Below are 57,671 nucleotides of genomic sequence, written 5' to 3'. Positions count from 1 at the left end.
GGTGGCCGGCGCCGGTGCGATGGTGGCGGTTACGTACAAACGCTCACCGGAAGCCGCGGCCGAGGTGGTCGCTGGAATCGAAGCAACTGGAGCGCAGGCGATGTCGGTCTACGCGTCCGCCGCCGACGAAGAGTCGTGGCGGAGCGCGGTCGAGCAAGTATCCGACCGATTCGGCGATGTTGATCTCTTGGTGAGCAACGCCGGCGTGGCAAGTCGGGGGAACTCCGTCGCAGAGACGGATCCGTCGGAGTTCATCCATCTTCTCGGCGTGCACACGCTCGGGCCCCTCGCGCTGATCCGCGCCTTGTTACCCGGAATGCGCAAGAAGGAACGATCGGACATCGTGATGGTCTCGAGTACAGTCGTTGACTCGTGCCCAGCGAACACCGCGCCGTATGCGATGGCAAAGGCCGCAATGGAGACGGCCTGCCGAGTGTTGGCCCGCGAGGAGCGCGACAACGGTGTCCGGGTCAACATCATCTCACCCGGGGTGATCGACACGGACATGGGCGCGAAGCTGATCAAGGCCACGACGTCGGGCGGCACCGTCGAAGCGACAGAACAGCATTCGCCGTTCGGCCGGATCTGCAAGCCGGGGGACATCGCGAAGCTTGTCGTCTTCCTGGCAGGATCCGGCGGCGAGTACATCACCGGTCAACGGGTGGTCATAGATGGCGGCGGAGTGCCCCCCTCGATCTACTGACTCACAAGGAGCGGGCGATGAGTTCCTTCATGACCTCGTTGGCGCCCGCGTAGATCTTCTGAATTCGAGCATCCGCGTACATCTGTGCGATGGGATATTCCAAGCTGTAGCCGTAGCCGCCGAATAACTGGAGGCACCTGTCGATCACCGCGCATTGCTGCTCGGACAGCCAGTATTTGGCCATCGCGGCAGTGGTGGCGTCGAGTTCGCCGCGTACCAGCGCCTCGATACAGGTATCGATGAAGGTGCGCGACACCCTCGCGATCGTCGTGCACTCCGCCAGTTCGAAACGGGTGTTCTGCATATCGATCAGTGTGCCGCCGAACACCTTGCGCTGCTTGACGTATTCCGCCGTCAGCGCGACCGCACGTTCCATCGCCGCCACCGCCGAGACGCCGAGGATGACCCGTTCGGCGGCGAGTTGGGTCTTCAGCTGCGAGAAGCCGCCGTTGACCGTTCCCAGCACCGAGTCAGCGGGCACCAGGAAGTCCTCGAAGTAGAGTTCCGCTGTGTCCTGGCCCTTTTGGCCGATCTTTTTCAAGGGTGCACCGCGGGAGAAACCGGTCGGCGCCACACCGGCGGCGCGTTCGGTGACATCGACTATGAATAGGGAGATGCCGGCGCCACGTGCTTCCGGGTCGGTCTTGGCTGCCACGATGACGATATCGGCGTTGAGTCCGTTCGAGATGAAGCACTTGGTACCTGTGATGGCATAGCCCCCGTCGACCGGTCGCGCCCGGGCCGCCATGGCCTGTAGATCAGAGCCCGCGCCCGGTTCGGTCATCGCGATGGCCCCGATCCACTCGCCGCTTGCGAGGCGCGGCAGGTACCGCAGCTTCTGTGCTTCAGAGCCGTAGGCAAGGATGTAGTGCGGCACGATGATCGAATGCACACCCAGGTGCAGTGAGGGATCGCCCGCCAGTGTCTGTTCCGTCAGCAACGCGGCCTCATGGGCGAACGTGCCTCCGCCACCGCCGTACTGTTCGGGCACCGACATGCACAGCAGGCCCATGTCGCCGGCCCGCCGATAGAGATCTCGGTCGGGCCTGCCCTCCGCGACGGACTGCTCGGCGGCTGGAGTGACATGTCGCGCGAAGAACTCTCTCGCGAGTTCGGCGACGGCGACGACATCGTCGGTCATCCATGGAGGCGTCGAGCGGGGAGTGCTCAGCACGGGTGTCACGCGGGGTCCTCTCACTCTGGTTGGCGGCCAATCGACCTTCGTGTAATGCCGACCATATTCGCACTGTGCGAATCTATGCACAGTAGAACTGGACAATATCTACGCAAAATTGACTTATCTGCGGCTGGGGCCCTATTGTTGTCCACATCACCTCTCGCGCCAAGGAAGGTCGACATGGTCACTGCCATTCCGAACGACATCCGCTTGATGGGGCCGCTGAAGCCGATGCGTTTCGAGGCGTATGTCGAGGATTGTGTGGTGACGGACGGAGCGATTCCACCGGACCTCAACGGTGGCTTCTACCGGGTGGGGCCAACATGGAAGCGACCAACAAAGCAGGGGTTCAACGGGCAGGCTGCGACGGACGCCATGGTCCAGGGGCTGGTGCTCTCCGAAGGCAGGGCGCACTTCACCAACAAGTGGATCGAGACGCCGAAATATCTGTTGGAGCAGAAGCACAATGAGTCGCTGTTCGAGTGGACAGACGGTGTCTTCACCGATTGGCGGGGCTATGGGTTGGGCGCGTCGATTCCGAACGAGTACACCGCGGGCGTACCGTCCGGCAGTCCGATCGTCAACATCTTCCCGTTCGCCGGCGAGTTGCTCGCCAGTGGTGAACAAGGAATTCCACCTGTCGCCGTCGACCCGGTAACGCTGAAAACCCGCGGGATCGTGCCGTGGTCACACCGGTTGTCTCCCGGGATGACCCCGCCAACATGCTTCGGGGACAACACTTTCACAGCTCACCCGAAGTGGGATGCCGAGAGCGGCGTCCTCTACGGCTGGGCGTACCGCGACTATGAGCCGTATGTGACGCTGCACTGGATACACCCCGACGGCCGCATTCAGACTCGGGATATCGACGATGCCCCATACGCCCAGAACGCCCATGACATGTGGCTGACCGAAAAATACGTTGTCCTACCGTTCCAACCGTTCATCGTCGATCAATCACGCATCGAGCGTGGCCTTTCCGTCTTCGGCTGGGATCCTTCCCTGCCGACCAGGCTGGCCCTCATCCCGCGAGACGACATCAACGGACCCATCAAGTGGGTCACAGCGGATTTCGACAGCCAATACATCATGCACACGATGTCGGCCAATCACGTTGGGAACAAGCTGATCCTCGACGGACCGATCTACGACCGTCCGCCGTTCCCGTTCGAGGACCAAGTCGAGTTCGGTGTCGATTTCGTGCCGTTCGGTGCGGCTGTCACGGGCAGATGGACCGTCGACCTCGAAACCGGTGCGGTCCAAAGTGAACGCCTCGACGATCGTGCGGTCGAGTTCCCGAAGGTCGACGAGCGCTTCTACGGCAAGAACTACGAGTGGGGTTTCATGGCCTGCGGCGACAGTCTCTGGTCGCTGAATGCGGTCGTCAGGCGCAACGTCCACACGGGCGCCGAGGAGCTCTACCAGGTCGACGGTAAGGGGCAGTCCGTTGCCCTGATGGAGCCGACGTTCGCGCCGCGTTCGGCATCGGCGCCCGAGGGTGACGGATACTTGATCGTCCCGATCTCGCATTTCATGGAAAACACCTCGGAGTTCCAGATTTTCGACACTGATGACTTCACCGCCGGGCCCATCACACGGATCGAATTGCCCTTCCAAATCGGCTGGACACCACACGGTCACTACATGAGCTTCGACCGCTGACGGTGGCCCGAGGTTGAACAGAGTGACCGCTCGTAGAGCTGTTGCGTTGCGAGTCACGGAGAATCGGAGTTGATGATGAACGACCTCGACCAGACCCACTACGACGTCGTCATTGTGGGTGGGGGACACAACGGTCTGGTCGCGGGGTGCTATCTGGCCAAAGCAGGTCTGCGGGTCGTCGTGTTGGAGCAGCGTGACTGGCTGGGCGGAATGGCAGCATCGCGCGCGTTCATCCCAGAGGCGCCGGAGCACATTCTCAGTCCAGGAGCCTGGGAGAACGTCTACTTTCGGGCGGCGGGCGTTGGTCGCGAACTCGGACTCGAGGAGTTCGGCCATCGAGATCTGGACGCTCACGGGTGGGCATGGCTTGGTGACGACGGCGAATCCATCGTTCTCCAAGCAAATCTGGGCAAGACGGTCGACGACATCAGGCGATTCTCCAAGCGGGACGCTGACACATACGCAGAGCTCACTGAGGCCGCCATCAAGATTCTGAAAATCCAGGACGCATACGGCCTCTCACATCCCAAGAGGCCGAGCTTGGCCACCCTCGCCGCAGCGTTGCGGGCAGTTGCGGGAGGTCGCCGGGTTCGCTCACTGCTCGCGTCGGCGCTGACCGCAACCGCTGCGGACGGAATCGAGGCATTGTTTGAGTCGGAGGCCGTCCGCGGGATTTTCGCGGGCACCGGAGCGATCCTTGCCCCGCTCTCCGTTGACGGCAGCGCCATTGCGCTGTTGGCGCCTGCGATGATCCACCACAAGGGCGCAGCTCGGCCCGTCGGGGGGATGGGCGGGCTCGTGGCCGCCCTGGAGCGATGCCTGACGGCGCACGGCGGCGCTGTTGGGCTTTCCAGCGAGGTCGCGGCGGTGCGGATGCACAAGCGTGGTGGTGTCGTCGAGTTGACCGATGGCAGCGAACTCCATGCTGACCGTGCCGTCATCGCAGCATGCCCCGTGCACCGCGTTCCCGATCTCGTGGGTGAGGCACTACCTCGCGAGATTGCCGAGCGGCTTCGGAAAGCTCCGGCCAATGCGACAGGTCTCGGCACGTTCACCATCAACGCCGCCTTCTCGGGCCGCATTGAACTGCCGAACCATCAGCCGAACCGGCGCGACGGCGTGGATCTGCGAAAGCCCGCGATCTACATGGGGACCCTCGAAGAAGTTGTCGCCGCCGGTGAACAGTCGGCGCGCGGTGAATTGCCCGATCGGACCACGTTCTGTCTCGGCATCCTCTCTGCCGTGGATCCAAGCCAGGCTCCCGAGGGCCAAGACATCGTGCAGCTGTACAGCCCGGCTCCGGTAGAACCGGTCGGCGGATGGGATAAGTGGCGCGGGGAGGCAGAGCGTCGACTAGAGGAGAAAGTGGCCGAAGCCGCACCGGATTTCAAACGTCTGCAGATTGGCGCGTTCGTCGAGACCGCCCATGATCTTGCTGTTCGCACGGGCGCGGAGAATGGCTGCATCTATCACATCGACAACCTGCCGACTCGGATTGGACCGATCCGTCCCGCCGCAGGCGCCGGCGGCTACCGCACTGCTGTCGATGGGTTGTACCTCGGGTCTGCTAGCTGCCATCCGGGTGGGGGAGTATCCGGTCTTCCCGGAAAGCACTGCGCTGCCGTCGTTCTCGCTGATCTCGGCGTTGGCCGACGCAGTGCCCGGAGAGCGAGCTCAGCCAGCTGATCAGACGATCCAGGTCCACGCGTAGGTGTGTTTGAGCGTATCGACTCCATCGAAGACCTCGATGCTGCGCACTCCGGGCGTAACCGCAATCTCGTCGAGAATGCCGGAAATGAGTGCATTCCGGTCGGGGGCGATCAACACGGCGATGAGATCGAAATCATCGAGAACCCTGGTGATTTGGGCGACGTCCTCACGCTTGGCGAGCGCGGCGGCGACATCGCTCACCTTGCCCGGAGCAACCTTTGCGCCGACAAATGCGTGTGCGCTGATACCCGATGCGACGATGTCGGAGACCGCCTGGATGCGAAAGACTCGGTCAGCAAGCATTCGCTTGATACGAACACGGACCGTGCCTTCGGAGACGCCCAGATCCGTGGCGATCTGGCGATTGCTCCGTCGCGCATTGAGCTGAAGTCGTTCGATGATCGCGAGGTCCATCTGGTCGACGGTGTCGCTCGGTTGTGCTTCAGGCATGGTGCCGGGATCGACGTTGAGCAGTGACCACTTGGAGTCGTATTTCAAGACGTCGAGCGCAATGCAGCCGTGTACGGCGCTCACGCCCTTGATTTTTGCCAGCGTCGTGTTGAACAGGTCGGCCAGGTGAAGCTTGTCCCGCCCCAGCATCGCCACGATGATGTCGTAGCGTCCCGTGCAGATCGTGACGCCGATGGCTTCCGACAACTCGGCGACCTCGGCGGCTACGGAGAACACGGACCGGCCGGAAACATTGATCATGGCGAAGGCGAACTCCCGGTGACCAAACAGCCGCATGTCGGTGATAGCGACCACGCGCAGCGCACCGGCCTCTTCCAGTCGCCGCAATCGCGTCGCGACAGTCACCTCGTTGACGTTCAGTTCGGTTGCGAGGGAACGGTTGCCCTTGCGTCCGTCCAGGCGAAGCTGCTCGATCAACGCTCGGTCCAGGTGGTCCAATTCAGGGCCGGAACTCGCGGCAGAACTCACTGCCTCAAGGTGCTTGCGCGCCGGTCCGACCGCTTTCGCCACCGTCTTTCCCCTCTGAGTGACACGTGGGGCAACGGCCCCTTAATCAAGGCTACTCTACGCAAAATTCACCTCAGAGCGCCGCTGATCGGCATTTAGCGAACCGCATGTCGCCGAGAAGTGTTGTTTCGGATTGTTGAGTGGCGATGTGGCTACGTCGCTTACCGTCCGGGCTTTGCAAGACGTTTCATATAGGGACTGAAGAGAACTATGTCGACGAAGAGCAGAATTTCTATGCTGTGAACTCCGGCGATGGTCTGCACCCGCTCAGCGATCACCTCGACGAGTTCTTCTGGCGCGTTTGCGGTGACCGCGATGCTCAGATCGGAGTCGCCGACGCAAACCGCCATGAACGCAATCTCGGGAATTGCGGCGAGTTCATCCCTGATTGCCAGGATCCGGGATCTGTCGACTCGAATGCTGATAGTGGCGATGAAGGCGGCGAACCCGAGGGCAACGGGATCAACCATCGCGACGGCTCGAACCAGATTGGCTTGCACCATGCGATTGATCCGCGCGCGAACCGTTCCCTCGGATGCTCGCTGCGCGTGAGCGATCCTGCGATTGGATTGTCGCCCGTCTTCGATCAGTGCCTCGAGAATGGCCACGTCCAGGTCATCCAGCGGAACGCGTGGTGCGGGCAGCCGAAGGATCGGCACGCCGCGACCGACGAACACACGGCGTCCGTTTGGAGTGATGATCGTGTCGGTAGCGACATCCAAACTCATGTCGGCGATTCCCGCTATCGAAGGCAAGTCATCGTCGGTGAGCCGCTTCAGTTCCGCACGGTCCTGGACCAACAAGTAGGCGACGACGTTATGGTCGCCGAGGCTCACCGCGGCAACCACGCACTGTGCGAGGCTGCTCACGGCTTCTGCGACCTCTCGAGGAGATCGGTTGTGTGTGCGTATTCGCGCGATGACCAGCCACTCGAAACCTGCTTCCTCCCAATCGATTATGGCGGTGAAATTGATCGCGCCCGACGCGGTGAGATTGCGCAGTCGGGTGCTGACGGCCGACTCGCTGACTCCGATGCTCGATGCCAGCTCCCGATTCGTCATCTTGACGTCGCGGAGAAGCAAATCGATTAGAGCACGGTCGATTTCGTCGGGATCCGCGCGGTTCGCGGCATTCAAATTCACCGAGGACGCGACGTTGGCCGTCAGCGCGCCCGTGACAGGTGGACGAAGAATGACACCTTCGGACTGACGGTCAACGGTTGGCATCGCAGGTTCATTCGGACAAGCACGTAGGAGTTGTGCGGCAACTGCGTGATGCGCGAGAGAGAGGTGTTCGTCGCGGCAGGGGTGCCCGGCTCGGCGTGCGGTGGCATGAGCCAGCAACGTCGGAATTGCCCGTGCCGAGGATATAGCTAATTTTGTTGGTTTGTGGCGACCTTCCGAGTGCGCGCGCCGGGAAGGTGGCATGGGCGTCGCGAGAACAGCGGTCCGGAGGGCCGGCGAAGGAAGCGGATTCCAACGGAGCGCGCCCCTGTTGATGGCGGGCCGGTCCGTCCGAAATCGGTTTCAGATAACTCGCCGACGGACGAGGAATTTGCGATCGAAACAGTTCGGCTTCCGGCGCGCCGTCCATCCTGGCCGGTGCGGATTGCGACCCAAGGGCCACCCAGCTGTGCTGAGTAGACATCTCGACTTCCCTCGTCAAGGCCGTTTGGCGTGAGTAGTGCAAGTGGCTCGAAGCTACCCCGGGCATAGTCGTATAGTCCGCAGCAAGTGGGGCATCCAGCTACGCGATCTAAACACTAACAGGCCTGAGTCGAAAATTTCCGGTGTTTTTGGGCTAGACAGGGTGCGATAATGTGGTAGACATCTCACTTGTATCCGGATCACCGAACTTCCAACAATCGACCGGGCAGGGTGGAGCATTGCGGCAGCACTCAGATGGCGATCGTGACCACTAGCGTTCGTTCCGGTGGGCAGCTGCGCGGAACGGTGCTCGCCGGTGTCAGCAAAGTCGCGGCGCGGATCGTAGCTATTCCAGTGCAAAGCGCTGCGACGACGGGGCGCGGCGTCGTCATGGCGGTTTCGGTACTGCGGTACATCGTCGTGGACGGCCTCACCTTGCGACTGCCCTGGGGCGAGACGATCTCGCAGGCGTGGTTCTTGTTGAAGGTGACGGCGACACCGGCGATCCTCATGGCCATCCCGTTCGGCGCGATGGTTTCGGTTCAGACCTCCGGACTCGTCAACCAGGTCGGCGCCAGTTCCCTGGTCGGCGCGGCTAGCGGAGTTGGCGTCATTCGGCAGGGTGCCCCGATCACGGCCGGCCTGCTGATGGGCGGTGCCGCCGCCTCGGCCATCGCTTCCGACCTTGGCGCCCGGCAGATACGCGAAGAACTCGACGCGATGCGCGTCCTCGGAATCGACCCTGTGCGAAGGCTCGTCGTGCCGCGCTTTCTCGCCCTGATTCTCATCTCGCCGATTCTGTGCACCATCATCATCGCCTCCGCTGTCGCGGCGTCCTACGCTCTGGCGTTGACGGTGAGCGGCGTGACGTCGGGCAGTTTTTGGATGTCGTTCGGTTCCTTCGCCAAGATGACCGACGTCTGGTTCGCCATGGCGAAGGCGGCTACATTCGCCGCGATCGTCGCGATCATTTCCTCGCTTCGGGGCACTGAAGCCAAGGGTGGACCACGCGGTGTCGCCGACGCGGTGAACTCCTCCGTGGCGCTCAATGTGGTTGGTGTGGTGATTGTGAACCTCGCTATCACCCAGCTGCAGTCGATGTTCTTCCCGATGGCGGTCGCATGATGACGGCATCTCGGGTTGCAGCACCGACGCGGTCGTGGAATCTCGCGCAAACGTTGATCCGAGTCGTGCGTGAACCATTCCGGACCGCAGGTCAGTGGGCATTGTTCATCGGGCAGACGCTCTGGCTGCTCCCATGGGTGTTTCGCCGGTACCGCCGACAGACCTTTCAGGTGATGAACAACCTCGCCTGGGGCCGCGGATCGCTGATCGTCGACGGCGGTGTGATCAGCGTCCTGATCATTCTGGGTCTGGCGGTGGGTGCCTCGATCGCGATCGAAGCGTTCTCGACGTTGAACATCATCGGGTTTGGTGCTCTGTCCGGCATCGTCGGCGGTCTCGCGAACGTTCGGGAAATGGCTCCACTCGTCGCGGGTATCGCGTTCTCTGCTCAAGCAGGTTGTCGGATGACCGCGGAGATCGGCTCCATGCGGATCTCGGAGGAGATCGACGCGACCGAGGCAATGGGGCTGCGGCCGATACCGTTCGTGGTCGGTACCCGGCTCGTCGGCGCAATGCTGTGCGTCGTACCGGGGTTCGTCCTGACATTGATCATCAGCTTCTTCGTGTCCGACAGGATGATTCGCATCTTCTTCAACCAGCCGGGCGGAACATATGAACACTACTTCGTCCAGTTCCTGTCACCCACGGACCTTGCGTATTCGCTGTTAAAGGCCGCGGTCTTCTGTGCAGCAGTGACGATCATTCACTGCTACTACGGGTATTTCGCGTCCGGTGGCCCGGTCGGTGTGGGCCAGGCGTCCGGGCGTGCGGTCCGTGCAAGCCTCGTGGCGATCATGGTGCTGGATTTCCTGCTGACCGTTGCCCTTTGGGGACTCCGTCCCGAGTTCGTCTTCAAGGGTTAGGTGATCGACGTGCTCATGCGAAAGACAGCGGACGAGGAGACACGCATCCTCACCGTCGTCGGCATTGGCGTCTTTGCAACGATCGCCGCCGTAGTCGCACTCGTCGTCGCCAATCCCTTCGCGAGCCGGCAAAAGGATCTGATCTCAATACAGATCGACAGTCCGTACGTCGGACAGGGTGTCGACACGGGCACGGCCCTGATCATGCACGGCGTCGAAGTGGGGGAGGTCAAGAGTGTCTCGAGTTTGCCCGGCGGCGCCGTGCGTCTCGATGCCGACCTACGCAGCAGTGCGGCCGCAGGGCTCACCGACACCTTTACTATCGACTTCCGTCCCGCTAACTACTTTGGTGTCACAGGGATCAACATCTCGAAGGGCCAAGGCGGCCAGCCACTGCGTGACGGTATGCAAATTGAGGCAGCCACGCGCGGCAACTACACGTTGCAGACCCTGCTCTCTCGATTGGGTGACATCACCGATGGTGTCGTCACCCCGCAGTTGGTCAGCGTCATCGACCGATCCACGCGGTATGTCGACGGGCTGAATCCTTTGATCGAGACGATGTTGACCGTCACCAAGGCCGTCGACAACGTGCAGACGGTGAGCACGGCGCAATTGATGCGGAATGCGGCCGGCCTCAGCGTTGCGTTCCCGGGCTTCGTGGATGCGGCGACTGACGCCGGCGACAGGTTTGACCGCGCCGGATTGGTCGAGTTCGACCATACGGGCGGTGAAGTGACAGAACAGTTCTGGAAGGACCACTATCTGCCCACCGTCGAGCTCGCCGCATTCGGACTCTTCGCCGCCGTGGGTCGGCTGGAGTCATCACACGTCGACGACCTTCTCCCCGCGGTCGAGATCGTGAAGATCCTCTCCGACACGGTGCCGGGACTTGTCAGACCGCCGGACATCTCCCAGACCCTGGTGGAACTGCGGCAGCGCTTCGAGAACATGTACGGCGGCACACCCGAGCAGAGGGCGATGCAGGTACACATCGTTCTCGACAGCCTGCCCGGCGTCGCGGCCCCACTGGCCGTGATGGGAGCCACGCCATGAAGCACATCGGCGATCTTTGGCGATTCGGGCTCAGCGCAGCCGCCGCGCTGGTGCTCTTCATTCTGTTGGCGAACGTGATGCTTCAGCCGGTTTCGGGCGAAACGCGGGACTATACGGCTGCTTTCACGGACGTATCGGGTCTTCACCTCGACGCTGATGTGCGGGTGATGGGCGTACGCGTCGGCAAGGTCAAGTCGATCGAGCTGGTACGGGAATCCGGGCAGAGCCTGGCAAGGGTCGGCTTCACGCTCGACAAGCGATTCGCGGTGACCCCGAAGACGAGATTGGCCGTCAAGTACCAGGCGCTGACGGGTCTGCGTTACGTCGACGTGGTCGACCCGGCGGAAGACGATCCGACGGCACAGGTCGTGACACACGTGCCGACGGCTATGACGCAACCGTCGCTGGACATCACCACCTTGTTCAATGGCCTGCAACCGGTCCTTGCCACCCTGAGTCCCGACGAGATCAACACGTTCACCTCCAATGCGGCCGCATACCTCGCGGGGGACGGAAGCGGGTTGGGTCCCATGCTCGACAGCATCCGAACGCTCACTCGGTTCGTGTCGGATCGTCAGCAGGTTGTGGCCACGTTGATGCACAATCTGGATGCGGTCGCTGCGGAGATGGGTGGCAATTCGCAGAAGTTGGTTCAGGTCATTGACTGGGTCAATCGACCATTGGATCAAGCACTTTCGATTATGGATGAGTTTCGGAAGTCGGATCTCTATGGACCGGGCTTTGCGCTTCCGGTGGCGCGGCTGATGCGCGCGTTCGGGTTGAAGCCCGGCGTCGATCTCGACACGGCCCTGGACAAGGCGTTCACGAACCTGGACAACGCCATTGAGGCGTTCAAACGGTTTCCTGTCATCTGGGAGGGCATCGAGTCGCCAGCCGTTGCCGAAGGGGAGCCGCTCACGTGCTCACGCGGACCCGCCCAGCTGCCGCCGATGATGGACGTTCTCCTCAACGGTCAGAAGGTGGTCCTGTGCAACTCGTGAAGGTGTTGCGAAACCCGACGGCCTACGGGGTGGTGGCATTGGCCGTCCTCACTGCCGTGGCCGTCATCGTGGCGATGCTGTACATCAGTCCCCCCGGACGGCAGACCGTTTCCTTCTACACCACCGACGCATCGTCGGTGCGCCCAGGAGATTCGGTCCGCATTGCCGGGATCGACGTCGGAAAGGTGAAGTCGCTTTCCAAAGAGCCGACTCGCGTGAAGGTGGACACAAGCGTGGACGCCGCCGCCTTCGTGGGGGATCAGTCACAGGTCGACGTCCGCATGCTCACCGTCGTCGGCGGCTACTACGTGAACATCACGTCCTTGGGCGACAGCCCGCTCGGCAACCGGGTGATCCCCGTAGAACGGGTCACGATGCCGTACAACCTCGTGCAGACGCTGACGGATGCCACGAAGATCACCGATCAGGTGGCACCGAAGCCGATCCGCGAATCGATCGACGAGATCGAGCGGGGCCTCGCCGGCACCAACACGGAAACGGTGTCGGCCGTCATCAAAGCAGGCAACAGCCTCGTCGAGACATTGGACCGTCAGCGCGGACAGATCTCGGCGATTCTCAACCTGTCTGACGAGTACATCGAGAGCTTGGCCAACTACAAGGACGGGCTCAAGGTCCTCATTTCGAAAGTCGCCATCCTCGAGCAGACACTCGTGATCTACGGCGAAGGATTCGCCGGAGCGCTACAGGCGCTGGGCGAGGTGGGCGACTCGCTCCTTCCGCTTGGGCCGTTCTACGACAAGCATCGCCAGAGATTCATCGAGAAGATGCGCAACTGGCAGCAGACATTTCGTTCGTGGGCGGACCGCAGCGGGCTCGTCGTCCGCAGTCTGCGGAAGGTGCGCAATAAACTTGATCGCGTGCTCGATGCGCAGAATGCGCGTCCCGAGCTGCTGGCGACGGACCTGTGCTTTCCGATGCCGGGGAGTCCGTGCTGATGAGAACGTCACGCAATAGCACCTGGTTTCGGTCTGTCGCCGCCGGGTGTATCGCGATGACGATCGCTGGCACCGGACTCGGTTGTGCCGCACCGGCGAGGCAGAAGCAGGCGGTCGGCTACTGCGCGATCATGTCCGACAGCATCGGCCTCTACGTCGGCAACCCGGTTACCCAGATGGGTTACCGCATCGGCGAGGTGACCAGAATCTCCGACAGAACCACCGACGTGCAGGTCGAATTCTCGGTGGCCGCCGACAACCCGTTGCCTGCGGACGTCAAGGCGATAACGAGGTCGACCTCGATCCTCGCCGATCGGGCGTTGGAGCTGGTCGGGAACTACGAGTCCGGGCCTAAATTGGCTCCTGGACACTGCATTCCGCTGAACCACAGCGTCACTCCGAAGTCGCTGTCGGAGGTGATCGGGTCGGCCACCGAATTCGTCAACTCGATCTCGCCAGAAGACTCGAGCAACGTCGCGGGCACGATCGACGGCCTGGCGCGATCGCTCCACGACAACGGTGCAGGCGTGAACCGACTGCTGTCGACTTCTTCTGCCTTGCTCGACAGTCCGGATGAGGCGATCAGTGACATGGCTTCCGTCGTTGCCAACCTGTCGGACCTGACGACCACCTTGACCGAGATCAGGGGTCCGATGAAGCAGATCCTGCTCGATGCCGTGGAGACCACTCCCGACGTCAACTCGGCGTTCGATGGGGGAGCACGGTTCACCGACGTCTTCCCGGAGCTGGTCACGCTGGTCGCGGACCTCGAGAACAACATGGGCGACGAGACTCAGCTGACGCTCGATTCGGTGTCCATGGCGTTGCGGAAAATCACTCCGCATTCGAACGCGCTCGCCGACTTGTTCAATCCCGTGCCGTGGTGGATCAACACCGCCGCCAACCATTTCAACAAGCAGCAGTTCACCATTGCGTGGCGGCCGCCGATGTACCGGATCCCGACACACGACGGACTGGCCCAGTGCGGATTCATGAACACCGTGATGCCCGGCAGTTGCGCTGACGTGGCCGGCCAGCCCTACGCCGTTGACGTTGCGCTGTTGCAGTACGTGCTCATGCAGGCGGCGCACCGATGAGCCGGCGGATCGCGGCGGCGTTGCTCGCATGTGCCGCGCTTATCTCGTCATGCGCGTCGATCACGGTCAACTCGTTACCCCAACCCGGCAATGCCTACCGCGACGGCTACGACATCGTGCTCGAGTTCGCCAACGTCCTCAACTTGCCCGACCGCGCGAAGGTGGTGCTCGACGGCACCGACGTCGGCGTGGTCACCGGTATCAACATCGCCGACGGCCACGCGAACGTGACCTCACGCATCGCCTCCGGTGTCGAGGTGCCGTCAAACGTTCATGCGACGCTGCAGCAAGCCACAGTGCTCGGTGACATCTACGTGGCACTCGAACCCGATGCGAACGTCTCCGCACCGCCCCTGATGCCGGGCGGCCGAGTCCCGCTCGTGCAAACAACATCGCCGCCCCAGCTCGAAGACACCATCGCCAACCTCGCGAATTTCGTTGCGAGCGGCTCGATCCAGCGTGCCCAGAACTCGGTGATTCGCATCAACAACCTGAATCCACCCGAGGCCGAGATCCGGGAATTGGCGAGCCGCGTCGCCGTCGACCTATCGGATCTGTCGACCAACCTCGATGTCGTGGACAAGTGGCTCGAAGGGGTCGCCGGCACCGGCGATGTCATGTACGCGAAGCTGCCGAAATTCCAGCACTGGTTCTCACCCGCAGGCATGTTGGGCTTCGACCGGGGCACCGAAGTCGCCTCCTACGTCGGAATTCTGCTGCCGTCCATCGGCAGCATCTACAGCGGTGGCTATTGGCTGGTTCCCCTGCTGGAATCGCTCGGGACGACGATGGAGGCCATCCAGCACAGCAAGTGGGCCGTCGAGGACGAGATCCCGAGGTGGCGCAAGCTGTGGACCGACCTGTTCCTGCCGGTCGACAAGTATCCCGCGATCAACATCACCTCGATCGTCGGACCTGACGGCCGCGAAATGTCAGGCAACGTCGAGGATGTGCTCCGAATGCTGGGAGCGATGCCATGAGACTGGTGCGAGTGTTGCTGTCGTTCGGCGTCTTTGCGGCGATCATCGTGTTCGGCATTGCGTATGTCGCGGCACTGGGAATCCGGATCAGCCCACCTTCCGACCGCATCGACCTCTCCATGGACGTGCCCGACATCAACGGGCTGGTCGTCGACTCCAGGGTTCTCCTGCGCGGGGTCCCGGTGGGCAAGGTCACTCGCATCGATGCGAACGTTGATCGCGCCACCGTCGACTTCTACGTCGAAGGCGACCATAGAGTTCCCGTCGACACCTTTGTTCGACTGGAGAACCTGTCCGCGCTCGGCGAAACCTATATCGCCCTGTTCCCGCAGAATTCGGCCGGTCCGATGCTGCAAAGCGGTCAGCGGATTGCGACCGAAGTCATTCAGCAGCCCCCGTCGATTTCGGAGTTGGCAACCAGCGTCGTGCGCGTGTTGCGGCAGATGGACCCGGGGCAACTCAAGCAGATCGTCGGGGAAGCGGATGCCGCGCTTCCGGATCCAGACGTCGTCTTGACCAATCTGCGCCGCACGAGCGTGCTGCTGCGAAACGCCACATCGGACATGAATGGCCGCGGGCAGCTCACTCTCGCCAACATGCAGACACTTCTGGAGAACGCCGACTGGCTCGGCCCCACCTTGGCCAGTTTGGTGCCGGACCTGCGTCTACTCGGGCCCCGACTGCACCACATGTATGACGTCGCGATGGACCTGGTCCGGGACAACAACCCGCACAATTTGCAGTTGCTCCAAACCTTCTTGGGACGCATTCAAACGTTCCTGGATGATCGCGCACCGGATCTCAAGGTCATCACCGAGGCGCTGTTGCCGAAGATGAGCGGCATCGCGGGATCGCTGATGAACTTCGACTCGGGTCGGATCTTGTCGAGCATGCTGGCCGCAGTACCCGAGGATGGTGCAATCACATTGCACGTCACCATCCCGCCGCCGTGATCCAGCTGCCGAAAGGTGCCAAACAATGACGGATGAGGAGCCCGAAATGCCGACCACAGAAACCGCAAGCGCCGATCTGGACGAGAGCGCCAGCAGCGCCCCGAAGGTGAAAGCCGGAGAAGCCGAGGACGTTCCGAAGGCGGAAAGCCGACGTGCGACCGCGACGGTGTCGGTGCGATCGCTGGTCATCGGGGCCGTCATCGCGCTCCTGGCCATCGCCGTCGGAGTCCTGACATGGCTGTACATGGGTGCTGAGCAGGAACTCGCAGCACAAGCCCGGCAGGCGGAGAACTTCAAACACGCCGAGAATGCGGCGCTGGACTATGCGGTCAACGCCGCTGAGATGAACTACCAGGATCTAGGCGCCTGGAAGACCAAGCTTGTCGAGGGGACTTCGCCGGAGCTGAAGGACAAGCTCTCCAAAGCGGCCGACTCGATGGAACAGCTTCTGGTGCCACTCAAGTGGGACTCCACCGCCAAGCCGTTGGTGGCAAAGGTGCGGTCGGAATCCGGCGGAATCTATGTCGTCGATGCGTTCGTCAGCGTCCTTACGAAGACGTCTCAAGCACCCGAAGGCCTGCAGTCGACAGCGACCTACAGCGTCACGATGGACGGTAACCAGAATTGGCAGATCACCGATGTAGGCGGCATTGACGCCGTGGTCCCTTCCGGTTAGACGCGTCGTGACGGCCGGTCTTCGCTGGAGGGAGCGAAACATGTTGTGTGGCAGCGATGTGCGCCGGGCAGGCGCTATTGCGGCAATCATTGCGGTCGCTGCGTCCGTGGTAGCGCTGTTGGCCGGTCCTGCTCTCGCTGACCCGAGCGACTGGGCGCCGGAGCCTCCCCCTGGGCCGGGTGAGACGTACGTGCCATTCGCCGATCCGATCAGAAACGATGACTCTCCGGCCCCGCTGCTTCCGGTGATCACCCCCACTCCGTCGAATTGGACGCCGAAGTATCCGTATCCGTTTGAAGAATGGCGGGATCAGGTCACCCCCGCGGATATCACTGCTGAAGCAGAGTTGTGCCAGTGGTACACCTCGCAATTCGAGCAGTTACGCGCGCAGACCGAGCGGCTCAACATGCACCTGATTACTGCCAACGGCGACTGGACGGCCCCAAGCATCCCCCAGCAGGCCGACGCCGTAACAGCCAACCTCGACCGTTCGTTGGACTTCATTACTCCCAGAGTCCAGACGTTCACCATCGGGGAGGACTACCTGGGCGGGTTGTTCTTCCCCCTGTACGGCAGCGAGAGCTTCTACCGGCTGTGGCAACAGATGTCGAACGTGCGGGACGGCATCAAGGCGCGCATGCCGGCCTGGCACAGCGGTCCGTCGTTTCAGCAGATGATGCGCTTCGGCAGCAAGATCGAGCGCCAACACGTATGCGACTGACTGGTGGATGACGTGAAACCTATTCGGAGCCCGAGAATTATCGCCGCAGCGTCGGCGACCCTGACGGCAACCGTCGTGTTGGCCTGTCCGGCAACAGCTGATCCTGCCCCGAGCCTGCAAGGGGCCGTCGAACAGGTTCGCGGATCATCGACATGTGGCCAGTTGGAATATGACCCCGTCGTCGAGGAAGCCGCAGAGATCGTCAATCGGTCAAGCGATGTCTACCTCAATCACACAGCGAGACATGTACCCGTGGCCGACCCCCTGCCGATCATCCACGATCTCGGCGTAGCAGGCGGGAAGGCGATTTCACTGTACGGTGCCGCCCCAAACACCGGTGATTCCATCAGAAGCGTTCTCCTGCAGGGATACCAGGCCATCCCCGACTGCGCATACACGAAGTTCGGCGTGAGCATGCTGTGGAACGAGAGCACTGGGAAGAACCTCGCGACCGTAGTGCTGGTCGGACCATGATCCCGATCCGCCGGCAAGTCCTGAGCTTCGTGGCCGCAGCGTTCCTCGCGGCGTTCGGTTCCATGCCCGCCACGCCGTGCGCGCAGGCGACCGATGATGTGGTGACGTACGAAGTCGTCTCCAACTTCATCGACCGCGTGAACATCGTCTATATGGATCCACTGCAACGGGCTTTCATCTGGCAAGCCGCGCTGCCCTGGCGGATGGATACAGCGGTGCTCGGAGGCATAGACCGCGCGGAAATTCGAGCGGATTGGCGGCCTAACGAACGGCCGAACAAGTGGGTCACCGTTCGCATCATTCACGACGGCAAGGTGCTCTGCCAGAGCACCCTCGATCTAGGAAACGCGACGTGTTACGGCAACACGCCGCACATCTTCTAGTGCGGCAGGTGCTGATGAAAACTTACCGCGCGGTCCGCATCGGGAAGGATGACCAGATGTCCGACCAACGCCAAAGGCATTGCCGAGAATCAATTCCGACGGCCGCGTCAGTCATATCTCAAGCGGTCCGGTGTGCGTTTGTCATGGCGGCCGCGCTAACGGTGACACTGGCTGTGGGTACCGTTCCAACGGCTCACGCGGACCCCGCGGCACCCGCGCCTCCGCCGCCACCGCCAGAAGAGCCCAGCCCGTGGCCAGATATTCGGTACTACCAGCAGCTGGATGCAAACACTTTCGCTCTTCCCGGAGGCGTGTGGTTTGTCGCACCGACAGGACAGAACTGCGGCATCTGGGGCCGCGGCAACTTCGGATGCACCGGATACATACCCGGAGCACCTGCCGGAGTGAGCCATATCGGATGGATCAACGGGGATCGGGCCGTGCACTACGACTGGTCGATGGCGGTCAGATTCCCCGCAACGCGGGCGGAGAAGCCGTTGCCGCCGCGCAGCTTCATCCAGCATGAGGGCACGAAATGCGCCGTCACGCCGGACAATCGCACATTCTGTGAGCGCGGTCCGATGAAGTTCGTCATCGAGCCGACGAAGACCTGGTTGTCGGCGCCGTGGACCGATCAAAGCTGGAGATGGCTAGGGCCGACCGACACCAGGCCCGTTCAATCGCCGCCCGGGTGACATGCCTGCACGCTGGTCAGTCGCGCGCTATGCGTCGGTGGGATCGAGGCGCTTGAGATACGGGCTGAATCGCACGACGTCGACCATGAACAAGGTGTCGGTGGCCTGCACGCCGTCGATCGTTTGAATGCGCGACGATACGAGCTCGGTCAGTTGCTGAGGATCCGCTGCGGTGACTGCGACGCTGAGATCGGAGCTGCCGACACACACCGCGATGAACACCAAATCCGGTACCTTGCCGAGCTGTTCGTGGATTTCGTTGATCTTGGCGCGATCCGCCCTGATGGACACGAACGCGATGACACCGGCCAGGCCCATCGCGACCGGTTCGACCATGGCGACGACCCGCACCAGACCGGCTTGGGTGAGCCGCGACATTCGCGCACGGATCGTTCCTTCTGAGACGTTGAGTGCTCGCGCTGTCTTCCGACTGGACTGCCGTCCGTCGATGATCAGTGCTTGCAGGATCGCCACGTCGAGATCGTCCAGCTCGACCTTCGGCGCGGGTAGCCGGATGGGCGGCGCCCCGCGTGCCAGGAAAAGCTTGCGGCCGTTGGGTGTAACCGATGTGTCGGTGGCGAGATCGACGCGCATCGCGGAAATGCCCTTGATCGCGGGTAGGGCGTAGTTGGTGAGTTGACGCAGCTCGGCGCGGTCCTCGACGAGGAAGAACGCGACGACGTCGTGGGTGCCGATGGTCACGGCGACGGCCTCGCACTGGTCCAACACCGCCACTTCGTCGGCGACTTCGCGTGGTGACCGAGAGTGTGTCTTCAGCCGGACCATCACGAACCATTCGAAACCGGCTGCTTCCCAATCGATCACAGCCGTGAAAATGAGTGCGCCGCTCGCCGTCAATTTGCGGAGTCTGATGCTGACCGCGGATTCGCTGATTCCGGCATGCGCGGCCAACTCGCGGTTCGTCATCTTGCCGTCGTTCAGCAGCGATTCGATCAGGACGCGATCGAGGTCGTCGAGGTTCGCGCGGGGCAGCGCGGAGATATCGCTCCCGGGTAGGAGGGCTACACCCGCCGAGGCCCCTTGCGTGGCCGGCGGGGACAGACGCATGTCCTTGGCGTCAGCAGACTCGTCTCCCATCAAATCGCTGCCATCTCAACGCATCCGGTGGCCGGATCGCTGGAGTTGTCGGAGCTGTTGTCTGTAACAAAAGGTGACTGATCGAGGCTTGGACTCGGCAATGTCTCGGTATCTCCCGGGGGCCTGGCGTTCGAATTTGCGCAGCTAAACAACCAATATTATTCGCATTCGAGGGCTAATGCGGCGGATCATCGAAAGTGATCTCCGTTATATGTACCTGATTGAGAGTCTCCCGATTCTTCGGTCGTGTCGCTGAATCCTGCCCGATATTGCCGACTATCTTCCGGTATCGTGGCACAATGCGTAGGAAATGCTGCTGTTCACTACGCAATCACTGTCGGTAGCTGTGAGTGTGTGGCATGCTGAAGTCGCGTTCGGCGCGGAGATCACCCACGGGTCGTCATCCGCAGCCTTACGCCCTGGTGAGGCACGGATCAACGAGGAGTCCACTCATGACTTGTGAGCACGCGAGGGCCCTGCTGATGCCTGCGAACCCGCTGACCGGAGGTACCGCGGCATGACTGAGACGGCGTCCTCGGACGTTCCTCCGGCCGTCCGACTGTTCGGCATTCTCTCCGGTCTTGGCATCTTGACGTTCATCGGCCTTGGATTCCTGCTTGCGGGATTCTTGCCCCCGCCCGGACCGAATGCGGCCGATGTGACGGCGGCCTACTTCCACGAGAACGTGGATCTCAAGAGGCTCGGCGTCATCTTGGTGATCGTCGGAGGCACGTGCTTCATGCCGTTCGGCGTGGCCATCGCTGACCGGTTGCGTCGAGTGCACGGGGTGGGACTTGTCGCTGCGGTCACCGAATTCGGCTCAGCCGTCATCGCCGCAACGTTGATGATGATCTGCGGCTCGATGATGTTGGTAGGACTGCTCCGTCCGGACATGCCGGACAGTACGTATCAATTGCTGAACCACGTGACGTGGCTGGCCCTGATCGGGTTGTGGCAACCCGGCGCGGTCCAGGCGGCATCCACCGCGTGGGGGATCCTCAGCGACAAAGCATCGACTCCGATCTTTCCCCGGTGGGTCGGCTGGTACAGCCTGTGTATGGCGTTCGGGTCGCTCACCGGGTCGCTGATTCCGTTCTTCACCAGCGGGCCCTTCTCGTGGACCGGGTTCATCAGCTTCTGGATCGCCGGCGCGATCTTCTTTGCCTGGTACATCATGCTGCTTATTCAGTTGATTCTCGGGCATCGACGTAGCCTCGCGCTCGAGCGAGGGGAGAACGGCGTCCTCCCGAACGACCAAGCGGCGGACGCGGCACCCGCACCCGCCCGAAAGGTGACCGCACGATGACGAGTCAATCGGTGGCGAGCACCCCGACCACTGCGCCGCCGACCCGTCGACCCGCCGTCGTCCCCGGCGAGGCCGGAGTGTGGGTCTTCATCCTCACCGAAATGGCCATCTTCACAGCGCTTTTCGGTGTGATTGTGTGGAACCGAGCGCATGAACCCGCGATGTTCGCCGAAGGTCAGTCGCTACTAAATCAGCCATTGGGTTTGGTCAACACAGTCGTATTGATCATTGGTTCGGTACTGGTTGTCCTGGCGATCGACGCATCGCAACAAGATCGGTACCGGGAAGCATCGCAGCGCCTGATCGCCGCGATGGCCTGCGGGCTGTTGTTCCTCATCATCAAGGCGGCGGAGTACGGCATGGCCATGGACCACGGGATGTGGATCCATACCAACACCTTCTGGATGTTGTTCTTCGCAGTGACGGGTGCGCATCTGGTCCACGTGCTCGTCGGAACCCTGGTTCTGGGGCTGATCCGCCCACGCACGGCCTCGGGACTGACCGGGCCGCGGGATCGTGAGTTGTTCGTGTCGGCGACGTGTTACTGGCACATGGTCGACTTGTTGTGGCTGGTCCTTTTTCCGCTCTTCTACCTGGTGAACTGAGATGGCGCTGATCCAAACACGTTCGGGAACAACGAAAACGACGGCCGTGGTCGTCGGGGTGGTGCTGGCGGCGCTGACCCTGGGTTCCTACCTGCTCGGCATCGACCATCTCCTCGGTTTCAGCAGGCTGGCGATGGCCGTCATATTGGTCATCGCGTTCGTCAAGGTTTACCTGGTGACGCAGTACTTCATGGACATCCGGCATGCGCCGACCTGGCTGAAAGTGATCGTCCACGGGTGGACGGTGTTGACCGCCGGCATCGTCATCGGCCTCTACATCGGGCTCTAGGAGCGGCACCGACAAGACCCACGATTTCGCGCACACTTGCGGCCCACGAGGGCTAGCGTCGGCTGGGTGAGCAGCCCCTCGCGCCCCGTCACTGTGCTCGACAAGCCGGCCGTGCTCTCCGGGCTTTTCGCCGTATGGAGGGACATCGACGAGCTCGTCGGCGACCTCAGCGACACCGACTGGCAGACGCCCACGCCGCTGCCCGGCTGGAACGTGCATGACGTGGTGTCCCACCTCATCGGCACCGAATCCATGCTCCAGGGCGTCGACACCCCGGAGGCCGACATCGACGTGTCGACGCTCGAACATGTTCGCAACGACATCGGCGTCATGAACGAGCGCTGGGTGCGCAAGCTCCGGACCCTCAGCGCCGCCGAGCTGCTCGACATGTTCCGCGCCACGACCGCGGAACGGCGACAAGCATTGTCCGATCTCTCCAATGCCCAATGGAACGACGTGACGTTCACACCGGCCGGACCGGACAGCTACGGACGGTTCATGCGCGTGCGCACCTTCGACTGCTGGATGCACGAACATGACATCCGCGACGCCGTCGGCGCCCCTGCCAGCGCGGGCGAGCTCGTCGGGCCCGCCTCCGATTTCGCGCTGGACGAGATGGCGGCGAGCATGGGTTTCGTTGTCGGCAAGCTGGGCGGCGCTCCGGACGGGTCGCGCGTCTCGTTCGAGCTGACGGGGCCGCTGGGACGGACGATCAACGTGGCGGTCGAGGGGCGCGCCAAGGTCGTCGACGACTTCGGCGACGAGGACCCCACGTCGACGATCCAACTTGACGGGCTCCTGTTCGCACGGCTGGCCGGCGGACGCACCTCGCTGGAGCAGCACGCCGACGAGATCACCTACGGCGGCGACCAGGCCGTCGGCAGGCGGATCGTCGAGCACCTCAACTATGTGATCTGAGAAACGACCGCGCTGTGCGCAAGGTTTGAATTCTTCTGTGGCCGAACTGTTGGCCGTGACGGTCGTCGGACGCATGCTGCCTTCCATGACGACTACTGCGGACGCCCCCGTCGCTGCCAACGGCCTGACGCCCACCCGGATCTCGAGGCTCGAGGTGCCCGAGGTCGACGAGCTGAAGAACCCCGGGGTGCGCGGCTTCTTCACCAAGCAGCTGCGCGAGGAAGGCCTGACGTCCAACTGGTTTCGCGCGCTGTCACTGAACGAGGACGACCTCGGCAGGCTCAACGCCTACCTGCTGCCGCTGCTCGGGACCGACGGTCGCGGCGGCTTGACGGCGCGCGAGCGCGAGGTCATCGCCACCGTCGTCTCCGGAGAGAATCGGTGCGCCTACTGCCATACCAACCATGCCAACAAGCTCGGGAAGGTCGCTGGCGACTGGTCTTTCGGCCAGCGCGTCGCGATCGACCACCACCAGGTCGCGGAGCTCACCGAGCGCGAGCGGGCGCTCGCCGACCTTGCGGTGGCGGTGAACAACGACCCGCAGTCCATCCGCGACTCCGACTTCGACCGGCTGCGGCAGCTGGGGCTCGACGATCACCTCATCCTGGAGGGCATCTCGATCGCGGCGTTCATCGGCGCGACCAATCGGATCGGCATCGCCCTGTCCGTCCCGCCGAACCCCGAGTACACCGGCGTCCCGAATCACTGACCACCGACGGGCGGCTCACCACCGTCCGCGGTGCACGACCTCCGCGAACGGGCGGCGGTTGGGTTTGACGATCGGCTTGAGCGGCCGGTCGGCCGGATACCCGACGCCCAGCAGGTACGCGACGATGTGATCGTCGGGGACGCCGAGGATCGCGCGGGCCTTCTCCTGGTCGCCCACCGACGAATGGCCGGTGCCTATGCCGAGGTCGGTTGCCGCGATCATCATGGCAAACGTCGCCTGGCCCAGGTCGTACTGATCGATCAGCTTCGTTCGCTCGTCGGACGGCTCCGGGATGACCAGCGCGATCGCGGCGGGTGCGGCCGCGATGTGACGTGCGCCCTGCCAGACCGTCGAAAGCTGCTCGAGATGTTCGCGATCGGTGACGATGATGAAGTCCCAGTGCTGGCGGTTCGACGCCGACGGGGCGCGCCACCCCGCCTCCGCGATGCGGTCCAGATCATCGTCGGGGACGGGGTCGGCCAGGTAGCTCCGGACGTTGCGTCGGGCTCTGATGGCGTCCCAGGCTTCCATATATGGTCCTCCGCTCTCGGGGGGATTCCCCGTAGCGACAAACGAGGTCCGCGGGCCGAATATTTCGCCCCGGATCCCGGCGGTCATGGATCTGAACTGCGGAAACCGCGCGACGCGGGAACAAACCCGTGGCCTGCACTGTTGCTGCTCGCGTAGAATGAACTGTCCTGCCGAAGGTCGGCGGGGATGCGAGGGGCTGAACGGTTTCGACTTCGCGCATCGAATCAAGGGAAGCGTGCCGGTGCAGGCAAGAGACCACCGTAAGCGTCGTTGCAACCAATTAAGCGCCGATTCCAATCAGCGCGACTTCGCACTCGCTGCCTAAGCGACTGTGAGTCCGTCAGACCGGGAGAGCCCTCGACCCGGATCCTGGCGTCATCTAGAGGGATCAACCGATGAGTTCGGTCGCGGGACTCATCGGGACACCAAACAGCGACTGGGATCGTCATCCTGACTTGTTCGCGTGATCAGGAGATCCGAGTAGAGGCATAGCGAACTGCGCACGGAGAAGCCTTGAGGGAATGCCGTAGGACCCGGGTTCGATTCCCGGCAGCTCCACCACAGAAGGGCCGCAGAGATGCGGCCCTTCTCATTTGGCCACTACGGCGTCGCAGAGCTGTCTGGTCAACGCGCCATCATCAAGGGCCAGGTCGTATGCATTCACAACCGGTCACCAAGGTGAGCCGCTGCCACTAACGCCGGCTGGCCTGTCACCAACCAGACCCCGGGTGCCTTACCCCGCAGCTAGGAAAGTCTTCCCTTCCAACAGGGAAATCTGGCTTCCCTGCGATTACGGAACCCCCTTCTTGACGCCCACCATCGTTTCATGACTACTCGGATGTCCGGCCCGCTGCCTTCAAGCGGTGAACTCTGCGTGGAAACCGCGCGGGCATCGGTTCGAGTTTTCACGCCGGCCGACGACAAGCCAACGCTTATGAGTCAGCGTCCCAAACCGGCGGTGAGTCCCCGATGAAGAACATCGTTCTCGTGGGCGGCCATGATGAGACGTTCACGCACTGCGCGGGATTGGGTTTCGACTTCAGCGTCCTACAGCGTTCGGCTTTGATCGGCGAGAACCTGCGCACGCTCACCGATGACATCCACCCCATTCCTGACTTCGAGCCGGATACCGTCGCCGCTGCGCTAGAACGAGTCACACAGTCGAAGCGAGTGGACTACATCTTTTCATTCACCGAGTCCGGTTTGCTCCCCGCAGCGCTCGCCGGTCACCGCTTCGCGATCCCTGGAATCAGCCTGGCCGCATGCGAGCTGTGCATCGACAAACGATTGATGCGGGAATTTCTCGCCGATTCAGAGTTCGCCGTCGAGAGTGCGATATGCCGTACTCAGGCTGAGGTCGAGGTCTTCTTCGACCAGCACCGTCGGGGAATAGTTCTCAAGGATCCAACGGGGTCTGGCAGTGACGCCGTGTTCCTCATTCGTGATGAGCGCGAATTGACAACTGCCCTACCGCAGTTGGGTGGAAAAGACTTCGTCACGCTGGCCGAAGAGTATCTAACGGGACGTGAGGTCAGTGTCGAGACGCTGACCATCGACGGCCAACATCGGATTCTCGCTGTGACCAACAAGAAACTGCACAGGAACACCCTGGCCGAGGAACAACACATCATTTCCCCCGACGTCGTCGGGGCCGAACAGTTCCACCAGATCAGCGGCTACTGCGAACGATTGCTCACGCGGATACGACATCAGCACGGGCCGTGCCATATCGAGTTGAAGATCGCGGACGACAAACTTCGACTGATCGAGATCAACAATCGCGTCGGTGGCGACTACATCGGGCTGCTGGTCGAACTCACGACCGGAATCAGTCAAGTCAGGGAAACACTCCGCTGGCATAGCGACGCAACCACTTTCACCGACTCCGAGGAACGTGCGCGTTACATGTACGCAGCATCGCATCAGTTCTATGAACCCACCGAGCCAGAGGTGCTTCGGAAAGCTATGCGCGGCGTCGACATCGTCAGGCTCCACGTCGACCCCGCGAAACTGTCGCCGGGCCGGCCCCGGACGAACAAGGACAAGGTTGGCTGGATCGTCATTGCAAGCAATCAGCGTGAGGCCTTCCACAGTGCCATCGACTATCTCGACCGGTACTGCTCGTGAAACCCCATCGCGATTCCCAAGGTCGCCCACCCTCCCGTGAAAGGTTGAACAATGCATATCATCGCCAGGAACGACCTCGCCTCGATCAATCACGCGATTGTCGACGGCCAGGTCCACGACTTGGGTGTCGTGAAGATGTTCGCCCAGCATCCTGAAGTGGCGCAATTCATTCCCGCCTCCAGCAACTTGGCCATCAGCTGGGTCAGATTGGCGGGCGGGCAGGTGCTGCCCGTACACAAACACCCGGAGCCGAGCCTGATCCTGGTCTGCGAGGGGTCGGGACGAACCATGGGCAGCAGGGAACAGGACGTCACGGCGGGGGACATCGTTCTGGTACCGAGTGATACGTGGCACGGTTTCGAAGGAACTCACGATGGGTTCTGGGCGCTTTCGATCCAGTTCAACGGCCAAGCGCTGTACGAGAATCCGGACCGGCCCAACGCCGTGTTCGCACCCGCCGAGTCCCGTCCGGCTGATCAACTTCTCGAGGACAACAAGAAGTACCTGGAAGAATTCAGAACCAGCAAGCTGCTGCGGTTGATCGACGACCCTTCGTTGGCCGATCACGATGTTCGCAACCGACTGCTGGACTGCCAGCAATCCTGGTCCGATGTGTTTCAAGATCTTCTGCATCTGCGTGTAGCGATGACGACGGATCCTGAGCACAAACACGTCGCGCTCGACCATCTGGTCGAAGAACTGGGACACAACAACAACCTCCGTAAACAGCGGCAATCGCGGCACCGCCCCGTCGCGGACCCCACGTTTCTGTCGACCATGGACTGGTTCAGGGACCAGATGCTCTACCGAAGCGACATGGTGCGAACCCTTCTGATGCACGTCGTTCTGGAAGGGAGCGGCGAAATCTGGCACCGGGAAGCGGCACGTGCCTTCCCCGACCTGCCACACTTCGAAGACCACGGGGAGGACGACGGCGCCCACGTGACAATGGGATTGGATCTGCTCAATCGAGCCTCGCTGACCGAGATCGACGAATTGAGGGAAGCGCTCGCCGAGGGGTGGGCGATGATCACGCAATTGTGCGACAGGATCGCTTCCATTGCGTTGGCCGAGGACGCGACGCCCGAGCTGTCAAAATGCTGAAGGAAATCTTCTGGATTTCGCTTCCGAAAGCCGGCGATCGGTCCGATCGCGCCGTGAATGTTTCGAAGTGGCAGCGCTGGTGCGATGCGGCCCACGCCGACGACGTGCGAGCGAACGATGAGGAACGCCTACACAGATCCGTGTTCAACGCGCTCCGCAGAGATGTCTGCCTCGCGCTCTTGGCCATCACCGTCAACGCGGGTTGCTCTTTCGGGGCGGCCATCACGCTGAAATCGCTTATCCAGCATCTCATCCAGCCAGAGACACCCCTCGTGGTGAACCTGGCGCTCGCAATCAGCTGCCTGCTACTGACGTTTTCGGCTTGGGTGGCCCTCAATCACTCCTTCCTACTCGCCGAGCTTGCAGGAATAGGAGGTCGGACATACATCGAGCAGAGGCTGCTGCGAAAGAAGAATTTCGATTACCGCTCAGTCGGCTTCACGACGTTGTTCGACCGTGAAGCAGCGCGTGTCCAAGCCGCATGGTCGGGCGCCGTGTTCATGGCTCTCGCAGTCGCAACGATAGCTTTCACCACCGTATTCTTCTTCATGGCGTTGGGGCCGAGTGCGTTGTCAGCCCTGTCGATGATCTTTGTCGGTTCGACCGCAATCTTCTGGATCACCAAGCGATTGAACGGAATCTACGCCGAACAATCCATGCGTTCGGCGGCTCGCATCGATGTCGCCTCGTTCTCATTGAACAACAGGCTGCTTGTGTGGCTCAAGAACTGGAACGACGAACTAACTCGCCGATATGCCCACGAACGTCGTGGCGAGGAGCAGGCGCTGAAGAAGGCGGCGCGCCTGATCGCTTCGGTCAATCTCATTTCCACTCTCACGCCGGTCATCGCCATGCTTGCCGCCGCGGTCACACAGCTAGCCGTTGTTGGGTACGTGGACCCGGCCGGTGTGTTGTCGGCAATGGCTCTGATCGGTGGCCTGAGATCGGTCGCCAACAACGTCCCGGAAATTGTGCAGAGCATTTCTCAAGGCGTCGTCGGCCACCGCAACGTATCGAAGTACCTGTCCGCTACCGGTCGATCGGACGCCGAGTCCAGAACGATAGAGCTACCAACGACGTCTGCGAAGCACATTGCAGTTGTCGGTGCTGCTGGGAGCGGGAAAACATCGGTGTTGGAAACCGCCGCTCACACGATGAGCAGCTGCGCCGAGAGCTTGACCGTGTTCCTCCCGGACGAGCCGTGGGTTTTCCCGGGCGGACTCCGCGAGAATCTGCGCCTTTACCGCGCCGACTTTTCCGATGACGACGCACGGGAAGCTGTCAAACTGTCCAGGCTGCCCGAGACCTTCTATACCGAGTTGCTCGAGGGCGCCTCTCGAGAAGTGAATGCCGACTGGGATGTCTCCCGCGGGCAGGGCAAGCGTCTTGAAATCGCTCGCGCGATACTGGCGGAGCCATCGCGTATTTTCATCGACCAGCCAACGTCGGGGCTGAACGACGACCTTGCACGTGGATTGCTGAGTTCGCTGCTTCGGGGACCGTGGCAGGACGCGACGGTTGTCTATGCCACGGACAAGCAGGACGAGATCGCCGCTGCGCAGGAGATTTGGGTGGTGGCGGACGGCGCCGTTGTGGACGTCAAACCGAACCTGCCTGCTCCTAGCCCGGATCCTTTCCCGGCCGCGACGCGAGGCGACACTTCCGAGGAACGCACACTTCCTCGCCAAAGTACTCATGGCGCGGGCTCCGACGAGCGTCGGCGGCCGGTGCTTCGGAGCCTGATCAACTTGGGGTTGGCCAAGATCGTGCTCGTTGCCATCGCTCTGTTCCTGTGCCGGGAAGTCCTGACGATCGTCGGCGATTACCTCACGGCGAGTGGCCTTTCCACCTCAAACGCACGAACATTCCTGGTAGCGTTGCTGAGCGTATTTTCGGTCAGCGCTGTCCTGTCGATTTCCGGTGCGCTCTTGGTCGTACAAAGCAGTATCAGCGCGGCGACTCGACAGTGCGTCAACTACTTCACGAATATCATGAGTCCGACGCTCGACAGATCGATACCAGCGGAGGTCCACCAGGACAGCCAGAGCAAGCTCACTTGGGATCAGCGGCGTGTCGACGAAGTCTTCCCCGTAGTCCTGCTCCGTTTACTGTCCGCGGCAACGCTTCTCGTCACGAGCGCCGCTTTCGTTCTGAGCAAGAACATTCTCGTGCTACTGCCTTTCGCCGGAATGTGCTTCGCCTACTGGCACAGTTTGAGGCGATCAGGAGGCCGACTGCAAGACTTCAACGACCGGGTGATCAGAACTACTTCAGTACTGTTCGCGCAGGTCGAGGCCTTCACATGGAGGTCGAGCAGATTCGATTTCGCGAGGGACAACTCGGTTCTGGTGAGTTGGCTGAATGAAAGTCTGATGAACCACACATTCGCGTCCATGGACAACGAGAGGGCGCACCGATGGTTTGTCTACAGGCTCGACGTGATCGGCTTGGCGTTCCTTTCGGTCATCGTGGGTTCTACGGTGTTCATGCACGCACACGGTGGCGTTGGCTTGGCCAATGTGCTCGCATTGAGCCTCTGCTACAGCCTGATTGCCGTCTTCGCACGCGTCGGGATATGGCTCGTGGAGCTCAGGCAGGTACTCGTCAGTGCGGATCGCCTGCTTACCCGTCCCGTCACCATCGAACCCGACCGTGCCTGTGTACCTTTGAACGGCGACGGCACACGTGTGTCATTTTCGGACGTCACCATCGCTGCACCGCAATCGAATACGTTGCTGCTCGAGAGTTTCACGGACTCGTTCCATCGAGGTGACGTCGTGGTGATCACGGGTGCGAGTGGAGTGGGCAAGTCGACGCTCGCGAAACTCGTTGTCGGCGGTCTGCAGCCGACGAAAGGCGTCGTATCCACTTTGGGCTGTACGACGGGCTACGTGACGCAGATGCACGAACAAGACGTACTTCTGATGACGTCGAATCCGGTCTTCAAGCCGGGGAAACTGTCGGAACACTTCAACGACGCGACGGAAGCAGAATTGGCTCGGATGGTTGATTTCCTTGAATTGGACGACGTCCTTGCGCGCATTCCCGGGGGATTCGACGAGTTGGTGCCCACGACCGGCCGGCTCAACCTGAGCAAGACGGAGTTGCAACGGCTGGCGTTGTTGGATGTGCTGGTCAACCCGCCCGCGATCGCCATTTTGGATGAAGCGACGTCGTCTTTGAGCTCGGATGCCGAGCAGTCGATTTTGAAGGCGGTGACGTCCGCATTGCCGGACACGCTCTTCTTCATCATCACTCACAACCCCAGCCTGCGTGAACTGGGCGACCGGGCGCTTCACTTCACCGACGAACGACGCCTCGTCGAGATTTCTGACGAGATCGCCTGCAACGGTCATTTGGTGGGATCGAAATGCTAGTGAGGGATTCGATGGACTTGCAGCCCCAACGTGATGCGTTTTGCGCGAGCTACAACGTTGCGGGGCCTCAGCTCCCTCTGATGGGGATCGCCCACTGGGACGCCGTGCTCCGGCATCGCGGGGTCAACGGTGACCCCCTGCATCAAGAAAATGCGTACGTCGCGCCCGGGTACTTTTACATGCCGGTGTCGGACGAGCCCGACGGGCCGAAGCTGGCGGAGTTGATGGATTCGGCAGCCGACTCGGACTGGTTGTTGATTCCATCGCTTCCGAAAACGCCGCGCAACGACGCTATGCACGCTGCCGAGTCCATCGCAGTTCCGTTCATGCAGGTGGCCTACTTCCGGACGTCAGGATGTGTCGATTCCGCCCTGCGAACAGCAGTCGGCGACAAACAGTACAAGGCGATCAGAAGGATTACGCGAAAGGCCGAAGACGCTTGTCGGAGTGAGGTATACCGGTTGTCTGATATATCGGCGAGCCATCGAGCCCTCGACGATTTCGCTGTTCTGCAAGCCCTGAATGGAGCGAAATATCGGCATTCGAGAAATCTCTACACCCGCGAGGTTCTGAGTATGTTGGCACGTTCGACGGATGCGGCGAAATATTACCTGCGGCTCGACTACGACAGAGCCTCCGATGTTCCCCTGTCCGGCTCTCTGGGCTATGCGGACGAGGAGCGAGCTGTGTTTTCGAAGCTGGTCAGAGGTCAAGACCGCGACCATGTTCCGGATGGAATCAATTTGTACATCGCCGATTTTTACCGGGTCTATCAGCTTGCCAGTGAGTTGGGGTTCGACAACATCTGCCTGGGCCGGGGAGCGATTGAGGGAAAGATGCGACTCGGCGCAAACCATATCGTCGACCTAGTGAACTGGCTGATCCCGGTAAACACACGCCGCACACGAGAGATGAACGAATTCGCGACCGCGGAAATGACCGACGTAACCGCAGCATCTCGACGGGAACCCGAATGATCAGCGACGTTACCTGGGACGATGGCAGCTTCGTGAGAAGTACCGAGGTGGGATTGTCGCCCGCCACTCATTCATTGTCGTATGCGTCGTGCGTCTTCGAGGGCATCCGCAGCTACGGCGGCAAAATACTCAAATGTGAAGAACACCTCGACAGGTTGCGTCAATCCGCCGGTGTATTCGGGCTCACTCTGCAGTATTCCAATCAGGAGCTGACCGATGCCTGCTACGAGTTGTTGCGGGTCAATCAGTTGGCCGACGCGTATATCAAGCCGTTGGTGTTCTACGACGACGCGGATGTCAGCTTCAAGGGCCGAGGTTGCTCGAGCAGGGTGGTCATACTTGCCCTTCCGTTTCAGGCGGTTTCGACAGCCCAACCGTATCGGCTGACGACGTCAGCGTGGCGACGACCGCCCGCCTCGTGCCATCCCTATCAAGCCAAAGCGTCGACGACTTACGCGTTGAGCTATTTGAGCTACCGCGAAAAGCCAGATGACAGTGACGACGTCCTCTTTCTCTCGACGACGGACATGGTCTGCGAATCGAGCGGTGCGAACATCTTTTTCAGTCGGGGCGACACGCTGTTCACGCCCACCACCGAACTAGCTCTGGCGGGAATCACCAGGAAGTTGATCATGGAGGAGTTGTGCCCGAAATTGGACATTTCTGTAATCGAACGCGACATTCCGTACGCCGAGCTTGAAGCGTTCGACGGTGCATTCTTGTGCGGGACCGCGATGGAAGTCATGACGGTTTCCAGCATCGACGAAGTCAACTTTATTGGGTCGGCCTACGTCGACCGGATCGCTAACGAGTACCGCCGATTTACGACCGGCGGTTTCGCTTCCTAGCTCTCATCCACCGAGATAACATCACCGGTCTGAACCGGCACCCGCAGAAAGCCAACGTTCATGCTCCCCAAGCTATCCGACAGAGACGCGCTCCACCTCGCCGTCCATGGCTACTACTTCTCCTGCGCGATTTATGCCGTCGTCAACCTGGGCATCGCCGACGCGCTGGCCGCAGGTCCCCGGACGGCGGCCGAGCTTGCCGAGGAGCTCGGCATCGACCCCGACGCGACTGAGCGAGTCCTCAGGCTGCTCGTGTCCGTCGACCTGTTCGAACGCGACGCAGAAGGCCGAGTCTCTTTGACACCTGTCGGAGCCTGTCTGCGCTCTGACCACGAGCAGTCCATGGCGAAAGAGATCCGGATGTTCTCCGGCGGAGAGGTCTACCAGACATGGGGCGACCTCGTCGAGTCGGTCCGGACCGGCCAGTGCGCCTTCGAACGGCGACGCGGCAAGCCGCTGTTCGAATGGCTTCCGGAACAGCCGGCCACTGCAGATCTCTTCCATCAGGGCTGGCACGAGATCACGACCCGAGTGGCGCGTGAGACCGCGGAGGCCTACGACTTCACGGGTATTTCGACGATCACGGACGTGGGTGGCGGGTATGGCATCTTCCTCGCGACGATGCTGGCCAAAGTCCCTGGGCTGCAAGGCGTGTTGTTCGACCTACCCATCTCCGTCCGTGGCGCGCCGGACAACTTCCGAGACCTGGGAGTGGCTGACCGAGTGAGCATCGTCGAGGGCAGCGCGGAGGAGTCCGTCCCACCGATGGAGCTGTGCACGATGAAGAGCGTGCTCCACATGTGCACCGATGAGCAGTGCGTCCGGATCCTTTCGCGGTGCGCGGCGGCGCTGCCCCGAGGCGGAAAACTCCTCGTCCTGGAGCGCGTCATTCCAGATCATGACGGGTACCACTGGAGCAAGCTGGTCGATGTCAACATGCTCGTGATGACGGGTGGACGCGAGCGCACCCGGGCTGAGTATGCGCGGCTCTACAGGTCCTCCGGACTCGAGTTGACTCGTTGCGTACCTCTCGCGTCGGGCTTCGACATCATTGAGGGCCTTCGCATTTGAGCTACGCCATGGACGTCGTGCCGCATGGGATGGGCCCTCCGCTTGGGATAACCCGCACGGTAGTCAAAATTTCGCGGAGCAGTGCTTCAACTTCAGAACTTGAGTTTCCTGCCACGATGCCGCAAACCGGCAACTCAAAATCGAAGTAGCTCACCGTGTTTGGAAGGGAAGTCCCTGCTTCCAGCTCCTTCCATTTCAGCACATCTGGATGGCCTCGGAATTTTTCACTGCCCTCGATCGCACAGTGCCGCGATTGAAGCAGGTGACCTGGGAACATGAAATCTCCATATGTCCTGCTGCCCGACCTCTTTTCGAACCACTGTTTCAGCGGATTGACGTCGCGAGGCGACCTATCCAGGCTGATGGCCAAAGCAGCTGCAACCATGTCAATGCCCGTGGCCATCCGGAATGTGTCCTTGATACCGCCACCTCCGGCGCGGGCCGCAACCTCGAGAAAAACCATGCCGTCGATGGCCTCGATCATTTCGAGATGAAATGGACCATTGCGGATTCCGACGGCCCGAAGATAGTCAAGTGCTACCCGGCAACGCCCACCGTCGTCGTCGAGTTGCATCGACCCCTGTGGAACACCTTGGGCAAACTCTAGACAGGTGCCCAAATATTTGTTGGCGACGATCGCGACCGGCTCCCCGGCAAGCATCAAACCATCGAAGTGGAAGATCGGCCCCTCGACGTACTCCTCGAGTTGGAACCGTCCCGGATCCAAGGCTTCCAGACCTGTGGAGTTATTGGCTACTGCACTGATTGCGTCAGCGTAGGTGGAGAAAACGAGCACGTCCTTGCTGGCGGTCCCATCGACGGGTTTGAGCACCGTCTTGCCGGCCCAAGCAGCCAAGTCTGCAGATGAAGATGTGAGCGCCTCGGAACACCCGACAAACCTGGGTACGCGAAGTGCCGCTGCTGCCACTGCGGCCTTCATCGCTACCTTGTCGTTCACCATGTGGACCTGCTCCGGCATGTCCCCTTCCACCCCGAGGGCCCGCCGTATCTGGGCTGCTTCCATTGCTTCGTATTGGGAGACGCTGATGACCCGATCGATGTGATCGTCGGGAGAAAACAAGGTGAGAACTTCTTCGACCAGACCCGCTTGACCGGGCCGTTCAACCCTCTTGCAGCGAAGGTCGGAAGGGATTGTCGTAAGTTGTGCGCGCGTGCCCACGTAGACGACGTCGTGGAGCCCGTGATCGATCACGCGATGGTATTCGATGAAAGAATACGGAACACGATGCAAGATAAGGAGTTTCATCAAAAGACTCCACCAGGATGAAATGTGCACAGCTCGGCGCCGTGGTCTCCAGCCACTGGTCTGCTTGATCGAGTACTCATGATGGTGATCATGGTGATCGGGAAGAGCTTCCGTAATCGGCCGGAAGACAGATTTCCCTCCTCAATGGGAAGGGTTTCCTATCCGTCTGGTAAGGACCTCCTAGTCCGCCTTCCTTGCGGCACCGGCAGGGCGAACGTGGGGGCGTGTGCGGGCTGGTCGGATCACCACCATCGGACGGCCGAGCGGACCTCAGCACTTACCGCGCGGATAGGAAATCCTTTCCTCTTCGCGAGAGGTGTCTGGCTTCGCAGCGATTACGGAAATAGTCCGTGGCAAGGACTATTTCCAGCATGGCTACATACACCCAAGAGCAAGCGATCGGGCACACGTCGGATCTCGCCGACTCGACGACGTCGGCAGCAGCCGGAGCAATGTCTGGCAAGCAGCCGGCAAGGAAAAGGGCCAAGCGTGATCTCGAGGCGAATCACGAATCGCCGGTGGTGACGGAAGCAAAATTGGTCGACGATGGCTCAATTGGTGTGGGTGGCAGGAGCCTTCATGCGTATCGCGGCACGCCAACCGAATTGTCGGGTGTCGAAATAGAACGTGCGCTTCGGCGGTGGCAGGACAGGGGCGCACATTTTCCGTTCGCTGCCGTCCTTGCCCACTACCAGGCGGTCGGACGAAACAGTGTGCGACCAAACGTCGCAGCCATGCTGAGGGATATTCACGGCGGGTTGCGTGATGATCCGCTTCTCGCCGCCTGGCTGCCGATGACGTTCGACATGGATCACGGCACCTACTCGACGTACGTCGGCCTCGACTACTTCGACCACGTGGTCCGATCCGCAGATTGTGAACGCGTAGATGCATACATCGCCGCCGCGGCCATCGACCTCGCGCTGTTGGAGGCGAGGGCGGCCGAAGCGTCGCCCCGTCGCCCGCAACTGGCCAGGCTGCGCGCAGCGACTCGCGTCGTGACGCAACTTGCTCAGTTCGCGCCCGAGTGCACGCTCGATCCAAACCTGGCCGCCACGGGTACGGCGGCGCTAGCTCACGCCGACTGCCATTACCAAGAGTTTGCGTGCGCGGCAGCATCGGCGCTGGAAAGCCTCCCGACCGACATCGTCACCGCGGTTCGGTTGACCCTGCTACCAACCACCCGCTTGCATGACGAGCAGATGTTCATCCGCTCCATTCAAATCTTCGAGGGTCTGTACCGACAGACCGCGACGGCAATCTCATCGGCGACACGGAACCTTCTGGCCGGCGAAACCGCACTTGCGGCGGACTGCCTCGACGGGGCATCCGGCCGTCTCGAAGCCATACCCATGCTCTTTCGAGTCCTGACCACGATGCCGATCGAAGCCTTCTCCGTCATTCGCGGCTTTACCGACGGCCGCAGTGCTGTTCAGTCGCGTGCATATCGCGAGATTCAGTTCTCGTGCGCGCCACCGGATCGTGATCACATGCAACACATTCAGAACATTCAAAACGTTCACCACATCGACGCCGGGGAAGTCACCTTGCAGGAGGCTTACCTTACGACACAGAGCACGCTGGCCGACGCAGTTCATCTTGAGCAATCGATGCGCCGCCTTGACCGCGCATGGGGTGCGATGAAGCGGGGCCACTGGGGCATCACGCTGAAGATCATCGGATCTGTACCCGGAACCGGAGGGACGGCAGGCGCGTCGTACCTGCAGACCGCGGCCAAGGCCTCGCTCTTTCCCGGGCTGCCCGAGGCGGCGTGACGATGCACGAAACGAATGACCGGGTCAGAAAGCAAATCATGGGATTCATCGTTTCCCAGGCGATTTCGACCGTCTGCGAACTCGGTGTGCCAGAAGTGCTCTCGGATGGACCCCGCTCGCCGCACTACCTTGCGACGAGTGTGGGAGCGAACGCCGATGCGCTCCGTCGATTCCTCCGAGTACTCGTGGCAGAGGGTCTGTTCGACGAAGACACCCTCGGGCGATTCTCCTTGACTGACGCCGGCGAGCTGTTGCGGATGGACACACCCGGTTCGTTGCGGCACTTGGTCAAACTGATGTCGAATGAGGCTTACACCGTCTGGGGACACGCGCTTCATTCTGTGCGCACTGGGAAGGAATCCTTTTCAGAAGCATTCAAAAAGCCGTACTTCGAATGGCTGTCCGAAAAGCCGCTTGCTGCACAGGAGTTCGCCGAGGGCCAGGCTGGACTGGTCGAGATGCGGTTGTTACCGCTGCTCAACCGCGACTGGTCGGACATAGCGACCGTTGTCGATATCGGCGGTGGGGAGGGCACACTTGTTTCTCGCCTGCTACGAGCTCAAATCCACTTGAAGGGCGTGCTATTCGACTTGCCTCATGTCGTATCGGGGTCGGGGTCGAAATTCCGCTCGGCCGGCGTCGATGACCGAGTCGCGATCGTCGGTGGGAGCTTCTTTGACGAAGTCCCTCCCAATGGCGATGTGTATGTGATGTCGCAGATCCTGCACGACTGGGATGACAAATCCGCGGGGAAGATTCTCGGGAATTGTCGGCGGGCGATCCCGGAACATGGCCGCCTGCTGATCGTGGAGCAAGTCCTCCCCGAAGCTGCCACCGCCCACCCGATGGCGCTCCTGGACCTGCACATGCTGGTCCTGCTCGGCGGCCGTGAGCGCACGGCTACCGAATGGAGCCGGCTGTTGTTCGACAACGGGTTTACGCTGGAATCCATCACACCTGGCCCTCGATCGTCCGTAATCGAAGCCACTCCGGCGTGATCCCAACGTGCCGGGTCGAGCGGTGCCGAAGCGGCACCGCAACCTTCAAACGACGGACATCGTCGATCAACAGTGAAACGATGGCGTGGTGAGCAAGCTGTGACCGAAGGGCTGGGACGCCTCCTAGGGAAATCCGCCGTGATCACCGGGGCGGCGTTCGGCATTGGTCGTGCGACCGCTGTGCTCTTCGCACGCGAGGGCGCTCGGCTGATCGTGACCGACATTCAGGACGAGCCGCTACAGGCGCTGGCCGATGAGCTGCGAAACGGCGGCACGGAGGTCGAGACGGTCATCGGCGACGTCTCGGTGGAGGACGACGCGCGGCGGATGATCGAAGCGGCAACCGACCGCTTTGGCCGGCTCGATGTGCTGGTCGCCAATGCCGGCATCATCCCGCTCGGGGATGCGACGGAGGTGACCACCGCCGGCTGGGATGAAGTGATGGCCATCGATGGGCGTGGCATGTTCCTCACGTGCAAGTTCGCGATTGAGGCGATGCTGCCGACCGGTGGCGGGGCAATCGTCTGCCTCTCCTCGATATCCGGACTGGCCGGACAGAAGCGGCAGGCGGCCTACGGTCCCGCCAAATTCGTTGCCACCGGCTTGACCAAGCACCTGGCGGTAGAGTGGGCCGACCGGGGGATCAGAGTCAACGCCGTTGCTCCCGGAACGATCCGAACCGAACGCGTCAAGCAGCTCCCGGAGGAGCCGGGCGGCGCGGAATATCTGGAGGAGATCGAACGGATGCATCCGATGGGCCGCATCGGCGAACCGGCCGAGGTCGCGAGCGCCATCGTCTTCCTCGCTTCGGACGATGCCTCCTTCATCACGGGCGCCGTGCTGCCCGTCGATGGGGGATACCTAGCGCAGTAGCGGTCGACTCACACTTTCTCGGGAACGTGCGACTTCAGCCGCGGTAGGTGTAGTGGACGTCGCCCACGCTGGGACTGGGCAGGATCTGGATGTCGCTTCCGTCGACGTATCCCGGTGAGAGCCGCTGAACCCGCCGGATATGTAGGTCCCATTCCCGCGCGAGATATCGATATGGGCTCCGACGAATGCCTTGTTGAAGACGATCTTCCCTTGTGCCAGGAGTGTTTTGGTACATGGTCCCGGAAGCGCCGTCCCACCCGTATTCAGCATGCGCCACGCCGAATGCGTAAGCCACCGAAGCTTCGCATCCGTAGATGCCGAATTCGTCTGTACCAAGAAGGCTTTTCGGCCTTGGCGAATGCAGCGTCGGCTCCGGGGATGATTGAAGCTCATCTTGAAGGTGATCAGAGCGGCTATGCCCCTGGTCCGATGTGGCTTCTCCTCGATCCCGTACTACCAGAACTGCGCCGCCTGGCCGGTCGCCGAGCGTCTGCCGCACAAAGTCGGCCTGCCGCTGCAGGCTCGACCGATTCGAGAACCTCGGAGATCTTGCCGTGGAAGTCGACCCAGGATTGGGCCCATTCCTTTTTGGACGGCCCTGCGACGATCTATCGATAGGCATCGGGCGCTAGCTGATGACCGAGCACGCCATCATTCGGCGGCTTCCGGCTTGGAAGCGTCGCTACCAGTATGGCTTTCGTCTGCTTCCTCACGCTCCTCCTGGAGACGGTCTTTGCTTCGCACCAACCGAAGAAGTGTCACGAGGCCGAGCCCGCCGATCACGTTGGCCAACGCTGTGTAACCGAACCAGGAGAGCCATCTGAGATAGCCGAAGGGCGCATCGCCGGTCGCCAACGCGCCGAAAATGATCAGCGAGTCGAGAATCGAGTGGAACATCTGCAGACCCGCGAGCACGAAGGCGCCGGCCACTGCGGCGGCGATCTTGCCGACCATCGCGTCGGTGCCGTGCTGCATGCGGGTCATCAGGGTGATCGCCATCCCGCCGAGCAGCGCCAGTGCGATCGTCTCCGCGGAGAGCGGTGCGGCAATGTAGTGCGTTGCGGACTCGACGGCCTGCGCGCGCAGCTTCGGAAACGCGGTCATGATCAGCCACATGAGTACCCACCCGCCGGCAAGGTTGGCAATCAGGGTGCCTGTCCACAGCTTCAGCAACTGGCCCATGCTGGCGCGTTTGGCGGCCACTGTGGTGACGGGTACCAAGAAGCCTTCGGTGAAGAGCTCACTGCGACCCAGCAGGAGAGCGAGGAAGCCGATGGAAAACGCCAAACCTGCCAACAGTGGGTTCTGCGTCGCGTGCAGAACCGATAGGTAGGCAAGAACCCCCATCGCGACCTCGGTACCGCCGAAAAACCCGGTCGCCAGCACTTCGCGCCATGTCCGGTGGAGGCGCTGGGTACCCTCGTCAATCATTCGAGCGAAGGCATCCTCGAGCTCATCCTCGATCGGACGATCTGTATCGCCGAGCTCCCGCTGGCTCGTCTGGCTCACAATGATTCCTTTTGTCGGGAAATAGATGACGAACACAGATACCCGCCCCAGCGCTCCCTGAAAAGCACAATGACTGCCGGCCAGCGACGTCTGCAGCCGTGCCACGTCGGGGACTGGTCTATGAGCTAACCAGCTTGTCCGTCTGGTCGGTGATACCTAATCCGGTTTCGACTGTCACCGAGCAGGTCCCGTGAAACGCATGATGCGTACCATTCAAATCGAAGAATCTCGCATAGTGCCGCCTGAATGCCATGATATCAATATTATGCGTATCCATGACGGTGACTCTGGAGGTGCGTGGCCAAAGCCGGCGACGTCGCGACCGCAGCGAGAGTTGAGGAGCGAAATGAGTGACTACGCGCTGATGCCGTTCGAAGGCTTGGGTCCGCGGCCGGAGTGGGTAACGGCCGCCAGCTCGGCCTGGGCCTACACCCTGGTGGTGGGCGGAGCGTTCGTCGTCGCGGTGATCTGGTGCCTCGTCTACGTCGTTAGGCAACGCGACACGCTTCCGTTGGTGATGCTCGTGGGCGGTGTGATCTCCATGGGCCTAGAGCCGACCGTGGACACGCTGGGCAAGGTCTGGTACGCCAAAGACAACCCGTGGGTGGTCTATGTCGGCATGGGCGTTCCGCAGCCGGCGTTCCTGCTCATGGGGTACTCCCTCTTCTGGGGTGGCGCCGTATACATTGCGTCTCGGCTCGTGCGTAACGGACTGTCGATCTACAAGGTTTTCGCCGGCGTGTTCGTCATGGACCTGATCGTCGAGTACCTCGGTGTCTCGGTATTGGGAGTTGGCCTCTACTACGACTTCTCACCGTTCAAGGTGGTGGGCTTTCCGTTGTGGTGGGCCTTCGTGAACGCTGCCGCCGCAGTGATCGGCGTGTGGCTTGTGCTTGTTCTGGAGCCGCGACTGACCGGGTGGCGGCGGGCGGGATTCCTGGTGGTGCCGGCGACTGCATTCGGGACCACGCATGCCGCATGCTCCTGGCCAGTCTGGCTCACCTTGCATTCTGACGCCCCGCATTGGATGGCCAACCTTGCAGGCTTCTATACCATCGCAATGTCGTTCGGGCTGACCGCTTTTGTTCGTTCGGAGTTGCGGGACCGCCGGCATCTGGCCGCTGGCTCCTCAACGTCGGCTATCGATGCCCGCGACTCGCAGGTGCCATCGTGACCACGCAAGCGACTCAGCCGAAGTTCGACTAATCAGGCGGGCGATAATGCTTCTCGCGTCGGATCTACCTCCGGACCTGCAGTCCCGAATCTCGCCGCTTCTGGCGTTGGCGGCTTTCGGAGTGGTCGTCGCGGCGTCTGCGATGTACGCCGTCTATCTGTCGGTGCGCCGTCGAGACGTGGTGCCCATCGTCGTTTGCGTGGGAGCGCTGATCTGTGCGTTCAACGAGCCGATCTACGACATCCTGGGCAAGATCGTCTACGCCGACAACCACCCGATGGCATATACGTACTTCGGTCGGGAGATCCCGTGGTTCTTGGTGATCGGGTACCTGCCCTGGGTGGGTCTGCTGCCGTACCTCGTAGCACAGGCAATGCGAAACGGTGTGCCGCGCAGCAAGCTCCACTGGCTGGCGTTCGGGTCCTTCGTCTCCGTTGTCGTCGTCGAAACCCTCGGCACTTCATTTGAGGCGTGGGGATATTACGGGGATCCGCCGCTGAAATTCCTTGTGGTGGCGCCGCAGATGGCACCGGTCCCAATCGTGGGTGGATTCCTGCTCTTCGCGGTCGCAGACCGCCTTTCGGGATGGAAGAGGGCGGTGGCCGCGTTCGCCATTTCAACCGTTGCTCTTCCGATGGTGTTCGCCTCCGCCTCGTGGCCACTGTACGTCGGACTGAACGCCGATCTGCCTGTGGTTGTCAACTGGTTCTTGGCGATCGCGATGCTCGCTCTGGCTGCGGCGACGGTGGCAGCCGCAACGCAACTGGGGGAGAACCATCGCAAGTTGCTTGAGCTGGAGGTCAATACGCGTCTCAACGCGTCTACGCACGCATCGATGGTTGATCCCTAGCTCATTGCATCGGGAGGTGGCGCATCCACGTATCGCGTTGGTGCGTGAGAGATCACGCCTCTGCCAGCGCCGCGCTCAGCCGACGGGTCGCCGCGGCGAGCTGCATACCTATTCGGGTGACCTCCGCGCCAGTCATCGGCTCGGCACTCGGCACCAGGCTGAGCATCAACGCAATTCGTGATCCCGGCCCGAGGATCGGTGAGTCGATATGGCTGACCTCGTAGGTGCGGTCGGCCTCCAGGCTGGTGGGAAACCACTCCTCCTGGTGAATCAGCTCGTCCGTCAACTCCTGTGCCAGCTGACTCAGCCGGGTTGACCGCACTTCAGCACTTCGCACGATGAGCGCCAGTTCCTGCAGCCGCACATCGGGTAGAAGGTGAAGCCCGACGGCATAACCGCGCTGCCGGGCATTGGCGATGGCGTCGCGGTAGCGGTCGCGCACGTCCTCGGGCAGCGCGGCGAGCCAGCGCTCGCGGACATCCGGCTCGGCCCAGGCCACAGTCGACGCCCCATACGGCGGGCGGTGCGGGAACTGCGTACCGATCGGCATCGGATGACCGCCGCCCAAACGACTTCGGACCTGATCGACGACGGTCGAATGGTCCTCGTCCACCGCGAAGGCCACGCAGTGCGCGCTGGTCGCGGTGGACAGTTCGACCATCGCCGAGCGGGCCAGTACCAGCGCCGGATAGCGGCCGGCCGCTACTCGGCCAAGGCGCACCAACGCCGGGCCCAAGTGGTAGGTCTTCCGCAGGGGGTCCCGCAGCAGCCAACCGGCCCGTAGCAGTTCCGACAGCATCGAGTGGCAGCTCGCCTTGTGAACGTTCAGCCGGCGCGACACCTCGGCCAACGTCATCCCTTGATTCCCCTCGCCCGCCAGGTGCTCGAACAGGTTCACGACCCGCTCGGTTTGCGGCGACGGACGGGCAGCCATGAGCTGATAGTCGCATAATGCGACTGCTTGCGGTGATATACGCGACCATGTGACGATGCCCACAATGAACGACCTGCGAAACAAGGTGGCCGTCGTGACGGGCGGTGCCGGTGGGATCGGGCGCGCGATGGGCAGGCGTTTCGGCCAAGAGGGCATGAAAGTGGTACTCGCCGACGTCCTCGCCGGACCGCTCGCGGAGGCCACCCAGGCGCTGACGGACGAGGGCATCGAGGCGGTCGGCGTGGTCACCGACGTCACCGACTACTCCTCGGTCGAGTCACTCGCCAAGGAAGCGCTCGATCACTTCGGCGCCGTGCACATCGTCTGCAACAACGCGGGCACCGGCGCGGTCTCCGAGGGGTACATGTGGGATCACGACCTCGCGGACTGGCGCTGGGGGATCGACGTCAACGTGCTGGGCGTCGTCCACGGCATCAAGGCCTTCGTACCGATCCTGCTCGAACAGGGTGAAGGCCACGTCGTCAACACCTGCTCGGGCAACGGCGGGTTCGCGCCGATCGCCCGCGGGGCGATGGGCGGTCCGGCGACGGCGGTCTATCCGATGACCAAAGCCGCCGTGCTCTGCCTGACCGAAAGCCTCTACACGCACCTGGAGATGACCGGAACCGGAGTGCGCGCACATGTCCTGTTCCCCGGCGGCTTTCTGAACACCGGCATTTGGGAGTCCTGGCGCCACCGGCCGAAGCAGTACGCAGCAACCCAGGAACGCCGCACCCCCGACCAGACCCTGGAAAAAGTGGTGGACCGATTCGAATCCGCGGGCGTGCACATCGAATTCACGCCGCTGGAGAAGGTCGCCGATCAGGTCATCGAGGGTCTTCGTGCCGACAGCTTCTGGATGATGGGGCCGCCCGCCCCGTCCGATCAGGTCGTCAGCAAGAAGGCGTCATCGATTCTGGCTCGCGGCGAGCCCGACTACTTGGTCGACGTCCTCGGCAAGCACGCCGAGAACGCATCGGACACCGAAGGAGGAAAGCGTTGAGCACCAACATGGTTCGTTATGGCCCTCGTCCGCCCGAGGCGCGAGTCGACCACGAGATCGACGCCACGAAGGCGCCCATCGCCACCGAGGCCGTCACCGTCACCTACCTCACCGATCCCGAGATCGTCGCTGCCGTCCTTCCCAGGCCGCTGGAGCCGGCGGCGCAACCCCTGGTGCGGGTCCAGCTTCAGCGAGTGCAGATCGAGGGCAGGCCACCGTTCGGGTCGGCGGTGTTCTCGGTGACCGCCCGGCACGGTGACGTGGAGGGCGACTATCCGCTATTCATGCCGCAGTCGACCGAACAATCGGTCACCGGCGGACGCGAAACCTTCGGTGAACCAAAGAAACTGGCTGACATCGCGGTTGACCGCGACGGAGACGCCGTCACCGCGACCGTCGGGCGGTTAGGGTATCCGTTGATCAGCGTGAGAGGTCGGGTGACCGGCCCGGGCGAGCTACCACCGGACCAGGTGAACACCGAGTTCTACTTCAAGTTCCTGCGCGCTCCCGACGGCGACGGCATCACCGATCCGCACCTCGTCTACGGCGAGTACCACCGGCACTACGAGTTGCTCGAGACCATCGATGGCACTGTCGAATTGGGCGAGTCGCCGCTGGACCCGGTCGCCGACATCGTGGTCCGCGAGGTCACGTCGATCACGTGGTGTCGCCGGCGCACCGTTCAAGTGGGGCGGATCGCCGAACGGGTGCCGCAGGAGTGGTTGTTGCCGTATGTGCACCAGCGCTACGACGACGTGGCTCTGCTCGCCGCGCCGAGGCCCGAGCCGACGCGGGTGTAACCAGTGGACCGGTACACCGTCATCTCGGCGGACTGCCACGCCGGCGCCGACCTGCTCGACTATCGGGAGTATCTCGATCCCGCCTATAGAGACGAATTCGACAGCTGGGCAGCGACATACGTCAACCCGTTCGCCGACCTCGCCGATGAGGAGGCCGAACGCAACTGGGACAGCGACCGTCGCAACGCCGACTTGGACACGGAGGGGATCGCGGGGGAGGTCCTCTACCCCAACACCATCCCGCCGTTCTTCCCCTCGTCGAGCCTGGCCGCAACACCACCGGAGAGCGCCCGTGAACTCGAGCTGCGCTGGGCCGGGTTGCGGGCGCACAACCGCTGGCTCGCCGACTTCTGCTCGCTGTCACCCGAGCGGCGCGCCGGGGTCGGACAGGTCATGCTCCAAGACCTCGACGAAGCCGTCGCCGAGATCGCGCAGATCGCCAAACTCGGTCTGCGCGGCGGAGTTCTGTTGCCCGGAATCCCGCCAGGCGCGGCCATCCCGCAGCTCTACGCCGAGCACTGGGAGCCCCTGTGGGCGGCCTGCTCGGAGGCGGGCGTCGTGGTCAACCACCACGGCGGCAACGCCGGCCCCAGCCCCCTCGACGGCTGGGGAAGCTCGTTCGCGGTGTGGGTGTACGAGACACACTGGTTCGCCCACCGCGCGCTGTGGCATTTGATCTTCAGTGGCGCACTGGACCGTCATCCGGACCTCACCGTGGTGCTCACCGAGCAGGGCGCGGGGTGGATCCCGGCGACGCTCGACTCGCTCGACGTCGCGGCGGCCCGCTATGGACGCGTGGGTTCGGCGATCGCCCGATTCGCCGGCCCCACCGCCGGCTCGCTGAGCCTCAAACCCAGCGAGTACTGGGCTCGGCAATGCTATGTCGGCGCCAGCTTCATGCGGCCGGTCGAGTGCGCTGAGCGCCACGACATCGGCGTCGACCGCATCATGTGGGGAAGCGACTACCCGCACCTCGAGGGCACCGGCTCGTTCACCCGAGAAGCGTTGCGCTACACGTTCTCCGAAGTGCCAACCGAGGAAGTGGCGGCCATGCTCGGCGGGAACGCGGCGGCCGTCTACGGATTCGACCTCGGCGCGCTCAAACCCCTGACCGACCGCATCGGCCCGACCGTGGCCGAGGTCGCCGAACCGCTGCGCGAGGTGCCTGCGGGCGCGAGCAGCACAGTATTCGAGCCCGACCCCATCCGAACCTGGTAGCGAAAGGCCCCGTCATGGACCCGTACCTCATCATTTCTGCCGACACCCATGCGGAGCTTCCGACCGAGCGGTACCGCGAATACGTCGATCCCGAATACCGCGAGGATTTCGAGGCGTACCTCGCCGAGAAGATCGCGGCGGCGCAGGCCGGCGGATTCATCGACGAGGAATTCGCCGAGCAGTGGTTCGACGAACACGGCGAGGGAATCGCCGGCGGGTGGGATGTCGCACAACGGGATAAGGAGCTCGACGGCGACGGCGTTGCCGGCGAGGTCATCTTCCCCGACGCCGACGCGGTGACGGGCGTCGCGGGGGCACCCTTCGGCGCCGGCCTGGGACAGTCGGGCGACCTCGACCCTGGCCGCGCTATGGCCGGGGCGCGAGCCCACAACCGGTGGCTGGCAGAGCTGTGCAGCCACAGCCCTGAACGTCGGGCCGGGGTGGCGGTGATCCCGATCCTGGCGGACGTCGATGCCGCGGTCGCCGAGATCACGCGCGCGGCCAAGGCCGGTCTGCGCGGCGGGATCCTGATCCCGGTGCTGTGGGGCGACTATCCGCCCTACCACGATCGGCGCTACGACAAAGTCTGGGCGGTCTGCCAGGACCTGAACATGCCGGTGCACACCCACGTGGGTCCGGCGCCGAGTGCGGAGTACGGCCAACACCTGGGTATCTACACGACCGAGGTGCGGTGGTGGGGCGCTCGACCCTTGTGGTTCGCCTTGTGGGCGGGCGTATTCGAGCGCTTTCCAAAGTTGCGATGGGGTGCTACCGAGTGCGGTGCGTTCTGGGCCAACGACCTGCTGTGGCTGATGGACACCCGATTCCTGCGTGAACACTCGGCGAAGAAGATGAGCAAGCTGCTCGAGGGTGATCTGACCATGCCGCCCTCGGCGTACTTCGACCGGAACTGCTTCATCGGGGCCACTACGACCGAGCGCCGAGAACTCGCGCGACGCTACGAGATCGGTGTCCCGAACATGCTGTGGGGCAACGATTATCCCCATCCGGAAGGGACCTGGCCCAATACCCGCAAGTGGCTGCGGCACGCGTTCTGGGACATTCCCATCGATGAGACCCGGCAGATCTTGGGGTTGTCCGCGGCCGAAATCTACAACTTCGATCAGAAGGCCCTCGCGCCGCTCGTACAACGCATCGGCCCGACACCTGCGGACCTCGGCCAGGACGACTCGGTGAGCATTCCCAAGTGGGAGGCCGCCCGCGAGGCGGGGCGCCACTGGTTGACGGAGGCCGAGCCGCTCGCCGACCTTGTGGAGAACTGATAGATGAGTTCGGCCGACGAGCCGCGCATGGAACACGCGGGGCCGCTGAGCGGAATTCGCGTCCTGGAGTTGTCGATTGCGCTGACCGGTCCCTACATCGGTGCGCTTTTCGCCGACCAGGGCGCCGACGTCGTCAAAGTAGAACGCCCTGACATCGGCGACATCATGCGGTGGATCGGCCCGAGCGTGAACGGGTTGAGCGCCGTCTTCCGCGTCTGCAATCGCGGCAAGCAGTCGATCGCCGTCGACATCCGTAGCGACGCCGGCCGGGAGATCGCACTCGAACTCGCCGCGCGCGCAGACGTCGTCATCCAGAACTTCCGTCCTGGCGTGGCCGAGCGGCTCGGCGTCGGCTACGACGATGTCGCCGAAAACAACCCCGATGTCGTGTACGTATCACTGACAGGATTCGGCGAGGTCGGGCCGTACCGCGATCGCAGTGCCTACGACACCGTGATTCAGGCCTACGGCGGTGTCGCGTCGAGTCAGGCCGCGCCTGACGTCGGAGAGCCGATATTCCTGCAGCAGGTGCTCGCCGACAAAGTCACCGCGCTCTACGCCAGCCAGGCGGTCACCGCCGCACTGCTCGCGCGCGCCAATGGCCGTGGCGGACAACATGTACACGTCTCGATGGTCGACGCGGTCGTCTCGTTCCTGTGGACCGATGCCGCAGGCAATGAGGTTCTACTCGACTCCGACGGCTCGCAGCCGTCGAGCTTCACCTCCGGTTTCAAACCCTTCCGATTCATTGACGGATGGGGTGTGGTGACGCCGATCTCGGACTCCGATTTCATCGGAATGTGCCGTGCGCTCGATGCACCGGGCGCCGACGACCCGCGCCTGCAGACCGCCGAGCTTCGAAATCAGCACCGGCCGTTGATGGCGGAGGTGATGGAGGGTTGTTATACGGGTGCGGAACGCCTCACTGTTGAGCAAGCCACCGCTCGCTTCGAAACCGAGGATGTGCCGTACGCCATGATCGTGCCTCCCGAGAAACTGCCTGACGACCCGCATGCCGTCGCGATGAAACTATTCGAGGAAACCGACGATCCGGTGGTCGGCCGCACCCGCATTCCGAGGCATCCGGCCCTGTTCGACGGCACACCCGCCCGATTGGCAGGCCCGGCACCGACATTGGGGCAGCACACCAAGCAGGTACTCGGCCTGCTCGGCCGCGACGACCAGGAACCCGAACTGCGGCGAAAGGGCGTCATCGCCGGCTGACGGCTGGCGTCGAATCGTTACCCGACCTTGCCGCGGATGACACGTACGACGGTAAACATGTCAGCGTGTGAAGCGTTGGGTGCTTGGACTCATCTGTGCGGTACTGCTTGGCGTGCCGCTGGCAGCACCCGCAACCGCCGCACCAACGGCTCAGTGGATCGTCGTGGGCGTCCCCGCTGCCAATGCGACGACCGGATCCCTCACCGCCTATCAGCGTTTCGGCCAGCAATGGAAGGTGGTCCTGGGGCCGATACCCGCGAAAGTGGGAGCCGTCGGTGTCGGCGCCCCCGCTGACGGTGTACATCGGACGCCCGTTGGTACCTTCGAATTCGATCAGGCCTTTGGCCGCGAGCCGAATCCGGGCACGAAGATGCCGTATTTCCAGACCACGAACCAGGACTGGTGGGACGAGGACCCCCAATCGCCGACGTACAACACCCACGTGCGCGGACCTGACAGTCCCTCGTCGATTGCGGAGAACCTCTACGACTCGGGCCCTGTCTACGACTACGCCGTGAACATCGTGGTAAATCCGCAGCGCATCCCTGGACGTGTGTCAGGGATCTTTCTGCATGTGACCGACGGCAGTCCCACGTGGGGATGCGTCGCGATCGGTCGCGAAGAGATGCGTGCGGTGCTGAAGTGGCTCGACCCTGTCGCGTCTCCGCGCATCACCATCGGCGTGGGAAACCCTGCGTTGGTCTGATTCCAGAAGGCCCAGGTCAGGACCAGATTCCTGACTTGGGCTTTGTTGTATTGAAAATCCGCCGAATAACGACCGCCGAGCCCAGGAATCGGTGAGACCTGCGGATTTCACGATTGCCGAACATTCTCCGAAGCGATCGGCAGCACCGTATCTCGCGAGAGACAAGGAGAACACGGTGAAGTCGAATTGGGAGCCAGCCACGGTCCACCCGCAGCCGCCACGCGAACCGATCGCGATCGTCGGCATCGGGTGCAGGCTGCCGGGCGGAATCACCGATCACGAGGAGTTGTGGACGGCGCTGCTCGCGGGTCGCGACTGCATCGTCGACATCCCAGGCAGCCGTTGGGATCCGCAGAAGTACCTCGACCCGACCGGTCGGGCGCCCGGCAGAAGCTACGTGCAGAAGGCCGGAATGCTCGCCGACGACCCCAATGCCTTTGACCACACCTTCTTCGGGATCCCGCCCCGGGAAGCCGCGATCCTCGATCCGCAGCAGCGTCTGCTCCTGCAGTGCAGCTGGGAGGCATTCGAAGATGCCGGCGAGCCACCGAGTGACCACGCCGGGGCCAGGACGGGAGTATTCATCGGCGGCTTCATGATGGACCACCTGTCGCTCAAGTCAGATCTGCGAGACCGCGACCGGATCACGACGCATTCGGCGACTGCCGCCACGCTGACGATGCTGTCCAATCGTCTGTCATACGTTTTCGACCTGCGAGGGCCCAGCGTCTCGCTCGACACGGCGTGCTCGTCGTCCCTCGTCGCGATTCATCAAGCCTGCCAGAGTATTTGGGCAGACGAAAGCGATGCCGCGTTGGCGGGTGGTGTCAATGTGCTGCTCTCACCGCAGACGCAGATCACGATGGCCAAGGGCCGCTTCCTGTCCAAAACGGGGCGGTGCCAGGCATTCAGCGACAGCGCCGACGGCTACGTCCGTGGCGAGGGCGCGGCAGTGCTGTTGCTGAAGCCGCTGTCGGCCGCCCGGCGCGACGGAAACACCGTCCACGCCGTCATTCTCGGCACGGCAGCCAACTCGGACGGCCGAACCAACGGGATCACCGTGCCGAACGGAGACGCACAAATCGAAGTGATGCGTCGGGCGTACGCACAAGCGGGGGTTCAGCCGTCGCAGGTGACCTACGTGGAGGCTCACGGAACCGGCACTCCCGTCGGTGATCCCATCGAGGCCAGCGCGATCGGAACGGTGGTCGGGGCCGACCGCGATGGAGAGCCGTGCCGCATCGGTTCCATCAAGACCAACATCGGACACCTCGAGGCCGGGGCCGGCGCAGCCGGTGTCATCAAGGCGGCGCTCGTGCTGAAACATGGCACGGTCCCGCCGCACCTGCACCTGAAGTCGGTCAATCCCGCGATCGACCTCGACGAGCTCAACCTTGCGATCCCGACGCAAACTGAAGCGCTGCCACGGCTGGGCGAGCGCAGGATCGCCGGCGTGAACTCGTTCGGTTACGGCGGGACCAACGCACACGTCGTGCTCGCAGAGCCGTGGGAAACGGACGAACTGACCGACCTTCCTGCTTCACACCCCGAGCCGGCGACGGATCCTGTGCTCCTCGTCAGCGCGCGCAGCCCCGAGGCCTTGGTCGAACTCGCCGCAAAGCATGGCGAGGCGCTCTCGGATCCCGACGTCGACGTGACCACCTACTGCCGGAGCGCGGCAATTCACCGCGGCCACCACCGCCTGCGTACCTCCTTCCCAGCGACTGACCGATCATCGCTGATCGACTCGCTGACAACGTATTCCGCAGAAGGTGCCGCAGCGGTGGAACCGGTGCTGGACGCGCCGAAGCTGCTGTTCGTCTACACAGGTATGGGTCCCCAGTGGTGGGCGATGGGGCGTCAGCTCTACGAGACGGAGAAAGTCTTCCGCGAGGCGGTCGAGGAGTGCGACGACGCCTTTGGCGAGTTCAGCGGCTGGTCGATCCTCGACGAGATGCTCGCCGACGAATCGGTTTCGCGCATGGCCCGCACGGACATTGCTCAGCCGGCGAACGCGGTCCTGCAGATCGCCTTGACCCGACTGTGGCGCTCGTGGGGAGTTCATCCCGATGGCGTGTTGGGGCACAGCGTCGGTGAGCTCGGGGCAGCCTACGCGTCGAATGCGCTCAGCCTGTCCGACACCATGCTGGTCGCCTACCAACGAAGCCGACTGCAAGCGCAGCTCGCGGGTAGGGGATCGATGCTCGCCGTGGGCGTGAACCGTGACGAGGCGCAGGCATTCGTCGAACGCTTCGCCCCGTTGGTGTCCATCGCCGCGGTGAACAGCGCGACTTCGATCACCCTCGCCGGGGACACCGAGGCGCTGGAAGCGATCGCCGCAGAGCTCACCGCGGCCGGGCGGTTCAACCGCTTCCTCACGGTGGAGGTGCCCTACCACAGCGAGGTGATGGCGGACATCCACGACGAGTTGCTCGCCGCGCTGGAGCCGTTGCAGCCGGCGCCTCCCGAGCTTGACGTGTACTCGACGGCCACCGGGGCCCGGATGACCGACGATCGTCACGATGCGGCGTACTGGTGGCAAAACGTCCGCGGCACAGTTCTTTTCAGCGACGCTCTGAAGGCGGCTGTCTCCGATGGTCATCGCGCCTTCCTCGAGATCGGTCCGCATCCGGTACTTTCGGCATCCATCCGCGACGTGCTCGGCGAGGTTGGAGCCAAAGGTGTCGGGATCGCGTCCCTTCGCCGGGGTGCGCCTGAACTCGAGACGATGCACGCCGCGCTGCGGTCGCTCTACGCCGGCGGCGCCGCGATCGACTGGAACACGTTCTTCGGTCCCGGTGCCTACACCGCGCTGCCGAAGTACCCCTGGCAGCAGGCGAGCCCCTGGGACGAGAGCGAGCACATTCAACAGCGACGCGTGGCATACGAGCGGCACCCGATGATCTCCGACGTCGAGACGAGCTCGCCGCGCCGCTTCATCTCGGAGGTCTCCTTCGGCTCCCTGCCTTTCCTCGAAGACCATCGCGTAGCGGGAACGGTGATCTTCCCCGGTGCCGGCTATGTGGAGCTCGCCCTCGCGGCGCGCGAGGCGCTGTCGGGAAGCCCGTCCTGCTCGATCGAAGATCTGGAATTCAAGGTGGCGCTGCCGCTCGAGGCCGAGCATCCGACGCTGGTGGCCGCGACGATCGCACCCGACTCCGGGGTGTTTTCGATCCATCGTGAAAGTCATGGTAGCGAGCCCGTACTGTGCGCGCGGGCAAAGGTGTACTCGTCCGGGCGTATCCCGGAAACGGTTGACATCGAGGCGATTCGGCGACGGCTGACAGACGAGGTCTCACCCGACACGCTGTACGCCTCACTCGCCAAACGCGGCCTGCGTTACGGCCCGCGGTTTCAGCCGGTCCGCTCGCTGCGCCGGTCCGCGACGGAAGCCGGTGAGGTGCTCGCCGGGCTGGCGTTGCCCGACGAGATCGACGCACGTGGCTATCACCTTCATCCCGTGCTGCTGGACGGAGCGTTTCAAAGCCTGATCGCGTCGGTCGACGAGGGACCGCGCGAGGACCTGATTCCGGTGGGGATAGATCGGATTCACTACATCGGTGGATCGGCGGCCGCATACAGCCACGGTCGGATCGTTCGGGCAGACGCGGACGGGGTCACCGGTGACCTCACCCTGCTGGCCGAGGACGGCACGGTCGTCGCCCAGGTCTTCGGGTTCAGATGCCGGTTCCTGCCCAGGATTCCCCGGCATGATGAACACCAGCGACGGCTGTACACACGCACGTGGGTGCCGCTCGAAGCGAAGCCGAGCGCACCGCCCTCGTGGCTGGTCCTGCGGGACGATGACATTCGGCCGGTCTTGGACGAATTGTCGACACAGCCCGAACCCATGTGGCTGGTCGATCTGCGGTGGGCATCGGAACCCACCGACTCGTCGAACCCGATCGCGGACGGGGCCGGTCTGGCAGAGCAGCTGCTGAACACGGTGAAATCGTTGCCGTCCGGCAAGCCCGCGCGCTACTTCATCGTCACTCGACGTGCAGAGGTGCTCGACGACGACTCTCACGAGGCCGCGATCGATCGCGCTGTGCTCCTCGGGGTGGGGCGCACACTCATCTCGGAGCGTTTCGATTTGGGAGTGACGCTCGTCGACATCGACGAGTCCTTCGATGACGTCGACGAGCTGTTGCAGGTCCTCGGCAGGGTGGGCGACGAGCAGGAAGTCGCGCTCCGCGGCGGAAAGCTGTTCTGCGCCAGAGTCGACCGGGCATCCGCTGTCGAGACGGTGCAGCCGCAGGACGTGGAGACGACCCCGGTAGTACTCGGAACCGCCTACGCACTGGAGCTCAAAAGCACTGGAACGCTTGATGAACTCGCGTTTGTGCCATGTGAGCGAAAGCCTCTTGGCTCCGACGATGTCGAAATCGAGGCCGAATACGTTCCGCTGAACTACAAGGACGTTCTCAAGGCCATGGGTCTCATGTCGGATCGGATCACGAGAGACACGTACTCGGGGACCGGTGTCGGCATGGAGGTCGCCGGTCGGATCTCCCGTGTCGGCAGCAATGTCACGAGCCTCGACGTCGGCGATCGCGTGTATGCCCTCTGCACCGACGGGTTCAGGTCCCACGTGATCGTGCCGTCGGACCGTGCCTTCGTATTGCCGGACGCTGTCACTCTGGAGGAGAGCACTTCCATGGTGGCATTCATCACCGCGTATCACGGGCTGTTGAAGATCGCCCGCCTGCAGAAGGGCGAGACAGTGTTGGTGCACGGCGCCACTGGCGGCGTCGGACTCGCGGCGATCGAGGTGGCGAAGTGGATCGGCGCCGAGGTCATCGGGACCGCAGGTTCGGATGAAAAGCGAAACTACCTGCGCTCGCTGGGTCTGACGCATGTCACCACGTCGCGGGACGTGTCTTTCGCCGACGACGTGATGAAGTGGACCGACGGCCGGGGCGTTGATGTCGTCCTCAACTTCTCACCCGGCGAACTGATGACCAAGAGTCTGGCCTGCCTTGCGCCGTTCGGACGGTTCATCGAGATCGGCAAAATGAGCTTCGAGCAGGACGCTCCGCTGAACCTGCGACCGTTCAACGAGAACCTGGTGTACGCCTCGGTGGACGCCGACCGGCTGATGGAAAGCCGGCCCGAGTACATCGCGGGGATCATCTCCGAACTGCTGGACTTGATGACCGAAAAGCGTTTGGGGAGTGTCCCGGTCACGCTGTTCGGCGCGAGTCGCATCAAAGACGCGTTCCGCTTGATGGCGCGTGCCAAGCACATCGGCAAGGTGTGTGTGGCCATCCGCGATCCAGAACTGCACCTGCGCGTCGAGGCGCCGCGGCCGATCCGTACCGACGCCACGTACCTTGTGACCGGGGGCCTGGGCGGATTCGGTCTGGAGACGGCGAAGTGGCTCGTCGGCGAAGGAGCGCGACACCTCGCACTGATGAGCCGTCGAGGTGTCGACGCGCCCGGGGCTCGCGACGCCATCCGGTACCTGGAAACGCGCGGTGTGACCGTACGGGCCTACGCCGCGGACGTAGGCCGCCTAGCCGATGTTGCCAGCGTCCTTGACGACATCGCGGCAACGATGCCGCCGCTGCGCGGCATCATCCACAGCGCCACGGTGCTCGACGATCGCAGCCTAGCCGACCAGGACCGCGAATCCCTCGATCGTGTACTCGGCCCCAAGGCGCAGGGCGCGTGGAATCTCCACTCGCTCACCGGCGATCTCGACTTCTTCGTGATGTATTCGTCGATCTCATCGTTGTTCGGCACACGTGGACAAGCGAACTACGTCGCCGCCAACTGCGTGCTCAACTCGCTGGCCACGCTTCGCCGGCGCCGGGGACGGGCCGCGTCGGTCATCCAGTGGGGAGTTCTGGGGGAGACAGGCATCGTGGCGCGCGACGCGAATACCGGCAAGTACCTCGAACAGATGGGGCTTTCCGCGATGAGTATCGATGACGCCTTGATGGGGTTGCGCGATGTCATCTACGGCAACCTCGAAACCCTCACCGTGGTGGAGGCCGACTGGTCGCGATTCGCCGCGTCCCTCGTCCCGATGGCCGGCGACCGACGGATCACGTTGCTCACCGACACCGCAGGTTCGGGTGCTTCTGGCGCGGGCGCCGAGGTGGTCGAAGCCCTCAAGGGCCTGTCCGAGGAGGGCCGTCGCGACCACATCCAGGCGATGCTCGTCAAGATCGTCACGAGCGTCATGCAGATGGAGGAGCCGAGCTTCGCGTTGTCGCAGCCGCTGCACGAGGTCGGGATGGACTCCATCATGGGCCTCGAGATCGCGGCCAGCCTCGAGAGAGCGATCGGACTGCGTTTGAACGCTTTGGATTTGGCGGTCGGCCCGTCGATCGAACAGCTGGCCCAGACGATCCTCGATCGATTGATGAACGCGGCACGCGAACAGGCCGCATAAGCCCTTACATCCACAGGAGAAGAAATGAGTACTGCAGTTTCGTCTGTACAGACGTCCACGCGGGTCGAGCACGCCGACCTCTGCATCGTAGGAGCCGGCATCGCCGGGCTGAACGCCCTTTTTGTGGCAAGTCAGTATCTGACCCGCGATCAGAAGATCGTGCTGATCGATGCCAGGGAGCGGTCCGGCGGCATGTGGGTCGACACGTACGACTACGTTCGATTGCACCAGCCGCACGGCCTCTTCACCGCGGGGAACATCGAGTGGACCCTAGACCAGGATCCGTCGTACCTCGCGACGAAGGACGAAGTTCTCGACCACTTTGAACACTGCCTCGACCTGCTCAGGCAGCGGGTGGCGATCGACGAGTACTTCGGGTGGTCGATGCAGTCCCACGATGAGATCGACGGGAATGTGCTGATCACCTGCAGGTCCTCGGGCGGCCAGCGCATGGTGGTGGAGGCGAAGCAGCTGATCAAGGCCTACGGCTTCCGCGTGGTACCCAACGATCCGCTCGAAATCTCCAGCACGCGTGTGCAATCGGTGTCTCCGGATTACTGCGATATGCGCAGCGGTGAAATACGTGCCAGCGACTCACCGGTGTGGATCATCGGTGGAGGTAAGACCGCGATGGACACCGCGGACGCGCTCATCACGGAATATCCCGGCCGCGAAGTGAATCTGGTGGCGGGTTCCGGCACGTTCTTCGCGAGCCGCGACAAGTTCTACCCTGCGGGCGCCCGCAGGTGGTGGGGCGGCGCGCTGGTGAGCAGCATCGCCCGCAAAGCGTCCCGCCTATACGACGGCACCAATGAGACGGCGGTAACGAATTCGGTTCGCACGAAATTCGGTACGTGGTTGACCCCCGAGGCGGACAACTTCCTCATCGGGGTGTTGTCCGAAGAGGAGAACCGGAGAATCGAGGCAGGTCTGAACGACGTGATCATGGATCATTTCGTCGATGTCGTCGACCGCAACGGTGTGACCGAGATGCTACTTCGTAGTGGCGCCACCAGGACCATCCAGCCCGGCAGCTGGATAGTGAACTGCACCGGATACCTGGACGGTGGCGACCACCCTTACGAACCCTATGTATCCGAGGGCGGTTCGGTGGTTTCAATCCAGAATTACTCGGCCACAATGCATTTGACGTCGTTTGCGGGCTACTTCCTGACACACCTGTTGTTCCTGGGTAAGATCAAGGAAGTCCCGTTGTACGAGCTGGACATGCGGGATCTGCGAAAGAAGTCGAGCCTGGCGTTCCCGTGCACGCTCTTCACGCTTGCGCAGTACAACCTCAGCCTCATCTACGACGTTGTGCCGACCAAGGTGTTCCTTGATTGCGGAATCGACTTCGACCGCTGGTACCCACTTCCGCGCCGCATGGCGGCCACGGTGCGGTTCATGCTCACGCACCGTCGCGAGCGCGACCACCTGCGCCGCATCCTCGACACGGTGCGCGAACGATTCGATGTTCGTTGCGGACCGTTGCCGGCGCTGAACACAGCTCGCGATGCGCGGGAGCGTGTCGCATGACCACCGAAATGAAAGGCAGACCAGCGATGCTCGAGATGACCCACGTCACCAAGTCCTACCAGATCGGCGGCCAGAGTGTGCGCGCCCTTGACTCGATCGACTTGAGTCTGCGCGGCGGCGAATTCGTGTCGATCGTCGGCCCGTCGGGCGCGGGCAAGAGCACCTTGCTTCACATGCTCGGAGCACTGGACCGGCCGGATGCCGGATCAATCCGGTTCCAAGGTAACGAGATCGGCAATCTCAACGACGAGAAGCAGTCGGAATTCCGCCGCCACAGCGTGGGATTCGTCTTCCAGTTCTTCAAT

49 protein-coding genes and 1 other RNA gene (2 of these 50 only partly in view) are annotated in these 57,671 nt (G+C 62.5%); 42 read left to right on the top strand and 8 right to left on the bottom strand.

Going from position 1 to position 57,671, the window contains the following annotated elements:
* On the top strand, positions 1-703 hold the 3' portion of the coding sequence (locus G6N43_RS24300; RefSeq protein ID WP_234809984.1) for an SDR family NAD(P)-dependent oxidoreductase. Its footprint begins 113 nt before the window's first position; the window shows 703 of its 816 coding nt (coding positions 114-816); its start codon lies off the left edge, out of view; its stop codon occupies positions 701-703.
* Between the two features lies 1 nt (position 704).
* Here the strand turns inward: G6N43_RS24300 and G6N43_RS24295 are convergent, their stop codons facing one another.
* Positions 705-1,844, bottom strand: coding sequence for an acyl-CoA dehydrogenase family protein (locus G6N43_RS24295; protein ID WP_083149285.1), 1,140 nt, complete (start codon positions 1,842-1,844; stop codon positions 705-707).
* Positions 1,845-2,060: 216 nt separating this feature from the next.
* Here G6N43_RS24295 and G6N43_RS24290 point away from each other — a divergent pair, with 216 nt between their 5' ends.
* Together G6N43_RS24290 and G6N43_RS24285 are read left to right on the top strand one after the other, a co-directional pair.
* Complete coding sequence (locus G6N43_RS24290; protein WP_083149286.1) at positions 2,061-3,542, top strand: carotenoid oxygenase family protein; 1,482 nt, start codon at positions 2,061-2,063, stop codon at positions 3,540-3,542.
* Positions 3,543-3,617: 75 nt separating this feature from the next.
* Positions 3,618-5,228: a phytoene desaturase family protein gene (locus G6N43_RS24285; protein ID WP_163658185.1), complete on the top strand. Its 1,611-nt coding sequence runs from the start codon at positions 3,618-3,620 to the stop codon at positions 5,226-5,228.
* Here the strand turns inward: G6N43_RS24285 and G6N43_RS24280 are convergent, their stop codons facing one another.
* A complete protein-coding gene (locus G6N43_RS24280) occupies positions 5,229-6,191 on the bottom strand; it encodes an Lrp/AsnC family transcriptional regulator (RefSeq protein WP_163658183.1) in 963 nt (320 codons plus the stop codon). It lies immediately after the preceding gene.
* A 200-nt stretch (positions 6,192-6,391) separates the two neighbouring features.
* On the bottom strand, positions 6,392-7,456 hold the full coding sequence (locus tag G6N43_RS24275) for an Lrp/AsnC family transcriptional regulator (protein WP_163658181.1): 1,065 nt from the start codon (positions 7,454-7,456) through the stop codon (positions 6,392-6,394).
* Between the two features lie 726 nt (positions 7,457-8,182).
* On the opposite strand from G6N43_RS24275, the gene G6N43_RS24270 reads away from it, so the two are divergent.
* The 13 genes from G6N43_RS24270 to G6N43_RS30965 all read left to right on the top strand — a co-directional run bounded on the left by G6N43_RS24270 (position 8,183) and on the right by G6N43_RS30965 (position 18,856).
* The gene (locus G6N43_RS24270; protein ID WP_407664924.1) at positions 8,183-9,001 is read left to right on the top strand and encodes an ABC transporter permease; all 819 of its coding nucleotides are present in this window, start codon (positions 8,183-8,185) and stop codon (positions 8,999-9,001) included.
* The gene (locus tag G6N43_RS24265) at positions 8,998-9,864 is read left to right on the top strand and encodes an MlaE family ABC transporter permease (RefSeq protein ID WP_083149291.1); all 867 of its coding nucleotides are present in this window, start codon (positions 8,998-9,000) and stop codon (positions 9,862-9,864) included. The genes G6N43_RS24270 and G6N43_RS24265 overlap by 4 nt, the downstream gene beginning before the upstream one ends.
* 15 nt (positions 9,865-9,879) lie before the next feature.
* Positions 9,880-10,920 (top strand): MlaD family protein, encoded by a 1,041-nt coding sequence (locus G6N43_RS24260; RefSeq protein ID WP_083149478.1) that lies wholly within the window; start codon positions 9,880-9,882, stop codon positions 10,918-10,920.
* Positions 10,917-11,921: an MlaD family protein gene (locus tag G6N43_RS24255; RefSeq protein WP_083149292.1), complete on the top strand. Its 1,005-nt coding sequence runs from the start codon at positions 10,917-10,919 to the stop codon at positions 11,919-11,921. The genes G6N43_RS24260 and G6N43_RS24255 overlap by 4 nt, the downstream gene beginning before the upstream one ends.
* On the top strand, positions 11,918-12,877 hold the full coding sequence (locus G6N43_RS24250) for an MlaD family protein (protein ID WP_083149479.1): 960 nt from the start codon (positions 11,918-11,920) through the stop codon (positions 12,875-12,877). Before G6N43_RS24255 ends, G6N43_RS24250 begins: the two co-directional genes overlap by 4 nt.
* 56 nt (positions 12,878-12,933) lie before the next feature.
* Positions 12,934-13,974 (top strand): MlaD family protein, encoded by a 1,041-nt coding sequence (locus tag G6N43_RS24245; protein ID WP_083149293.1) that lies wholly within the window; start codon positions 12,934-12,936, stop codon positions 13,972-13,974.
* Positions 13,971-14,954 (top strand): MlaD family protein, encoded by a 984-nt coding sequence (locus G6N43_RS24240; protein WP_179967914.1) that lies wholly within the window; start codon positions 13,971-13,973, stop codon positions 14,952-14,954. The genes G6N43_RS24245 and G6N43_RS24240 overlap by 4 nt, the downstream gene beginning before the upstream one ends.
* A complete protein-coding gene (locus tag G6N43_RS24235; protein WP_083149294.1) occupies positions 14,951-15,907 on the top strand; it encodes an MlaD family protein in 957 nt (318 codons plus the stop codon). The genes G6N43_RS24240 and G6N43_RS24235 overlap by 4 nt, the downstream gene beginning before the upstream one ends.
* 46 nt (positions 15,908-15,953) lie before the next feature.
* Complete coding sequence (locus G6N43_RS24230) at positions 15,954-16,583, top strand: hypothetical protein (RefSeq protein ID WP_407664831.1); 630 nt, start codon at positions 15,954-15,956, stop codon at positions 16,581-16,583.
* Between the two features lie 190 nt (positions 16,584-16,773).
* Positions 16,774-17,304: a hypothetical protein gene (locus G6N43_RS24225; protein ID WP_133056525.1), complete on the top strand. Its 531-nt coding sequence runs from the start codon at positions 16,774-16,776 to the stop codon at positions 17,302-17,304.
* 252 nt (positions 17,305-17,556) lie between these two features.
* On the top strand, positions 17,557-17,778 hold the full coding sequence (locus G6N43_RS30765; RefSeq protein WP_234809987.1) for a hypothetical protein: 222 nt from the start codon (positions 17,557-17,559) through the stop codon (positions 17,776-17,778).
* Positions 17,775-18,161, top strand: coding sequence for a hypothetical protein (locus G6N43_RS24215; RefSeq protein WP_234809988.1), 387 nt, complete (start codon positions 17,775-17,777; stop codon positions 18,159-18,161). Before G6N43_RS30765 ends, G6N43_RS24215 begins: the two co-directional genes overlap by 4 nt.
* 143 nt (positions 18,162-18,304) lie before the next feature.
* Positions 18,305-18,856 carry a hypothetical protein gene (locus G6N43_RS30965; protein ID WP_083149295.1) on the top strand — a complete coding sequence of 184 codons (552 nt, stop codon included), beginning with the start codon at positions 18,305-18,307 and terminating at the stop codon, positions 18,854-18,856.
* 27 nt (positions 18,857-18,883) lie between these two features.
* Here the strand turns inward: G6N43_RS30965 and G6N43_RS24205 are convergent, their stop codons facing one another.
* Positions 18,884-19,954 (bottom strand): Lrp/AsnC family transcriptional regulator, encoded by a 1,071-nt coding sequence (locus G6N43_RS24205; RefSeq protein ID WP_083149296.1) that lies wholly within the window; start codon positions 19,952-19,954, stop codon positions 18,884-18,886.
* Between the two features lie 517 nt (positions 19,955-20,471).
* On the opposite strand from G6N43_RS24205, the gene G6N43_RS24200 reads away from it, so the two are divergent.
* The 5 genes from G6N43_RS24200 to G6N43_RS24180 all read left to right on the top strand — a co-directional run bounded on the left by G6N43_RS24200 (position 20,472) and on the right by G6N43_RS24180 (position 23,781).
* Positions 20,472-21,260, top strand: coding sequence for a DUF3784 domain-containing protein (locus G6N43_RS24200; RefSeq protein ID WP_083149297.1), 789 nt, complete (start codon positions 20,472-20,474; stop codon positions 21,258-21,260).
* A complete protein-coding gene (locus G6N43_RS24195; RefSeq protein WP_083149298.1) occupies positions 21,257-21,865 on the top strand; it encodes a cytochrome c oxidase subunit 3 in 609 nt (202 codons plus the stop codon). The genes G6N43_RS24200 and G6N43_RS24195 overlap by 4 nt, the downstream gene beginning before the upstream one ends.
* 1 nt (position 21,866) lies before the next feature.
* The gene (locus tag G6N43_RS24190; RefSeq protein ID WP_083149299.1) at positions 21,867-22,154 is read left to right on the top strand and encodes a cytochrome C oxidase subunit IV family protein; all 288 of its coding nucleotides are present in this window, start codon (positions 21,867-21,869) and stop codon (positions 22,152-22,154) included.
* Between the two features lie 66 nt (positions 22,155-22,220).
* The gene (locus G6N43_RS24185) at positions 22,221-23,072 is read left to right on the top strand and encodes a maleylpyruvate isomerase family mycothiol-dependent enzyme (protein ID WP_083149300.1); all 852 of its coding nucleotides are present in this window, start codon (positions 22,221-22,223) and stop codon (positions 23,070-23,072) included.
* An 85-nt stretch (positions 23,073-23,157) separates the two neighbouring features.
* Positions 23,158-23,781, top strand: coding sequence for a peroxidase-related enzyme (locus G6N43_RS24180; protein ID WP_083149485.1), 624 nt, complete (start codon positions 23,158-23,160; stop codon positions 23,779-23,781).
* A gap of 15 nt (positions 23,782-23,796) precedes the next feature.
* Here G6N43_RS24180 and G6N43_RS24175 read toward each other — a convergent pair whose 3' ends face one another.
* On the bottom strand, positions 23,797-24,312 hold the full coding sequence (locus G6N43_RS24175) for a nitroreductase family protein (RefSeq protein WP_083149301.1): 516 nt from the start codon (positions 24,310-24,312) through the stop codon (positions 23,797-23,799).
* Between the two features lie 192 nt (positions 24,313-24,504).
* Here G6N43_RS24175 and ssrA point away from each other — a divergent pair.
* The 7 genes from ssrA (at position 24,505) to G6N43_RS24140 (ending at position 33,816) form a co-directional block, all read left to right on the top strand.
* Positions 24,505-24,873, top strand: a transfer-messenger RNA (tmRNA) gene (ssrA, locus tag G6N43_RS24170).
* A 501-nt stretch (positions 24,874-25,374) separates the two neighbouring features.
* Positions 25,375-26,439, top strand: a complete 1,065-nt coding sequence (locus G6N43_RS24165; RefSeq protein WP_197745392.1) for an ATP-grasp domain-containing protein — start codon at positions 25,375-25,377, stop codon at positions 26,437-26,439.
* A 51-nt stretch (positions 26,440-26,490) separates the two neighbouring features.
* Entirely contained in the window at positions 26,491-27,543 is a 1,053-nt protein-coding gene (locus G6N43_RS24160) for a cupin domain-containing protein (protein WP_083149303.1), read from the top strand.
* The gene (locus G6N43_RS24155) at positions 27,537-30,920 is read left to right on the top strand and encodes an ATP-binding cassette domain-containing protein (protein WP_110810272.1); all 3,384 of its coding nucleotides are present in this window, start codon (positions 27,537-27,539) and stop codon (positions 30,918-30,920) included. Before G6N43_RS24160 ends, G6N43_RS24155 begins: the two co-directional genes overlap by 7 nt.
* Positions 30,921-30,931: 11 nt before the next feature.
* The gene (locus G6N43_RS24150) at positions 30,932-31,897 is read left to right on the top strand and encodes a hypothetical protein (protein ID WP_083149304.1); all 966 of its coding nucleotides are present in this window, start codon (positions 30,932-30,934) and stop codon (positions 31,895-31,897) included.
* Entirely contained in the window at positions 31,894-32,745 is an 852-nt protein-coding gene (locus G6N43_RS24145; protein ID WP_083149305.1) for an aminotransferase class IV, read from the top strand. Before G6N43_RS24150 ends, G6N43_RS24145 begins: the two co-directional genes overlap by 4 nt.
* Positions 32,746-32,805: 60 nt before the next feature.
* Positions 32,806-33,816, top strand: a complete 1,011-nt coding sequence (locus tag G6N43_RS24140; RefSeq protein WP_083149306.1) for a methyltransferase — start codon at positions 32,806-32,808, stop codon at positions 33,814-33,816.
* A 1-nt stretch (position 33,817) separates the two neighbouring features.
* Here G6N43_RS24140 and G6N43_RS24135 read toward each other — a convergent pair whose 3' ends face one another.
* Positions 33,818-35,083, bottom strand: coding sequence for an ATP-grasp domain-containing protein (locus G6N43_RS24135; protein WP_083149307.1), 1,266 nt, complete (start codon positions 35,081-35,083; stop codon positions 33,818-33,820).
* A 371-nt stretch (positions 35,084-35,454) separates the two neighbouring features.
* On the opposite strand from G6N43_RS24135, the gene G6N43_RS24130 reads away from it, so the two are divergent.
* The 3 genes from G6N43_RS24130 (at position 35,455) to G6N43_RS24120 (ending at position 38,729) form a co-directional block, all read left to right on the top strand.
* On the top strand, positions 35,455-36,858 hold the full coding sequence (locus G6N43_RS24130; protein ID WP_234809989.1) for a tryptophan 2,3-dioxygenase: 1,404 nt from the start codon (positions 35,455-35,457) through the stop codon (positions 36,856-36,858).
* A gap of 2 nt (positions 36,859-36,860) precedes the next feature.
* Complete coding sequence (locus tag G6N43_RS24125) at positions 36,861-37,856, top strand: methyltransferase (protein WP_234810002.1); 996 nt, start codon at positions 36,861-36,863, stop codon at positions 37,854-37,856.
* A gap of 99 nt (positions 37,857-37,955) precedes the next feature.
* Complete coding sequence (locus G6N43_RS24120; RefSeq protein WP_083149309.1) at positions 37,956-38,729, top strand: SDR family NAD(P)-dependent oxidoreductase; 774 nt, start codon at positions 37,956-37,958, stop codon at positions 38,727-38,729.
* A gap of 651 nt (positions 38,730-39,380) precedes the next feature.
* On the opposite strand, the gene G6N43_RS24115 is transcribed toward G6N43_RS24120, so the two are convergent.
* Positions 39,381-40,238 (bottom strand): formate/nitrite transporter family protein, encoded by an 858-nt coding sequence (locus G6N43_RS24115; RefSeq protein ID WP_083149487.1) that lies wholly within the window; start codon positions 40,236-40,238, stop codon positions 39,381-39,383.
* Positions 40,239-40,584: 346 nt separating this feature from the next.
* On the opposite strand from G6N43_RS24115, the gene G6N43_RS24110 reads away from it, so the two are divergent.
* Both G6N43_RS24110 and G6N43_RS24105 read left to right on the top strand, forming a co-directional pair.
* Positions 40,585-41,412: a hypothetical protein gene (locus G6N43_RS24110; protein ID WP_083149310.1), complete on the top strand. Its 828-nt coding sequence runs from the start codon at positions 40,585-40,587 to the stop codon at positions 41,410-41,412.
* Positions 41,413-41,458: 46 nt separating this feature from the next.
* The gene (locus G6N43_RS24105) at positions 41,459-42,262 is read left to right on the top strand and encodes a hypothetical protein (RefSeq protein ID WP_083149311.1); all 804 of its coding nucleotides are present in this window, start codon (positions 41,459-41,461) and stop codon (positions 42,260-42,262) included.
* 52 nt (positions 42,263-42,314) lie between these two features.
* On the opposite strand, the gene G6N43_RS24100 is transcribed toward G6N43_RS24105, so the two are convergent.
* A complete protein-coding gene (locus tag G6N43_RS24100) occupies positions 42,315-43,196 on the bottom strand; it encodes an IclR family transcriptional regulator (RefSeq protein ID WP_083149312.1) in 882 nt (293 codons plus the stop codon).
* A gap of 64 nt (positions 43,197-43,260) precedes the next feature.
* Between G6N43_RS24100 and G6N43_RS24095 the strand changes: the two genes are divergently transcribed.
* From G6N43_RS24095 to G6N43_RS24055, 9 genes are all read left to right on the top strand, one after another.
* Positions 43,261-44,199: an SDR family NAD(P)-dependent oxidoreductase gene (locus G6N43_RS24095; protein WP_275989482.1), complete on the top strand. Its 939-nt coding sequence runs from the start codon at positions 43,261-43,263 to the stop codon at positions 44,197-44,199.
* The gene (locus G6N43_RS24090; protein WP_083149314.1) at positions 44,196-44,999 is read left to right on the top strand and encodes an acetoacetate decarboxylase family protein; all 804 of its coding nucleotides are present in this window, start codon (positions 44,196-44,198) and stop codon (positions 44,997-44,999) included. The genes G6N43_RS24095 and G6N43_RS24090 overlap by 4 nt, the downstream gene beginning before the upstream one ends.
* Positions 45,000-45,002: 3 nt before the next feature.
* A complete protein-coding gene (locus G6N43_RS24085) occupies positions 45,003-46,217 on the top strand; it encodes an amidohydrolase family protein (RefSeq protein ID WP_083149315.1) in 1,215 nt (404 codons plus the stop codon).
* 14 nt (positions 46,218-46,231) lie between these two features.
* A complete protein-coding gene (locus tag G6N43_RS24080; RefSeq protein WP_083149316.1) occupies positions 46,232-47,500 on the top strand; it encodes an amidohydrolase family protein in 1,269 nt (422 codons plus the stop codon).
* A 3-nt stretch (positions 47,501-47,503) separates the two neighbouring features.
* The gene (locus tag G6N43_RS24075) at positions 47,504-48,724 is read left to right on the top strand and encodes a CaiB/BaiF CoA transferase family protein (protein WP_234809990.1); all 1,221 of its coding nucleotides are present in this window, start codon (positions 47,504-47,506) and stop codon (positions 48,722-48,724) included.
* A 67-nt stretch (positions 48,725-48,791) separates the two neighbouring features.
* Positions 48,792-49,430 carry a L,D-transpeptidase family protein gene (locus tag G6N43_RS24070; RefSeq protein ID WP_083149317.1) on the top strand — a complete coding sequence of 213 codons (639 nt, stop codon included), beginning with the start codon at positions 48,792-48,794 and terminating at the stop codon, positions 49,428-49,430.
* Positions 49,431-49,605: 175 nt separating this feature from the next.
* Entirely contained in the window at positions 49,606-55,830 is a 6,225-nt protein-coding gene (locus tag G6N43_RS24065) for a type I polyketide synthase (RefSeq protein ID WP_133056526.1), read from the top strand.
* A 24-nt stretch (positions 55,831-55,854) separates the two neighbouring features.
* On the top strand, positions 55,855-57,366 hold the full coding sequence (locus G6N43_RS24060) for an FAD-dependent oxidoreductase (RefSeq protein ID WP_083149319.1): 1,512 nt from the start codon (positions 55,855-55,857) through the stop codon (positions 57,364-57,366).
* Positions 57,363-57,671: the beginning of an ABC transporter ATP-binding protein gene (locus G6N43_RS24055; RefSeq protein WP_234809991.1), read on the top strand. Its footprint extends 411 nt past the window's final position; 309 of the gene's 720 nt are visible here — the first part of the coding sequence; its start codon is at positions 57,363-57,365; the stop codon falls past the right edge of the window. Before G6N43_RS24060 ends, G6N43_RS24055 begins: the two co-directional genes overlap by 4 nt.

The sequence above is a fragment of the Mycolicibacterium moriokaense genome, assembly GCF_010726085.1.
Lineage (GTDB): Bacteria > Actinomycetota > Actinomycetes > Mycobacteriales > Mycobacteriaceae > Mycobacterium > Mycobacterium moriokaense.
This window is presented reverse-complemented; position numbering and strand designations above follow the sequence as displayed.

Coding starts and splice junctions, on each gene's coding strand:
- G6N43_RS24140 (WP_083149306.1), top strand. CDS start 32,806: ATGCTCCCCAAGCTATCCGACAGAGACGCGCTCCACCTCGCCGTCCAT.
- G6N43_RS24235 (WP_083149294.1), top strand. CDS start 14,951: ATGAGACTGGTGCGAGTGTTGCTGTCGTTCGGCGTCTTTGCGGCGATC.
- G6N43_RS24200 (WP_083149297.1), top strand. CDS start 20,472: ATGACTGAGACGGCGTCCTCGGACGTTCCTCCGGCCGTCCGACTGTTC.
- G6N43_RS24265 (WP_083149291.1), top strand. CDS start 8,998: ATGATGACGGCATCTCGGGTTGCAGCACCGACGCGGTCGTGGAATCTC.
- G6N43_RS24285 (WP_163658185.1), top strand. CDS start 3,618: ATGAACGACCTCGACCAGACCCACTACGACGTCGTCATTGTGGGTGGG.
- G6N43_RS24245 (WP_083149293.1), top strand. CDS start 12,934: ATGACGATCGCTGGCACCGGACTCGGTTGTGCCGCACCGGCGAGGCAG.
- G6N43_RS24135 (WP_083149307.1), bottom strand. CDS start 35,083: ATGAAACTCCTTATCTTGCATCGTGTTCCGTATTCTTTCATCGAATAC.
- G6N43_RS24190 (WP_083149299.1), top strand. CDS start 21,867: ATGGCGCTGATCCAAACACGTTCGGGAACAACGAAAACGACGGCCGTG.
- G6N43_RS30965 (WP_083149295.1), top strand. CDS start 18,305: ATGGCGGCCGCGCTAACGGTGACACTGGCTGTGGGTACCGTTCCAACG.
- G6N43_RS24095 (WP_275989482.1), top strand. CDS start 43,261: ATGAACGACCTGCGAAACAAGGTGGCCGTCGTGACGGGCGGTGCCGGT.
- G6N43_RS24150 (WP_083149304.1), top strand. CDS start 30,932: ATGGACTTGCAGCCCCAACGTGATGCGTTTTGCGCGAGCTACAACGTT.
- G6N43_RS24080 (WP_083149316.1), top strand. CDS start 46,232: ATGGACCCGTACCTCATCATTTCTGCCGACACCCATGCGGAGCTTCCG.
- G6N43_RS24215 (WP_234809988.1), top strand. CDS start 17,775: ATGATCCCGATCCGCCGGCAAGTCCTGAGCTTCGTGGCCGCAGCGTTC.
- G6N43_RS24075 (WP_234809990.1), top strand. CDS start 47,504: ATGAGTTCGGCCGACGAGCCGCGCATGGAACACGCGGGGCCGCTGAGC.
- G6N43_RS24260 (WP_083149478.1), top strand. CDS start 9,880: ATGCGAAAGACAGCGGACGAGGAGACACGCATCCTCACCGTCGTCGGC.
- G6N43_RS24205 (WP_083149296.1), bottom strand. CDS start 19,954: ATGGGAGACGAGTCTGCTGACGCCAAGGACATGCGTCTGTCCCCGCCG.
- G6N43_RS24125 (WP_234810002.1), top strand. CDS start 36,861: ATGCACGAAACGAATGACCGGGTCAGAAAGCAAATCATGGGATTCATC.
- G6N43_RS24240 (WP_179967914.1), top strand. CDS start 13,971: ATGAGCCGGCGGATCGCGGCGGCGTTGCTCGCATGTGCCGCGCTTATC.
- G6N43_RS24180 (WP_083149485.1), top strand. CDS start 23,158: ATGACGACTACTGCGGACGCCCCCGTCGCTGCCAACGGCCTGACGCCC.
- G6N43_RS24175 (WP_083149301.1), bottom strand. CDS start 24,312: ATGGAAGCCTGGGACGCCATCAGAGCCCGACGCAACGTCCGGAGCTAC.
- G6N43_RS24145 (WP_083149305.1), top strand. CDS start 31,894: ATGATCAGCGACGTTACCTGGGACGATGGCAGCTTCGTGAGAAGTACC.
- G6N43_RS24295 (WP_083149285.1), bottom strand. CDS start 1,844: ATGACCGACGATGTCGTCGCCGTCGCCGAACTCGCGAGAGAGTTCTTC.
- G6N43_RS24130 (WP_234809989.1), top strand. CDS start 35,455: ATGGCTACATACACCCAAGAGCAAGCGATCGGGCACACGTCGGATCTC.
- G6N43_RS24255 (WP_083149292.1), top strand. CDS start 10,917: ATGAAGCACATCGGCGATCTTTGGCGATTCGGGCTCAGCGCAGCCGCC.
- G6N43_RS24290 (WP_083149286.1), top strand. CDS start 2,061: ATGGTCACTGCCATTCCGAACGACATCCGCTTGATGGGGCCGCTGAAG.
- G6N43_RS24110 (WP_083149310.1), top strand. CDS start 40,585: ATGAGTGACTACGCGCTGATGCCGTTCGAAGGCTTGGGTCCGCGGCCG.
- G6N43_RS24195 (WP_083149298.1), top strand. CDS start 21,257: ATGACGAGTCAATCGGTGGCGAGCACCCCGACCACTGCGCCGCCGACC.
- G6N43_RS24275 (WP_163658181.1), bottom strand. CDS start 7,456: ATGCCAACCGTTGACCGTCAGTCCGAAGGTGTCATTCTTCGTCCACCT.
- G6N43_RS24160 (WP_083149303.1), top strand. CDS start 26,491: ATGCATATCATCGCCAGGAACGACCTCGCCTCGATCAATCACGCGATT.
- G6N43_RS24230 (WP_407664831.1), top strand. CDS start 15,954: ATGCCGACCACAGAAACCGCAAGCGCCGATCTGGACGAGAGCGCCAGC.
- G6N43_RS24060 (WP_083149319.1), top strand. CDS start 55,855: ATGAGTACTGCAGTTTCGTCTGTACAGACGTCCACGCGGGTCGAGCAC.
- G6N43_RS24155 (WP_110810272.1), top strand. CDS start 27,537: ATGCTGAAGGAAATCTTCTGGATTTCGCTTCCGAAAGCCGGCGATCGG.
- G6N43_RS24100 (WP_083149312.1), bottom strand. CDS start 43,196: ATGGCTGCCCGTCCGTCGCCGCAAACCGAGCGGGTCGTGAACCTGTTC.
- G6N43_RS24105 (WP_083149311.1), top strand. CDS start 41,459: ATGCTTCTCGCGTCGGATCTACCTCCGGACCTGCAGTCCCGAATCTCG.